Source organism: Pseudomonas sp. SLFW (genome assembly GCF_009905615.1).
In the GTDB taxonomy this organism is placed as follows: domain Bacteria; phylum Pseudomonadota; class Gammaproteobacteria; order Pseudomonadales; family Pseudomonadaceae; genus Aquipseudomonas; species Aquipseudomonas bambusae.
The window spans coordinates 113,727-170,390 of sequence record NZ_JAAAKW010000004.1 but is presented as its reverse complement, the minus strand read 5'-3'; the positions used below and the strand labels follow the sequence as shown (position 1 = coordinate 170,390).

The window sequence follows — 56,664 nt, the reverse complement described above, 5'->3', positions numbered from 1 at the left end:
CCCCGCGACCGATGCGGTGTTGACGATGGCGCCACTGCCTTGGGCCAGCATCACCGGCAATTGATACTTCATGCACAGCCAGACGCCTTTGACATTGACGCCCATGATCGCGTCGAACTCGGCTTCGCTGCCTTCGGCCAGACGGCCCTTTTCGATCTCGATCCCCGCATTGTTGAAGGCGTAATCGACCCGGCCGAACACCTCGACGGCCTTGATCATCATCTGCTGCACGTCGGATTCTTTAGTGACATCACAACGCAGGAACAGCGCCTCGCCCCCGGCCTGACGAATCAGTTCGGCGGTCCCTTCCCCACCGTCGCTGTCCAGGTCCACCGCCACCACCTTCAACCCCTGCTCGGCGAAGGCCAGTGCGGTCGCCCGACCGATGCCCGCTGCTGCACCGGTGACCAGCGCCACCTGCCCGGAAAACGTCATGCTCATGGAATGATCCTTTTGTTATGGGGTGACGCAGATCGTCTGTGCTGCCAGTTTAGCGAGGGCGATGGCGCGCGCATCAGCACTATCAAAACCCCGGTTACGGGATCATGGGTGCCAGTGATAAAGCCCAAATGCCGCATCATCGAAATGGATCGGCGCGCATTCGCTCCAAGCGCTTTGCTTGCGAGGACGCGACGGCGGGTCTATCACTGGCGTTTCTCCTTCCATCCAGGACGCTGCCATGACTGCCCTCTCCAACCGCCAATTCTTGCTGGCCCGTCGCCCTAAAGGCGTTGCGAGCCGAGACGACTTCACCTTTCAGACTGTGCCCGTGGCAGAAGTAGCGCCGGGGCAGGTGTTGGTGAAAAGCGAATACCTGTCACTCGACCCCGCCATGCGCGGCTGGATGAACGAGGGGAAATCGTATATCGCGCCGGTTGGCCTGGGCGACGTTATGCGCGCGCTGGGGGTCGGCAAAGTCATCGACTCGCAAAACCCCAAGTTCGCAGTGGGCGATTACGTTCAAGGTGTGCTGGGGGTTCAGGATTATTTCGTCGGTGAGCCCAAGGGGTTTCATAAGGTTGATCCGAAGCTATTGCCACTGCCGGTGTACTTGGCTGCGTTGGGCATGACCGGCATGTCCGCCTATTTCGCGTTGTTGGAAGTGGGTCAGCCGATAGCAGGCGACACGGTGGTCATCTCGGGAGCAGCGGGTGCGGTGGGCAGTGTCGCCGGGCAGATCGCCAAAATCAAAGGCTGCCGCGTGATCGGCATTGCCGGGGGCAAAGAGAAGTGCCAGTCACTGATCGACGAGTTTGGCTTTGACGGCGTCATCGACTACAAAAACGAAGACATTCACGCAGCCCTGAAACGCGAATGCCCGAAAGGCGTGGACGTGTATTTCGACAACGTCGGCGGCGACATTCTCGACGCGGTGCTCACCCGCCTGGCCTTGAAGGCACGCGTGGTGATCTGTGGCGCGATCAGCCAGTACAACAATAAGGCAGCGGTCAAAGGGCCGGCCAACTACCTGTCGCTGCTGGTCAACCGCGCGCGGATGGAGGGTTTCGTGGTCATGGATCATGCGGAGCATTTCGCCAAAGCAGGCATGGAAATGGCCGGTTGGCTGGCTCAAGGCCAATTGAAGAGCAAAGAGCACATCGTCGAAGGGTTGGAGACCTTTCCTGAAACCCTGCAAATGCTGTTCAACGGGGAAAACCATGGGAAGTTGGTGCTGAAGGTCTAAGCGCCAATGTGAAAAAAATGTAAAAAAACCTGTCAGCAGTGATAACAATTCGCAACTACTTCCTGCTAGCATCTGCGCCGAAGAAACATTCGCATTGCCAGGGAGGCTTTTCGCAGACTAGACCTCTACAGGAAGCTTCCCATGGCCATCCGCCTCCCCTCTCGTCCGACGTTGCTCGCTTTGTGCTGCTCGGTCAGTGTCAGCGCCTACGCGGCTGATCAAGCCATCGAACTGGGCGCCACTGCCGTCGATGCCCAAGCCATCAAACAGACGCCAGGCGCTTTACCCGAAGCATTCGCAGGGGGCCAGGTCGCCCGGGGCGGGCAAATGGGCGTGCTGGGCAATCAGGACAACATGAGCGTGCCGTTCACCATGACCAGCTACACCTCGAAACTGATCGAGGATCAGCAGGCTGAAAACGTCGGCGATGTGCTGCTCAATGACCCCTCGGTACGCCAGTCGGCCGGTTTCGGCAACCAGTCGCAAGCGTTCGTCATTCGTGGCCTGCCCTTAAACGGCGACGATATTTCCTACAACGGCCTGTATGGCGTCCTGCCTCGGCAAATTCTTTCCGTTGATGCCGTCGAGCGTGTCGAGGTCTTCAAAGGCCCCAACGCCTTCATCAATGGCGCCAGCCCAACCGGCTCGGGCCTGGGCGGCACCGTCAACTTGCAACCCAAACGCGCCGAAGACACGCCGACCCGCCGCTATACCCAGGACATCACCACCGATGGACGCATCGGCGAGCACTTGGACCTGGGGCAGCGCTTCGGCGAAGACAACCGCTTCGGCGCCCGTTTCAACCTGAGCCAGCGCGAAGGTGAAACAGCCGTCCATGATCAGGATCAACGCAGCAAACTGTTCGTCGGCGGCCTGGACTACCGGGGCGACACCTTCCGTTTGTCCACCGACTTCGGCTATCAGAAAGAACGCGTCAACCACATGCGCAACTCGGTGCAGCTGGGTGCCGGGCTGACCAGCATCCCCCATGCGCCAAGCGCCGACCACAACTACGGCCAAGCCTGGAGCTACACCGAAACCGAAGACACCTTCGGCATGGTGCGCGGCGAGTGGGACTTGAACGACAGCTGGACGGCGTATCTGGCCGGTGGCGGCAAGCACACCCGGGAAACCGGTCTCTACGGGACGCCGACCCTGACCAACGCCGCGACCGGCGCGGGCACCATCGGTGGGTCGATCATTCCGCACAATGAGGACAACGCCACGGTCATGGCAGGCCTCAACGGCAAGCTGCAAACCGGGCCGATCAGCCATCAGATCAGCATCGGCGCGTCGAGCATCTGGACCGAGCAGGAGAATGCCTACGAGTTTTTCCGCGCCCGGGCGACCAACATCTATAACACCCCGAGCCTCAGCAAACCGACCGCTGTCTCGCTGACTGGCGGTGACCTGGGCGATCCGGGCGTCACCGGCAAGACCCGCAATCGCAGCCTCGCCGTGTCCGACACCTTCGGCCTGTTCGACGACACGCTGCTGCTGACCTACGGCGTGCGTCGCCAGCAATTGCGCGTCGAAAATTACACCTATGAAGGCACGACCTCTGGTGGCGTGCCGTACGGCAACAACGACGGCAGCCGCAGCGCTCTGTATGACGATTCAATCACCACCCCGGTGTACGGCATCGTTTATAAACCGATCGAGAGCGTGTCCCTGTACGCCAACCGCATCGAGGGCCTTGCTCAGGGTCCGACCGCCAGTGGCACCGTGCTCAATGCCGGACAATCCTTCCCGCCAGGCCGCACCAAGCAGTTGGAAGCGGGGATCAAATTGGACATGGGGTCTTACGGCGCAAATCTGGCAGCGTTCCGCATCGAGAAACCGACCGATGGCTTCACCGACGCGGCGAGCAACCTGTTCGTGCGTGACGGCAAGCAAGTCAACCGCGGCATCGAGCTCAGCGTTTATGGCGAACCGATTGAAGGCCTGCGTCTGGTGGGCGGTGCGACGCGGCTGGAGTCCAAGCTGGAAGACACCCAAGGCGGCACCAACGACGGCAACCACGCGATCGGCGTTCCGACGTTCCTGATGAACGCCAGCGTCGATTGGGACGTGCCGGGGCTGCAAGGTGTGGCCTTGAACGCACGGTTCCTGCGCACCGGCGGGCAGTACGCCGATCAGGCCAACAACCTCAGCCTGCCGAGCTGGAACCGGTTCGACGCAGGCGCGCGGTATGGCTTCAAGGTTGCCGAGAAGGACGTGACCTTGCGCGTGAACGTCGAAAACATCGCCAACAAGGACTACTGGGCCTCGGCCAATGGCGGCTACCTGACCCAGGGCGATCCGAGGCTGGTGAAATTCTCCGGGACGATTGATTTCTGATCCGATCCCACCTCCTCCCTGGCGGTCATGGCGGCAGATCTGTGGAGCGAATTCATTCGCGAAAGATTTATCCGGCGACAGAAATACGTCGAATGCACCGGCCCCTCGCGAATGAATTCGCTCCCACAGTTGAACCTGCGCCAGGACCGAGGCTTCGCGGCGCACTGACTTCTGTGGGAGCGAATTTATTCGCGAAAGATTTACCCGGCGACAGAGATACGTCGAATGTACCGGCCCCATCGCGAATGAATTCGCTCCTGCAGGTTCTGCGGCCGCCTCGTAATCCGTGCGACGCTCTTGCTCGCTCACTCCCTGATATTTCGCTGAACAAGTCGCTGATCCCGCTGCCAAAGCCACCACAAGGCGCACTCTGGTGTAAGCTCGTGCGCTGTTGATTTCGATCCATCGAGAGGCTTATGCGGGCTCCCTTCCGACGTTCTACCCTTGCGGCGCTGCGCGGTTTCGAATCGTCCAGCGCGGCGATCACCATTCTGCCGAGCGCTGCCGACTATCGCCGCACGCTCCTGGAGAAGATTGCGTCAGCGACGCGGCGCATCTATCTCGTGGCGTTGTACCTGCAACAGGACGAAGCCGGTCAGGAAATCCTCGACGCACTGTATGCCGCCAAGGCCGCCCGGCCGGAGTTGGACATCGTTGTCTTGGTGGACTGGTTCCGCGCCCAACGCGGGCTGATTGGCGCGGGGAAACAGGCGGGCAACTCGGCGTGGTATCAGGCGCAGAACCTCGGACACAAACAGGAAGTGCCGATTTACGGCGTGCCCGTTCAGACCCGCGAGCTGTTTGGCGTCCTGCACCTCAAGGGCAGCATTGTCGACGACTGCGTGATCTACACCGGCGCCAGCATCAACAACGTCTACCTGCACAAACTTGGCAAATACCGTCTTGATCGCTATCAACTGCTGGAAAACAAAGACCTCGCCGACTCGTTCCAGCGTCTGGTGCAGAAGGACATCCTGCCGTCAGACGCCGTGCATCGGCTCGACCTGCCCTCCCCGCCGACCTCCCGCAGCATTCGTGGCGAAATTCGCCAGTTCCGCCAGCACCTCAAGCGCGCCAGTTACGACGTGAATGAGGGCATCCGCGAAAACGGCGAATTTCGCATCATTCCCCTGCTGGGCATCGGCAACAAAAACCCGCTGAGCAAGGTGCTGTGCGACTTGATCGCTGCAACCCGCGACCAACTGACCCTGTGCACGCCGTATTTCAACATGCCGCTGGTGGTCAAACGCGAGATCAACCGGGCGCTGAAACGCGGCGTCAGAATCGACATCATCATCGGTGACAAGACCGCCAACGACTTCTTCATCCCCCCTCAAGAGCCGTTCAAGGTCATCTCGGCGCTGCCGTACCTGTACGAAATCAGCCTGCGCCGGTTCATGCAGAGGCATCAGACCGCCGTGGCCAAGCACCACCTGAACATTCACCTGTGGAAAGACGGCGACAACACCTTCCACCTCAAGGGCCTGTGGTCGGACGAGCGCTACACCGTGCTCACTGGCAACAACCTCAACCCGCGTGCCTTCCAGCTCGACCTAGAAAACGCGGTGTTGATCGACGACCCCAAGGGCACCTGGCTGAAACCTCGCGCCGAGGAAATCGACCTGCTGATGCGCAACACCCATCGCGTGGGCAAGTTCGATGAACTGGACACCCTGAGCGAATACCCGATTGGGGTGCGGACCTTTCTGCGCCGCGTCAGCCGCGTGCGGGTCGAACGCCTTTTGTACCGGATTCTCTGACCGCCATGAGCAAGAACACCGGCGTCCGCGCGCAACAAGCTGAAGAAACCCGTGCGCGCATCCTCAAGGCGGCCATCACGGTTTTCACCCGCGATGGCTATTCGGGCGGCCGCATCGAAAAGATTTCCGCCGAGGCTGAATCCAACGACCGGATGATCTATTACTACTTCGGCAGCAAGGAAAAGCTGTTCGTCAAAGTGCTCGAACACACCTACGAGCGCTTCAATCAGGCCGAAAGCACCCTCAAGCTCGACCCCGCGACGCCGATTGAAACCCTGCGCCAGCTCGTGGCGTTCGTGTGGGAGTACTACGTGACCCACCCGGAATTCGTCGCCATCCTCAGCATCGAAAACCTGCACAAGGGCAAGCACGCCAAGCAGTCCAGCGAGCTGCGCAGGCTGTCGGGAGAAGCGGTGGGCGTTCTGCGGCCGATCATCGAAGCCGGCCAGCAACAGGGGCTGTTTCGCCACGACGTGGATTTGAAGCACGTCTACCTGATGATCGCGTCGCTTTGCTACTTCTATAACTCCAACCTTCACACCCTGACTTCGTTTCTCGGACAAGACCTCGCGGGTCAGGGGGAACGACGGGACTGGCTGGCGTTTATTCAGGATTTGGTGGTGCGCGGGGTGATGGTGTTCGGTTGACGCAGACCCTGTAGGAGTGAGCTTGCTCGCGATAAGGATGTATCAGGCGAAATCGTCGTTACAGATACATCGCTGTCGCGAGCAAGCTCACTCCTACAGGAGGTGTGGATTCAATGGCTTCCGGGATTGGCCTTGAGATACGCCACTTTCTCCTGCAATCCCGTCCACTGCGGTTCGTTCGGCGCGAATCGGCTGCGCAGATAGGCTGCGAGATCACTGATCTGCGTGTCGCTCAAACTGTCCTTGAACCCCGGCATGTAACCCAGATCCGGCGTCGCAGGGCTGGAAATCCCCTGCTGAATCACCTTGATCAGATTGTCCGGCAGCGCACTGTGGACGTTGGTGTTGCTCGCCAGCGAAGGGCTGACACCAAACAACTTTGGCCCCAGACCATCGGCGTGACAGCCCTGACATGATCCCTCGAATACCCGCTGACCATTGCTCAGCGCCAGGGCCGAAACACTCGGCTGCGGAAACGGTGCAGGCGCTGAAACCGTAGCCGTCGATGCCTCAACCGACCCGTTCAGCGACGCCAGGTACACCGCCATTGCCCGCACGTCGGTCTTCGGCAGTTTTGCCAGCTCCGAGACCACCGGCCCCATCGGTCCCGCCGCCACACCGTGGGCGTCGGAATAGCCGGTGCTCAGGTAATTGAACAATTGGTCTTCGGTCCATGGCGTCGGCGATTTCGACAGGCTGTTGAGGGCCGGTGCTTCCCAGCCATCGACCATGCCCCCCGCCAGAAACGAGGCCCCGCCCTTCTCCGCGCCCATCACGTTGCGCGGTGAATGGCAGGCGGCGCAGTGCCCCAACCCGTTGACCAGATACTGTCCGCGATTCCATTGAGCACTCTGTTCGGGCTTCGCTTGCACCTCCCCCTTGCGCAGAAACAGCGCGTTCCAGCCCGCCATCAACGGGCGCATGTTGAACGGAAACTGCATGTTATTAGCGGGCTGGACTTGTTTGACCGGGGGTTGCGACATCAGGTACGCATACAACGCCTGCATGTCCGCATCGTCGATGTTTCGGAACGCCGTGTAGGGAAATGCCGGATATAGGTGTTTGCCATCGCGACTGATGCCGTCGCGCATCGCCCGTTCGAACGCCGGATACGACCAGTTGCCGATGCCCGTTTCCGGATCGGGCGTGATGTTGCTGCTGTATAAGGTGCCGAACGGGGTTTGCATCGCCAGGCCGCCCGCGTTTTTCACGCCACCGGGGGCCGTGTGACAGACCGCACAATCCCCCGCTGACGCCAGCAAACGACCTCGCTCCAGCGTCGCGGCGGACCAGGTGCCCGCACTGGGTGGAGCAATGGGCGCGATCTCGGCCCGCCAGGGTAACGCGGTTGCCGCAACACCCAGCACGGCCCCGAACGCGGCGAACAACGAGCCGAACAGCCATTTCGAGCGTTTGGCTTTCGGCGACTCCGGCGGATGGCTGTTGGCGTCGTCGCCTGCGGTTTTCAACGCCGCCAGTACGCGCTCGGCGGTGATCGGCAACTCACGGAAACGAATGCCGGTGGCGTCGTAGATGGCATTGGCGATGGCTGCCGCGCTCGGCACGGAGGCCGACTCCCCGGCGCCCATGGGTGGCTCGGCCTGGCGCGGCATCATCATCACGTCGACCTTGGGCACCTCCGGGAAGGTCAGGATTGGATAACCCCCCCACTCCTTGCTGGCGATGGTCGATTCTTCGAAGGTCACCCGCTCCTTGAGCACGCGGCTGGTGGATTGAATGACGTTGCCGTGAATCTGATGCTGCACCCCCGCCGGGTTGACCATCGTCCCGGCGTCATGGCCGATGACCACCCGCGTCACCGAGACATCGCCGGTGTGCTTGTCCACTGCCACGTCCGCGACCCACGCCGCCCACGCTGCGCCAAAGCCGGGAAACTTGCTGTGGATGTACCGGGCGTAGGCGAATCCACGCCCGCGCAGCACGCCGTCTTCTTCGGGGGTTTGCTTGGGTTGGGTGCGCGGCGACCAGTCGGCGCGAGCGGCCGTGGCTTTGATCAGATCCGAGGCTCGGTCGTCGTGCAAATAGCGCAGGCGATACTCCACGGGATCAACGCCCGCCGCGAACGCCAGTTCGTCGATGTAGGATTCGTGAGCGAAGGTGTTGGGCAGCGCCGACACCCCGCGCATCCACGACGCCCGAACGATGGGCGCCATGTCGTTGATGGTCACCCGCATGTGCTCGATGTCGTAGGGCGGGATCGAGGTGCGGTCGCCCATTTCGAACATCACCGGCACCGGTTCCACACGCCCGGTCAGCAGCAGCGCGAGGGTCGGCGAATTGTTGGACGGGTAGCTGGTGGTGAAATCGTACCCGGCAATCTCGCCCTTGGGCGTGAGACCGCCGTCCACTTCCATCAACTGTGCCGTGCCCTTGGGCTCCCACGCGTGCTCCTGCTCGCGGGTCAGTTGCACGCGCACCGGCAGGCCGACCGCTTTCGACAGCAACACCGCGTCGGCACACACGTCGTCGGCGCAATTGCGGCCATAACAGCCTGCCGCCTCCATGCGAATGATCTCGATGTTTTCTTCCGGGTACTCCAGCAGCCAGGCGATGTCGGCGCGCAGCATGTGCGGGTTTTGCGTGCCTGACCAGATCCTGATGCCTTCGTCGTGGTAGTCCGCCAGCCCACAAGAGGGTCCGATGGAGCCATGAATCTGGTAAGGCCACAGATAAGTGCGGGTCATTCGTTCGCTGGCGTTGCTCAGCGCTTCATCGACGTTGCCCTTGTCCAGTACCACCCGCTGCACCTTGGGGTTGTCGCGAATCGCCTGTTCGATATCGCTCATGTCAGGCAATTGATGCTGCCAGGGCTTCCAACTGACCTTCAATTCCTTGGCGGCTTTCGCGGCCTGTTCTTCGCGCATCGCCACGATGCCGATGAAATCCCCGATCACCACCACGCGCACGATGCCGGGGATATGGGCGATGGACGATTCATCCACGCCCAACAGACTGGTGCCGACGAATTCGCCAGTGTCGTACCCGGCGTAGGGCGGGCGTACGACACGACCGTGAAGCATGTCCGGCAGACGCATGTCGTGAACGTAGGTCAATTCCCCGGTGGCCTTGCCCGGAATGTCCACTCGCGGTGCGACGGTGCCCACCAGCTTGTAGTCTTCGAGGCGCTTGAGCGGTGCGTTTCCGGAAATGCGCAGCTCGACATGCTGATCGGTCAGCAGCTCACCGAAGCGCGTGCTGCGACCGTCCTGGCTTTTGATGATGCCGTGCTCGATGACCAGCGTTTCCGCCTCGATGCCCCAACGCTCCGCCGCAGCATTCAACAGATAACGGCGAGCTTCGGCAGCGGCGTTGCGCAGCGGGATCGCGGAGATTTGCAACGTGGCACTGGCGATGGTCGCGCCCTGGTTCGGCGCCCGTTCGGTGTCGCCGAGGATCATGTTCACCTGATCCATGCGCAGGTCGAGTTCTTCGGCAACGATTTGCGCCAGCGACGTGCGGATGCCGGTGCCGAGGTCGACGTGACCATTGAAGGCGTAGACCGTGTCGTTTTGATCGATGGCAATGAACAGCCCTAGCTCCTTGGGCTTGACCGTCGGCGTGCCGCCTTTGGCAACAGGACCGGACGGCGGCAGGATGTCATCGACGACGAGCAGGACGCCGTTTTTGGCCAGGAAGGAATCGCGGGTGTGTGTGGTCTGGGTCATGGCAAGGTCCCGTTCAAAGCGAATGACGGGCGGCCCGCATGACCGCGCGAAGAATTTCAATGTGGGTGCCACAGCGGCAGAGGTTGGCCGACAGTTCGTTGCGAACCTGCGCTTCGGTCGGGTGCGGATGGCGGTCGAGCAAGGCTTTGGCGGTCATGATCATGCCGTTCATGCAGTAGCCGCACTGCGCGGCCTGCTCGTCGATGAACGCCTGCTGCACCGGATGCGGGCACTCGCGGGAGCCTATGCCTTCCAGGGTGGTGATGTCCCGCCCCTCAGCCCCGGCGAGCGGGAACACGCAGGAACGCGCTGCAACCCCGTCGACGATCACCGTACACGCGCCGCATTCCCCCAGACCGCAGCCGTATTTCGGGCCGTTGAGGCGCAGGTCATTACGCAGGATCAACAACAGCGGGGTGTCCGCCATCGCCGTGACGGATGTCACCTGACCGTTGACCTGAAAGGTCACGGTCTTCTCTCCCGCCACTCGCGGCTCGCTCATCTCGCCTTCCCTATCTGTTACCGAGTGTCTCGGCCTTTTGGTGAAGTAGTTACTTCATGAACAGAGAGCAGGAAGCGTGCCAGTGAGGAAATGGAAGTAAGAAACAAGAGTTGTTCTGCTGGAATGAAGATCCCCAACGGTAGGAGCGTGGCTTGTCCCGCGATCTGGCGCGAAGCGGCAGCAGAACCAGCGCATGCGATCATCCAGAAAAATTTGATCGTGAGGTTTTGCGACTGCTACGCAGCCGATCGCGGGACAAGCCACGCTCCTACAGGTGGCGATTCACGGGAAGGTTTATTCGTCCGGCTCATCAATGAGCTTGCGCAGCAAGAACAAAACGGCCACGCGCTCGGCGGGGTTGAGTTTGCCGAGGGTGATTTCACTGATCTGCGCCGCGCGGGGAACGGTTTCCTGCACCAACTGGAGGCCGCTGTCGGTGAGGCTGCAGATGACTTTGCGGCGGTCCTGCGGGTCTGGATCGAGGCTGATGAGGTCGCGGGCCTTGAGCCGGTCGACGATGCCGCGAATGGTCGCCTGATCCACCGCCGTGGCTTTAACCAGCTCGGTCTGCGAACTGGGGCCGTGGTCCCGGAGTGCACAGAGGGTGACGAACTGCACCGCCGTCAGCTGCGAGTCGCCGACGTTCTGCTGAAATATCGCCAGATGCCGCTGGTAAGCCTTGCGCAGCAAATGGCCGACCTGTTCGGAAAAGGTGTAGGACTGATCGTTGTTGGAGGGGTTGTCAGTGGACACGGATGACTCGTTCGGCGGGCTATTGAGAATGGTGGGTACATTAACGGTTGCGGCAGTTTAAGGGGAGTCTCATGACCCACCCGGCTCGAAACTGTGGGAGCGAATGTATTCGCGATACGGTGGTGCAAGCGACGGAGATGCGCCGCATGTACTGGCCAATCGTCGGAATGCCGCCAGAATGAATTCGCTCCCACAGGGTTCGGTGACCGGATCTTAAACGGTATATGTCAGGCCTTCGAGGCCTCCGGCGCCACCACATCCCCACCCAACACCACGGCCAGATCATCCAGATAAATGTCGCAATGACGCAGCGGAATATCCAGGTGACACGGCGTCTTGCGCTTGCCGCCCACTTCAGTGTTCGGGCCAGTGGAAAACAGGAAGTTGCCGTAGAACGCCCGCGCGTCCATGCACATGCCGTCGTTCTTGTCGTGCAGACCCATGGCCGTCCACTGCGCGCGCGGCTGCAAACCCCAGCCGATGTGGGAAATGCCGTACACCTCCGGGTCGTTGAAATACTTCATGTAATCACGCAGGTATTCGGCCTCGAACCCGCCGTGAATCCGGGTGATAAAGCCTTTCTCGATCTCCAGAGTGATCTGCTCGCGAGAGTAGGTCTTGAACGGCAGCACGATGTCGCCCACGTCGATGACCAGCGTGCCTTCGGCGGTTTCTTCGTTCGGCCACGAGAACAGAAAGCCGCTCGGCCAGTGGTCCCAACGCCCCGGCTCATCGGCGAATCCGTACTCGGTGACTGAAGGGTATTGCCCCAGTTGCGCCCGGAAATCGCTGCCTGCACGGGATTTCACATGGATCGACCGCGCGCCTTTCAGCACCTGCTCAGCCGCCAGCACCCGCTCCTTGTCAGCCAGCGTTGGCAGCATGCGCGCCAGCACTTCCGGTGGCTCTACCGCCAGCAGAATCCGTGTTCCGGTCTTGAGAATCTGCTCCTGCTCTGGCGAGTGCAGCAGCATCATCGTGTCGACGATCAGGTCCGCCGCCTCCAGCGCCCGTTGCGCGGCGATATTGCCGGTCAGCGCCGTGTCGCCGCAGTACGCGGTCATGTCGTTGCCCATGGCCTTGGGGTGATTGAACGACGGCAATTCCACCGCGTACACCTTGGCGCCCAGGCGCTGTGCGGCATCCATCGCAGCCCGCACCGTGCGCTGATCGGAGTAGTGACTCTTGAGCACCGCAACGCTCTGAGTGGCGTCGACTTTCGACAGTTTCAGCACGTGTTCGAACATCTGGGTCAATTCGCAATCGCTAACCGGCATCTCTCGTCTCCTCGGCATTCGGCTGGGTGTGCCCACGCGGCCTGCATGCACCATTGAAAGGCATCACGCTTCAGACTAGTGCATTTTTTAAAGCGTACACACTAATTAAAAGCGATAAGACATCAAATGGATGCAGTCTGCAATAGACACGCCACATCGTTACCCATGTACACAAGCCCCGTAATTGTTGGGTTACAAACAGTGACATGCCTGTTTGCGACGTCGCATGAGATTTTTTGAAATAGCTATTCACATTTCAAAAATTGAGCGTATACACTTTAAAAACGCAACACGGCGACAACCATCAATCGCCTGTCACTCATCCAGGATTCACGAAACACGAAGGAAAGCGCGCCATGCCTATTACGCAAAAAATCGCCATCGTCGGAGCCGGTCTGGGTGGGGCAGCCGCCGCCACTCTGCTGCAACAAGCAGGCTTTCACGTCGATGTTTATGAGCAAGCGCCGGAGTTTTCCCGCATTGGTGCGGGGATTCATATGGGCCCGAATATCATGAAGATTTTCCGCCGCATGGGCATCGAGCAGCCGCTGAGCGACATGGGTTCGCACCCGGATTTCTGGTTCAGCCGGGATGGCGCCACCGGCGACTACCTGTCGCGCATCGCACTGGGTGAATTCTCACGCAAGGAATATGGCGCGGCCTACATCACCGTGCACCGTGGTGACTTGCACGCGTTGCAGATGTCGACCCTGGCGCCGGGCAGCGTGCATTTCAGCAAATGCCTGACCACCCTTGAAGAGCGCGACAACGGCGTGCGCCTGAACTTCGCCGACGGCACCCATGCCGATGCCGACATCGTGATTGGCGCCGACGGCATCAACTCGAAAATCCGCGAAGAATTGCTGGGCCATGAAAAACCGCTGTACAGCGGCTGGGTCGCTCACCGCGCGTTGATCCGCAGCGACGTGTTGACCAAATACAACCTGGACTTCGAGAACTGCGTGAAATGGTGGAGCGAGGACCGTCACATGATGGTCTACCACACCACCGGCAAACGCGACGAGTACTACTACGTCACCGGCGTGCCCCACCCTGCGTGGGAATTTGACGGCAACTTCGTCGACAGCAGCCAGGCCGAAATGTACGAAGCCTTCGCTGGCTATCACCCCACCGTGCAGGCGCTGATCGAGTCCACCGAGAGCGTCACCAAGTGGCCGCTGCTCAACCGCAACCCGCTGCCGCTGTGGAGTCGTGGGCGCCTGGTGCTGCTGGGCGATGCCTGCCATCCGATGAAGCCGCACATGGCCCAAGGCGCGGGCATGGCGATTGAAGACGCCGCGATGCTGACCCGTTGCCTGCAAGAAACCGGTGTGAGCGACTACCGCACCGCCTTCGAACTCTACGAGGCCAACCGCAAGGAACGCGCCTCTCGCGTACAGGCCGTGTCCAACGCCAACACCTGGCTGCGCACTCAAGAAGACCCGGCCTGGGTCTACGGTTACGACCTCTATGGTCAGGAACTGAAATCGGGGGTGATCGCGTGAGCACGTTCATTCACGGCGGTAACGTCCAGGCCAACGGTATTCGTCAGCATTACCTGCGCTACGGCGGCACGAAACACGCGGGCAAACCCGCGCTGATCCTGATTCCGGGCATCACCAGTCCGGCAATCACGTGGGGTTTCGTCGCGGAACGCTTCGGTCAGTCGTTCGACACCTACGTGCTGGACGCCCGCGGTCGCGGTTTGTCGTCCACCGGTCCCGACCTGGATTACAGCGTCGACACCTGCGCCGACGACATCAGCGCCTTTGCCGCCGCGATGAGCATCGACAGCTATCACTTGGTGGGGCATTCCATGGGGGCGCGTTTCGCGGCGCGGACGTCGGTGCGCAAGCCGAAAGGCCTGAAAAGCCTGGTGCTGATCGACCCGCCGGTGTCCGGTCCAGGGCGTCGCGAATACCCGTCGAAACTGCCGTGGTACGTCGATTCGATCCGCCAGTCGCAACGCGGCATGACCGCCGACGATATGCGCGCCTTCTGCGCGACCTGGACCGACGAGCAATTGCAGCTCCGTGCGGAATGGCTGCACACCTGCTTTGAGCCGGCCATCGTCCGCGCCTTCAACGATTTCCATGACGAAGATTTCCACCAGGACCTGCCGAACCTGCCGGTCCCTGCCCTGCTCCTCGTCGCGACGCGCGGCGGCGTGATTCAGGCAGAAGACGAAGCCGAAATCCGACAGCTGCAACCGACGATTCAGATTGCACGGGTGGAAGACGCCGGGCACATGATCCCGTGGGACAATCTGCCGGGGTTCTTTGCGGCGTTTGGGGATTTTCTGGGTGCGCCATTGGCTTAGCGCCATGCGCCCCCTCTGTAGGAGTGAGCTTGCTCGCGATTGAGATTTGTCAGGCACCGTTGAAGCGACTGATTCAACGCATCGCGAGCAAGCTCACTCCTACAGGATCTGTATCAGACTTCAGACCGGATGCCACTTTTCGAAGCCGTGCTTCCCAAGGAGAACACAATGAGCAACCACCAAAGCGCCGACGCCAACTATCAGGGCGTCTGGGGCAATCGCATCGGCTTCGGGAAGAAACCGGCCTTGCTGATGATCGACTTCATGCAGGGCTACACCCAGCCCGGCGCACCGCTGTTTGCGCCCGGCGTGGTCAGCGCCGTGGCCGAGAGCGTACAGCTGCTGGCCAGTGCCCGGCAGCATGACATCCCGGTGGTGCACACCAACATCCGCTACCACCCGACGCATTTCGCCGACGGCGGCATGTGGGTGAAAAAAGCGCCGGTGATGAAGGACATGGTCGAGGGCAACCCCCTCGCGGCGTTCTGCGAAGAAGTATTGCCGTTGCCCGAGGAAGTGGTGATCAGCAAGCAATACGCCAGTTCGTTTTTCGGCACTTCGCTGGCATCGATGCTGCACGCCCAGGGCATCGACACCGTGGTGCTGGCCGGCTGTTCCACCAGCGGCTGCATCCGGGCGACCGCCGTGGACGCCGTGCAGCACGGGTTCAGGACCATCGTCGTGCGCGAATGCGTCGGCGACCGCCACCCCGATCCCCATGAAGCCAACCTGTTCGACATCGACAGCAAGTACGGCGACGTCGTCAGCAAACACGCGGCGATGGAGCAGTTTCGAGCTACACGCCGGGAGCTATGAGCTACGAGCTACAAGCTACAAGCTGCAAAGTACAAGCTAGAAGCTAGAAGCTAGAAGCTAGAAGCTAGAAGCTAGAAGCTAGAGCTTAGGCGCGACGCAACCTTGCTCTTCTCTTGCAGCTTGCAAGCTTGCCGCTCGCAACTAACGACGCCAGGAGACACCCATGCCCTCTGCGAATGTAGAAACCGCCGCGACAGACGCTGCGGACCCGATCAAAGCGCTGTACCACAAGATCACTTGGAAGCTCATTCCGTTCCTGTGTTTCTGCTACCTGGCTGCCTACCTGGACCGCATCAACATCGGCTTCGCCAAATTGCAGATGCTCGACCAACTGCACTTCAGCGAAACGGCGTTCGGCCTCGGCGCCGGGCTGTTTTTCGTCGGCTATATCCTCTTTGAAGTGCCGAGCAATCTGGTGCTGGAGAAAGTCGGGGCGAAGATCTGGATCGCCCGGATCATGATCACCTGGGGCGCGCTGTCGGTGTGCACCCTGTTCGTCAGTACACCGATGCAGTTTTATGTCCTGCGTTTCTTCCTCGGTGCCGCCGAAGCGGGCTTTTTGCCAGGGGTGCTGTTCTACCTGACCACGTGGTTCCCGACCTACCGTCGCGGCCGCATCATCGCGCTATTCATGATCGGCCTGCCGCTGTCCAGCGTCATCGGCGGGCCGCTGTCGGGCTGGATCATGGGGCATTTCGATCAGTCCGCCGGGCTGCGCGGCTGGCAGTGGCTGTTCCTGATCGAAGGCATCCCGAGCATGTTGCTCGGCGTGCTGACCTTCTGGGCCTTGCCGAACGGCCCGAAAGACGCCAAATGGCTGAACACCACCGAGCAGGCATTGCTCGAAGGCGAGCTGCGGCTGGACGATGCCGAGGGCAAGGACAGCAAGCACAGCTTCCGTGACGGCTTCTTCAACCTGAAAGTGTGGATGCTCGGCGGCATCGACTTCTCGATCCTGCTCAGCGCGTACGCCATGGGTTTCTGGATGCCGACCTTCATCAAAAACGCCGGGGTCACCGACACCTTCCACATCGGCGTCTTGACGGCACTGCCCAGCGTTGCGGCGCTGATCGGCATGCTGATGATCGGTGCCAGTTCCGACCGCCGTCGTGAGCGTCGCTGGCACATCATCGTGCCCTTCTGGATCGGCGCCGTGGCCATGGCGGCCAGCCCGTTCTTCACCCATAACGTCGTGGCGACGGTGGTGCTGTTCGCGATTGCCTCGGCAGCGATCATCGGTGCGGTGCCGGTGTTCTTCAGCCTGCCCGCGACCTTCCTCAAAGGCCGCGCTGCCGCGACCGGCTTTGCACTGGCCTGCTCGCTGGCGAACATCGCGGGACTGGTGAGCAACTCGATGATGGGCATCGCCATCGACGTCACCGGCAGCAGCGCGGGGGCGTTGTGGTTCTTTGCCGGGTGCCTGATTCTCAGCAGCCTGCTGGTGGTGGCACTGCCAGCGAAGTTGGTGAATCGATAGAAAGCGGCGCCCCATTCCACCTGTGGGACCGAATTCATTCGGGACAGCGATTGATCAGACGAAAGAGATGTAGCGTTTGATCGGGCGCCTCGCGAATGAATTCGCTCCGACAGGTATTCATGTCAACAGATACCCATGTCAACGCTGCCTCATTCCCTCACCCCATCAACGCGATCAACTGCTGCCGCTGCGCATCGGTCAACAACGGCCCCATCGCTGCGCCCGCGTTGTCCTTCATGTACTTGGGATTGCCCGTCCCAGGAATGGCGCAGGTGACGGCGGGGTGGGAGATCAGAAACTTCAGCGCCAGTTGCGCCCAACTGGTCGCCTGCACTTCCCCCGCCCAGCCGGGCAGTGGCTTGTCTTTCAGACGCCCGAGCAACCCACCCCCGCCAAACGGTCGATTGCAGATGACCGCCACCCCACGCTCGCGACACAACGGCAACAGCCGCGCCTCCACCGCCCGGTCGTCCAGCGCGTAATTGATCTGCAGAAAATCCAGCTGTTCAGCCTTGAGCACTGCTTCCACTTCGTCATAGGCCGACGAGGTGTAGTGGGTGATGCCGATGTAGCGAATGCGACCCTTCTGTTTCCACTCACGCAAGGTCGGCAGGTGGGTTTTCCAGTCCAGCAGGTTGTGGATTTGCATCAGGTCGATGCGGTCGGTCTGCAACAGGCGAAAGGAGTCCTCCATCTGCGCGATGCCCTCCCGCTTCCCACGGGTCCACACCTTGGTGGCAAGAAACGCCGGGGAACGCGGCTGATGAATCGACAGCAGTTCGCCGGTGGTTTGCTCGGCTCGGCCGTACATGGGGGAACTGTCGATCACCGTGCCCCCGGCCATGAACAGCTCATCGAGGACGTGGGGCAGTGCCTTGTATTCATCACTCCCTGGCGCAACGTCGAAGCCGCGATAGGTGCCGACGCCGATCATCGGCAGGGCTTCGCCACTGGAAGGAATGTTTCGAGTGAGCATCTTGCGGCCTCCTTGAGTGCCGGGCGTTGCCGCCGGTGAGAGGGAATCTGCATCTGCGGCGGCGGAGTCAAACACCAGCGCCGCCGAGACGCCCGCCGCGAGGGTCAGCAGGCGCCTGCGGGTGAACAGCGTTGAATGATTCATGGCGAGCCCCTCGATCGGACATTGATTGATCGACCGGCAAGGTCGGCATCGGTTCAATGGCCATTTCGTCCGGTCGGACAGGTTTGCGGGAACGCACTGTGTCCGCTGCGCGTCACACAATAAGCACTGACCCTGGAGCCCCGACATGAAGACAGTGATCACTCTGCAAGAACTCGTTGAAGCAGACCTGCGGCCCTACAAGGAAGTCTGGCTGACATCAGCGCAGGCGCTGGCGGAAAGCGGGCATAAAGAAGACGAACTATGCCTCTGGCGTTCCGAACTGGCCTTCACCCACGACATGATGAGCGAAGGCTGCCACGACCAGAACATGCACGGTGTCTGGCTGGTGGTCGACGATATCGACAATCCCGAAGAAGTGCTGGAGGTCGAAAACGACGTGCGCCAGCGGCTGCAGGATCTGGGGCTTCAAGGCGAGTTCTACCCGGCGGAAGTGGGCGATGGGCATGCGTTTGCGCGGTGACTGATGTGCCAACAGAGCGACCGGGGTACATCCGACACGTCCCCGCCGCCTGATCTTTTTTCGCGAATGAATTCGCTCCCACAGGTCGTGCGCAATCGATACGAGCTGTGCCATCCGTCAGGGCAGTCAGACGCCACTTGCGGAGAAACATGTCTGCACGTATAAATGAGCACCTACTCACTCATTACATGATGTTTCCATGGCCCGCCCGAAAAGCGAAGACAAGCGCAACGCCCTGATCGATTCTGCCCTGCGGGTATTCGCCGAGCAGGGACTGGGGGCGCCGACGTCAAAAATCGCCAAAGGCGCGGGGGTGGCCGAGGGCACGCTGTTCAATTATTTCGAGACCAAGGACGACCTTCTCAACCAGGTTTACCTCGAACTCAAGGCCCAGTTGCGTGACGCGATGATCCCCGGTTATCCCAAGGACAAAGACGTCAAATCCCGCCTGCACCACGCCTGGCACACCTACGTTGGCTGGGGCGCGGCAAACGCTGAAAAACGCAAGGCCATGGCGTTGCTGATGATGTCTGATCGCATCACTGACACCACCCGCGTCACTGGCAGCGAGGCCTTCAACGACATCAGCGCCCTGCTCCACGAAGGCTCGTCGTGCAACGCCTTTCGCGACCAACCCCCGGCTTTCGCCGCCGCGATCATGCGGTCGCTGGCCGACACCACCATGGATTTCATGAGCAATGAGCCTGAGCACGCCGAGCGTTACTGCGAAGCAGGCTTTGTGGCGTTCTGGAATGCAATTGCAAGGGACTGATTTTTTTGACAAATAAATGAGTGATTACTTACTCACATACCTCTCACGAACAGGAGTTACACCATGTCCAACGTCTGGTTGATCACCGGCGCCGCCAGCGGCCTGGGTCGAAACATCGCCGAGGCCGTTCTGGCCTCGGGAGATCGGCTGCTCGCCGCTGCGCGCAATATTCAACGCCTCGACGATCTGGTGGAACGCTATGGCGCCCAGATCCTGCCCTTCGAACTGGACGTGACCGATGCCATTGCCGCCAAGGCCGCCGTACAGAAGGCAGTGGAAACGTTCGGGCGACTGGACGTGCTGGTCAACAACGCCGGTTTCGGCCACATGCTGCCCTTCGAACAAACCGAAGAGGCCGCCTTCCGCACCGAATTCGAGACCAACTTCTTCGGCGTGGTGAACCTCTGCCGCGCTGCGGTCCCGGTGATGCGTGAACAAAGCGCGGGGCGCATCATTCAAATCTCGTCGGTGGGCGGCCGTCTGGCGACACCGGGCATGACCGCGTACCAATCCGCGAAATGGGCCGTCGGCGGTTTCTCCGACGTTCTGGCCACCGAAGTCAAACCCTTGGGCATTCACGTGACCACGCTGGAGCCGGGCGGCATGCGTACCAATTGGGCCGTGCGCGCTCGGGGCCATGACACGCCAGTGATGCCTGCCTACGAGGCCAGCGTCGGCATGATGTTCGGCGTGCTGCGCAAAATCGCCGGCAACGAAAACGCCGATCCGGACCGCGTCGCCCAAATCGTGCTCAAGGTGGCGGCCCATCCACAACCGCCGCTTCGACTGGTGCTGGGTAGCGACGCGCTCAAATACCTGACGCCCGTCGAAGCGGACCGCGCCGACACCGCCGAACGCTGGAAATCCATCAGCACCTCGGTGGACGTCGACGCCAGCGGCCCCGTGCCGCCGTTGCCACCACACTAAGGGCACTGCCATGAACGTCTTGATGTTCGGCGCCACTGGCAGGGTGGGCCAAGGCGTACTGCGCGAGTGTCCGGTGGAGTCCTGAAGGAATCATCAAGGAGAGCCCTGTGTAGGGGCTTTCCGAAAATCCTGTAGTCAGGCCGTTTGGGGCGGGTGGGTTGATGACACTTGCCGAATCGCGTCTTTATCGTCGCCTCCTCATTTCGCTGAAACAGGAGGCTACTCCCGTGTCGAGACCCTACGCGTTCGTGAACGAACGCCCCCAGTCCTACCACTACCTGCGCGATCACCTGCTCGCCATCCCCCTCGGCGCTCGCCCGAAGTTCGATCAACTCAATCCGTACCTTAACAACACCGTCGTCATGCCCGGCGAAGTCGTGATCGTGGGCGATGGCCCTGCACACCTGTGTACGCCTGAAGAGAAGCAGCTGATACAACTGGCGCAGGACGTGCGCATGTCCATGATCGGCACCTCGGGCACCGAGCGGGGCGTCATGGTCCAGAACTTCGACATGTTCCAAAGCATCATGTCCTATGGCTCGATCGGGATCGGCGCCAGCACCGGGGCGTGGAACAAGCACCTCAGGGAAGTTGAGAGCACGCTTAAGGAAATCGAAGCGCTGCATCAGCGGTGGAGATCCGGGGCATTGACCAATGACCCGTTTTTCGCGCAACGCCGTACGTTGTTCGCCCGGATGGAGACTCTCCTGAAAGGCATCGGAAGATTCGGGACCGGGCTGAATAACCAGGGAAAGATGAAGCGCATTCTTGGGATTTCGAGCAAGAGCTATTTGCACACTGGCGAGATTGCGGACTATGCGAAGAACGTCAACGGCGTTTCCAAAATGGCGGGGACGATGAGCAACGGAGCTTACGTTGGTATAGCGCTGGATGTCGGCGCGGGGGCGTTGGAAATCAAAGAGGCTTGTTCGACTGGGCGGGAAGAGGAATGTACCAAGGCTAAGTACGTGGAGGGCGGAAAAGCAGCAGTAGGTATCGGGCTAGCGACAGTGGGCGGTACGGCTGGGCTCTACTTGGCAGGGGCTTTTTGCATTGCGATAGGAATACCAACCGGAGGCATGGGGACATTGGCATGTGCCGTAATAGGAGGTTCTGTAGGGGCATACGCAGGTGGCCAGGCAGGGTCGTACTTCGGCGAACAGGCTGGGGAAAAACTGTTTGAGCACATCGAACGATGACCCCCGACAATTCTGCTTGGATCGCCGTTTCTATTAGCGCACTGACACTGCTCAATTTGGCGTTTCTGATGTACTCGGCCTATTGGAAGCTCCCGCTTGCCGAGCGGCATTTGGCGGATAGCCTTATCGTTTCGAGCACAAAGTCAGTCTGGAAAGGTAACGGCCCCGTTGCACGATTGAACAGGCTGAGCGCTATAGCACTGGTCTTCACAATGCGAGGTTTGCTTGAAAGGCGAGGCTTGGTACAGCACGACATCGTTAATGATGTGCCGCTGAGCCTGCGTATCTGGACAGCGGGCCCCATCTTGAGCAGTTGTCTGATGCTCGTGACCGCCGTTGGTTACTGGTTTTTGGAGCAGATCTGAAAGTAGCAGTCCGGCTTGCTGGCGGTGGCGATTTGAATGGCGCCACCGCCGGCAAGCCGGACGGCTACGAAACGATTACGCTTTCATCGACAAGCGAAAGGGTTACAGAACGACCGCTCCCCCTCATTTCTTCAACGCATCAAACGCTTCAAGCGCGTGCATCGAGTAGATGTACGCCGCCCCGGCATTCAGCGAGATGGCGGTCGCGGCGGCGGCCGCCACTTCTTCACGGGTCGCACCGGCGGCAATGGCGGCTTCGGCGTGAGCCCCGAGACAACCGTCGCAGCGGGTGGTGATGGCCACGGCGAGTGAAATCAGTTCGCGGGTCTTGGCGTCTAGCACGTTGTTTTCCGCCGAGGCATCGCCAAGGGCCATGTAGGCCTTGACCATTTTCGGGTTGGATTTGGACAACGAGCCAAAGGATTGCTTGATGGTGGAAACGAGGTCGGGCCAATTGCTGAACATGGTGGTATCTCCTGAGAGCGGCGACTAGACTGCGCCGGGAACACGCACAGTCTCCGCCAACCAGGTATTTGTAACTTGCTCGTTTGGCTCATTTCTTTGTCAGAAAGTCGCATATGCACGCCATCGACACACTCATCACCCTCGCCGACGTCCGTGGACGCCTCGATCTGCGCTGCCAGTTTCAGGGCGACTGGGCGCTGGACCACGAACAGGAAGCGGACGGCGTTGCGCCCTATCACATCGTGCTGGCGGGGCAGTGCCAGGTCGAACTCTCCGATGGCCGCCGCTTGAAGCTGGTCGCGGGGGACATCCTCGTATTGCCCGATGGCATGAGCCATCTGTTGATCAGTCCCGGCCCACGCGTGCCCGCGTCGAGACCGCAGCTGGAGACCGGAGGCCTGTTGACGGTGCAGCGGTTTGGTCACGGTGCAGAGCCGGACCTGCTTTGCGGGCGATTTCTCTATCAGCGTCATTCGATGCTGTTTTCTGCCCTGCCGGATTATCTGCTGATTTCGACCCAAGCCCTGGACGCCTGCGATCCCCTGCCCGCGCTCGTGGCATTGCTGCGCAGCGAAGCGGACGCCAATCGACCGGGCGGCCAGTTCATGGTCAACGCGCTGACTTCGGCGCTGTTCACCTTGGTGCTGCGCGCACATCTGCAACAGTCGCCGCAAAGCGAAGGCAGCCTGGCGTTACTGGGAGACAAACGCTTAGGACGCGCGTGGCAAGCCATGCTCGACGACCCCGCCCACGAATGGACCGTCGACGCCCTCGCAGAACGGGCCAGCATGTCCCGCGCCACTTTCGTGCGCGCGTTCGGCAAACTCAGCGGCAGCTCGCCCTGGACCCTGCTCACCCAAGTGCGCATGCAAATGGCCTACGGGTTGTTGAGCCGGTCGCAAAGTGGCCTGAGCGACATCGCCGCGCAGGTGGGGTATCAGTCGCAAGCAGCGTTCAGCAAGGTGTTCAAGGACACCTATGGGATGGCGCCGGGACAATTGCGGCGACGTCTCGATTCCCGGGAGTCCTGAACGCGTCAACCTGCGACGCAATAATGGATGGCACGCCAAGCCCTCTGTGGGTCGGCATCAGCTCGGCGCTTTCACCCCCAGCCGCTTCCACATCGGTTTGGTAATGCGCTGGGTATTCTTGTACCCCGCCCACGGATCGGCCTTGAGCTTGCGCAGGCGTTTTTGCAGGTTGGCGATGTTCCATTGGGCCGAGGATTTGAGGCTGGTGAGTTCATCCCGGGCAATGGGCACTGAGACCGGCAATCCAGGTCGGGCGCGAACCGAGTAGGCCGCGACGGTGCTGGCGCCTCGGGTGTTGCGAAGGTAATCGATGAAGATTTTGCCGATGCGATTCTTCGGGCCGGACGTCGCGGTGAACCGTTCCGGCAACTGCTGCGAGATGAACTGCGCCAGCGCTTTGGCGAAGGCTTTCACAGTGTCCCAATCGGCCTTGCGCGCCAGCGGCACGAGGATGTGCATGCCCTTGCCGCCGCTGGTCTTGATGTACGCATCCAGCCCGAGTTCGTCGAGCACCGACAGGGTCAACTGCGTCGCCTCGACCATGCTGCGCCATGGCAGATCCGTGTCCGGGTCGAGGTCGAGGACGAAGTGATCGGGCAGTTCAATCTGGTCGTACGTCGAACCCCAGGTGTGCAGTTCGATGGTGCCCATTTGCGCCGCCCCGACCAGTGCCTGCACGGTGTCGATTTCCATCAGCCGCGCATGACCGGGGTCGAGCTCAGGGTCGAGCTGTTTTATGTTGGGAATCGCCAGCCGCTCAGAGTGCTTCTGAAAGAACTGTTCGCCCTCGACGCCTTCCGGACAGCGCAGCAGCGCCACGGGACGATGGTCGAGATGCGGCAGAATCCAGTCGGAAATCGATTCGTAGAAATGCGCGAGGTCAATCTTGTGCAAGCCGCTTTCCTTGTCGATCACGCGTTCCGGGTGACTGATCATCACGCCCGCCACTTCGATCTTGTCCTTGGCCGTGCGTGTGCGGGTAGGCTTGGAGGCCGACTCTTCAGCCTTGGAAGCCCCTGATTTAGAGGCCTTGGGCTTGAACGGCGCTTTGATGTCTTTCGGGGTGCGCGGGTATTCGTGGACCACTTCACTCGCGGGCTTGTCGCTGCGCAGGGCGATAAAGGACGAGTGCCGAATGATGCCCTCGCGGGTCCACTCACCAAACTCCACCTCACCCACCAGCGTCGGCTCGATCCAGTGCACCCCTCGGGCCTGGGCGCTGGTGAGTTTTTTCGCCAAAGGCGAGGCGTCCTGTTCAAGCGCCTTCATCTGCCCGAACATGTCGTCGAGCATCTTTTGATTGAAACCTGTTCCGACCCGCCCGGCGTACACCAAACCGGCGCCCTCCTCGTTCACCGCCAACAGCAACGCGCCAAACCCGCTGCGCGTGCCTTGGGGCTTGGTGAAACCGACGATGACGAACTCCTGCCGCAACTTGCACTTGAGCTTGATCCAGTCCGGGCTGCGGCGGGACTGGTATACGCTCCCCGCCCGTTTGCCGATCACGCCTTCAAGGGACAACGAACACGCGCTCTCGATGATGTCGCGATGGTTGGCCGAGAAGGCATCGGAAAAACGCAGCAGCCCCTTGGCTTGCCGACCAAGCAGTTTTTTCAGCGCAGCCCGGCGCTCTTCCACGGGCTTTTCGCGGATGTCTTCGCCGTTGAGAAACGGCACGTCGAACAGGTAGTACACGATGTCCTTGCTGCGGCCGATCTCGAACGCGTTCTGCAATGCCTGAAAATCCGGCAGCCCGGCGTCGTTGAGCACCACCACTTCGCCGTCGAGCCAGCCATCGCCCAGGTTCAGATCGGCGATGGCCTTGGCCTGCAACGGCAGACGGTCGGTCCAGTCATGGCCGTTGCGGGTGATCATGCGCACCTCGCCATCGCGAATCCGGGCCATGATTCGGTAGCCGTCGAATTTGATCTCGTACAGCCAATCACCCGCCGGCGGGGTGTCCATCAGCGTGGCGAGTTGAGGGGAAAGCTTGTCCGGGATGCTGGATTTCTTCGTTGCCGCTTTCTTACTTGCAGGTTTTGAGGCCGCTGGCTTCTTCTCGGCTACCGGCGCCGAGGCCGCCTTGCGTTTCGGGGCTTTGGCCGTGCTTCGTCCCTCGCCCACCATCGCACCACTGACCACGCTTTCCGGCTTGTCGGCGACGATGTCGTATTCGTCCGCCGAGCGCACCGCCTCGTCTTTTTCCTTGATCAACAGCCACTGTTCCTTGTCGCCACTGCCGTGCAAATGGGTGCGGACCAAGGCCCAGTCGCCGGTCAGTTTTTCGCCGATCAGGGTGAATTTCAGTTTCCCGGCTTTGTAGGTGGCGCGAGGGTCGCCGTGGGGCTGCCAGATCCCCCGGTCCCAGACGATCACGTCTCCGGCGCCATACTGCCCCTCGGGGATGCTGCCCTCGAAACTGCCGTAGCCCAGCGGGTGATCTTCGACGTGCACCGCCAGGCGTTTGTTTTTCGGGTCCAGACTCGGGCCTTTTGGCACGGCCCAACTCTTGAGCGTGCCGTCCAGTTCCAGTCGAAAGTCGTAATGCAGATTGCGCGCATCGTGCTTGTGAATGACGAACGTCAGCGCCTTGCCTTTGCTGCTGCGAGCCCGGCCCGAGGTTTCGGGGGGCTCGGAAGTGATGTCGAAATTGCGCTTGCGGGTGTACTCACTCACAGGTTTTGCCATGATCGATCAGTCCTCTGCACCCCGCGTTCGATACGCCGGGCAGTTCTCAACACAAGGCGCTGCGTCTCAAAAGAGGGGCTCAGGACGCCTTGGTCGTCTTTTTCCTTGCAGGGGCTCGCCGTTTGGCCGGGGCTACATCATCAGCGGCTGCGGTTTTGCTCTTGCTGGCAGGTTTGGTTTTCACTGGGGCCTTGGCGGAACCGCCGCGGCTGCCCAGACTGCGTTTGAGCAATTCAGTCAAATCGATGACATCAGCGGATTTGCGCTCGGTCTCCCCGGCGTCGGTTTCCACGTCTTCAATCTTGCCTTCCCGGGCCTTGGTCTCGACCAGCGTCATGATCTGGTCCTGGAACGTGTCACGGTATTCTTCGGCGTCCGGGGTCCAGTCGGTGCTCATGTCCTTGACCAGCCGCTTGGCCATGTCCAGCTCGCTCTTGCTGAGCTTCACGTCGGTGGCTTCCTTGGGCAGGTCCAGACTGTCCAGCCCGCGCACTTCAGCGGGCCAGCGCAGCAACACCAGAATGATCGCCGACTCCAGCGGCATCACTGCCGCCAGATGTTGACTGGTACGGATCACCACATGAGCCAGCGCGACCTTGCCGGTGTCCACCAGCGTCTGCCGTAAGAGAGCGTAGACCTTCTCGCCGCGCTTGTCGGGTGCAAGGAAGTACGGCGTGTCGATGTTTTGCAGCGGAATCTGCGCGCTGTCGACAAAACCGAAGATGTCGATGGTCTGCGTCGACTTGGGGTGCGCGGCGCGAATCTCGTCTTCGCTGATGACCACGTAGCGGCCCTTCTCGTACTGCACGCCCTTGACGATATTTTCCTTGGTCATCTCCTTGCCGGTGACCTTGTTGATCCGCTTGTAACCGACCGGGTCCATGCTGCGCTTGTCCAGCCAGTCGAAATCCACGCCCTGCTGCGACGTCGCCGACACCAGCGCCACAGGGATGTGCACCAGCCCAAAACTGATCGCGCCCTTCCAGATTGCCCGAGCCATCGCGTTAATTCCCAAGGGGTGTGTAAGGGAATGACCGGGGCGCGAGGGGAAAAGTTTCGGGCGGACGACGGAACCACGCTTGAGGGGCGTCGTACCATTCCTTTCAGGCATAGGTCATATCAATCCAACAGACCTTCTTAACGCAATGGAAAAGCGTTAGCCTGCTCACCATTCTTCATCCATGCCCGTGCCAGAGCGTTTCCGGCATCGGTGCTACGTCTTTTGAGAACCCGCCATGACTTCCACGTCCCAGACCGCTGCCCTCGGTGCAACCATGACCAAAGGGCTGGCGATGCTGTTTGCGTTTTGCTGCGGCGCCATCGTTGCGAACATTTATTACGCTCAACCGATCATTGGCCTGATTGCCCCGGACATCGGGCTGTCGAGCACGCTGGCCAGCCTGATTGTGTCGCTGACGCAGATTGGCTATGCCGTGGGCCTGTTTTTCCTGGTGCCGCTGGGCGATTTGCTGGAAAACCGCAAGCTGATGATGGCGACGACGGCGGTGGCGATTCTGAGCCTGTTGAGCGCTGCGTTCGCCGAGACGCCCAATCTGTTCCTGCTCGCCTCGCTGCTGGTGGGATTCAGCTCGGTGGCGGTGCAGATTCTGATTCCGTTGGCCGCGCATCTCGCCCCCGAAGAAACCCGTGGACGGGTCGTCGGCAGCATCATGGGTGGCCTGCTGTTGGGCATTCTACTGGCCCGTCCGGCGTCCAGCCTGATTGCCGACCACTTCGGCTGGCGCGCGGTGTTTGGTACCGCTGCCGTAATGATGCTGCTGATCAGCGTCGTGCTGGCCACGACCATTCCCAAACATCAGCCGACTCATAACGCCAGTTACGGACAGTTGCTGAAGTCCCTGTGGACGCTGTTGGTCAAGCAGCCGGTGCTGCGCCAGCGGGCGTTTTATCAGGCCTGTATGTTTGCGACGTTCAGCCTGTTCTGGACCGCCGTACCGCTGGAGCTGGCCAACAACCACGGCCTCTCGCAAAGCCAGATTGCGCTGTTTGCGCTGGTCGGGGCGATTGGCGCCATTGCCGCGCCCTTTGCCGGTCGGCTGGCGGACGCCGGGCATAGCCGTCAGGCGAGTCTGTTCGCGATGCTGTTCGCCGCCCTGAGCTTTCTGCCCAGCCTGGTGCAACCCGCGTACGCCGTCATCGGTATGGCCGTGACCGGCGTGGTGCTGGATTTCTGCGTGCAGATGAACATGGTGGTCGGCCAGCGCGCCGTTTATGCCCTCGATGCGAAGAGCCGCAGCCGCCTGAATGCGCTGTACATGACGAGTATTTTCCTCGGCGGCGCCACAGGGTCGGTGATCGCCAGCGCGCTCTACGACCACGGCGGCTGGGGCTGGATCGTGATCGCGGGCAGTGCGTTTCCGCTGGTGGCGCTGCTGATGTTTTTGAAAAACTCGGCGGGATCACGCGCTGCCTGAACCGTTGAGAGCACGACGAACGCAAGACCTGTGGGGGCGAATTCATTCGCGAAAAATGTACAGCCGACGCCGCTCTGTCGACTGGAAGATCATTCGCGAATGAATTCGCTCCCACAGAGATCCCCACCCCATTCATGACTTATTTTCCGACTCCCAAGGAGTGATTCCATGACCTCCCGCACCTTCCTCATCACCGGCGCCAGCAAAGGCATTGGCCGCGCCCTGTCCGAATCCCTGGCGGCCGCAGGGCATCAGGTGGTCGGCATCGCCCGCAACGCCGATGACCCGACTTTCCCCGGCGTGCTGATCGAACTGGACCTCAGCGACAAGGCGCAGACCCGCTGCGGCCTGACCGAACTCGCGCAGCATTACCGCTTCGACGGGCTGGTCAACAACGTAGGGCTGGTGCGCCCACAGCCTTTGGGTGAAATCGAACTGGAAGACTTCGACGCCGTGATGAGCGTCAACCTTCACTCCGCCCTCCTCGCCACCCAGGCCCTGCTGCCGAACATGCGCGAACAGGGTTGGGGCCGCATCGTCAACATTTCTAGCCTGACGGTGCTCGGCATCACCCAACGCACGGCCTACGCTGCCGCCAAGGCCGCGCTGATCAGCTTCACCCGCTCTTGGGCACTGGAACTGGCCCAAACGGGCATCACCGTCAACGCCATCGCCCCCGGCCCGACCGAAACCGAACTGTTCCGCCAGAACAACCCACCGGGCAGCGAAGGCGAAAAGCGCTACCTCTCCGGCGTGCCCATGGGCCGCTTCGGCCAACCGGAAGAAATCGCTTCGGCGATCGCCTTCCTGCTGTCAGAGCAGAGCGGGTTCATCACCGGGCAAACGTTGTTCGTGGATGGCGGGGCTTCGGTGGGTAAGGCGGGGGTTTAAGCGAACAACGATAGCTGCAAAAAAACCGCCGAAATCGGCGGTTTTTATTTGAGTATTCAACCTCTGGGCCCAGCCAGTGGGCCTGGTGGCTCAAGGTCTTTACCAAGGGCAAGACCTACTCGTAAAAAACGCTTTTGATTCTCCGAAAAAACATCGGCAAGCATCCGTGCCTCGCCTTTCAGCTCAATCATTAGCTGCATTTTTGCTTTGCGTTTTTTGGCGTTCATAGACACCTCCTGCGTCTGCTCAATGACGGCCATGTTAGGAGCCACCTACCGAAATGACAAGGCGGCGGGCCTCATCAAACTGAAATCCCAGCGCCTGGTAATACGCTACGGCATCCGCCGCTGGCTGCTGTATCTCGATCTCGCGACAACCCAGCATTTGCGCGTAAAGGTCGACTCCCATTAAGGCGAGAGGTGCAATAAGCCCTTTGAGCGGATGCTCGCTCCCGGGTTTCCTTCGAGAAGAATGATTTTGATCGTAAGCCGGCTTTGACGTGGGGTTGCATAACACAAGCCGCACAATGTCTGGTCGTACCAAATGGCGAGGTCAAAACCCTTTGCATCCGATTTCTTCCAACCTGAAACAAGCTCCCAAGGGTAGGTGCTGCCTTCCCAGTGTTCGCAGGCTGTGATGGCGGCTCGATCAATAGGCTCGAATCCCACCCGTCGGCCGTCGATGCCGAGCGCACTCGTCTCGAAGGCACTGCCCATTTTTTCGTTGATGAGTGCACGGGCTCGGGACCGGAAAATCTGATTCCTTAGCGCCGTGGCCATTCCATGTCGTCTCATCGCCAGTGTTCATTGAAAACTCAAGGACGAATGATGACGGCATAAAGAAAAGCATGTGCGGTACATATTTATTGAGCACCCGCGCCCCTGATGTGACACGGTCCCCGTGGTAGCGAATTTATTCGCGAAGGGCCAGCTCTACCGACGCATCTCTATCGGCTGGTCCATTGTTCGCGAATGAATTCGCTCCCACAGGATGAGCTGCGCTGTATTGTGAAAATCACCGAATCGCCGCAAACCCTCTTTCCAGGTCTTCGATCAACGCGCTGACGTCCTCCAGCCCGATGTGCAATCTCAGCAGCGGGTTGAGGGTCTTGTCGGTAGCGTTCTGTCGGTCGTGGACGTTGGCGGGGATGATCAGGCTTTCGAAACCGCCCCACGACGCGCCAAGGCCAAACAGGTTGAGGGCTTCGATGAACGGCGCCTGCAAGGTGGGATCGTTGTCAGCCAGTTCGAAGGTGAGCAGGCCGTTGCTGCCGGTGAAGTCGCGTTTCCACAGGGCGTGGTTCGGATGATCGGGCAGCGCCGGGTGGAAGACGCGTTTGACCTGAGGATGCTGCTGAAGCCAGCGCGCGACCTCCAGGGCCTGGCGCTGATGGGCGTCCAGCCGGGTGGCGAGGGTGCGGGCGCCGCGCAGCACGAGGTAAGCGTCATCGGGGCTGACGACGCTGCCGAAGGTGTCCGTCATGACGGCCAACGGTTGCCAGACGGCTTGGGTGGTACAGACGCTGCCCATCACCACGTCGCTGTGCCCTGACAGGTATTTGGTCAGGGCCATGATGGAAATGTCCGCGCCCAGTGTCAGCGGTCGGTACTGGTAGCCCGAGCCGTAGGTGTTATCCACCGCCAGCAAAATTCCCCGCGCCTTGCACAGCGTGGCAATGGCCGGCAGGTCGGCCAGTTCGTACAACAGTGAACCGGGCACCTCGGCATAGACCATTTTGGTGTTGGTTTGCAGTTTGCCTTCCAGCCCGCTGCCGTCGGCATTGAAGTAGCTGTATTGAATGCCGAACGGTTTGAGGAACTCCTCGGCCACTTGCCGCACCGGCGAGTACACCGCGTCAGTTATCAGCACGTGATCGCCGGGGCGCAGGTACGCCAGAAAGGTCTGCGCGACGGCTGCCAGTCCGGTACTGAACAGGCGCGTGCGATAGCCGCCTTCCAGTTCCGTGACCAGATCTTCCAGCTCGAACGCCGTCGGATTGCCCCGCGCGCCGTAGGTCAGCACGCGTTCGGTGTCGCGGCGTTTGCGCGCGTCGCGCATGTCGCCGAGGCTGTCGAACAACACGGTGCTCATGCGGGACACGGACGGGTTGACCCAGCGCACGCCGCTGCCCTTTTCCCCTCGGGCGGCGTGGATCAGGCGCGTGCGCACCCGGTTCTCGTTTGCGCTGGATGCCAAGGGCTTGAGGGTGGCAATTTCCTGCGTTGTCATCTGCCCCAGCAAGCCGATTTCCCACGCCAGGTATTGGCGTGCGGCGTCTTTGTTGCCCGAGTGGCGATCATGGGTGAAGAACAGGAAATCGATGCACTGCTCGTCGGCTGGATTGCAGGCATCTTCGGCCAGCGCAAAACCCGCTGCCTGCCAGGTTTTGAAATCCAGCCAGCGGACGTGCTGACGTTGCGATTCTGGCAGCTCAAAGGTGGCGATGGCGGCGAGGTTTGCATCGTCTGCGACGAGGACGATCGGCTGGGTCTGAGCAGCAAGATCATCCGCCAGGCGCGTGCGAATCGACCACACCGACCCGGCAATGTGTGCTTTGCGATAGGCCATGCTGCTGCGCAGATCGATCAGCGCAACGGTGTCGTCCCGCAGCGCATCCTGCAAAGCCGCCGCGCTGATTTCAGGCAACGCCGGCGCATACGACTCAGCCCTGACCGGCAACGCCAGGCCACTCTGCAAACCGCCTTCCAGGACATAGGCCTCATGCCCCAACTGACGTAGCCAACTGGCAACGATGGGGGCACGGACGCCGTCGTTGTCGAGCAGCACCAGACGCGCCCCGCGCACCCCGACATAAAGATCAGTGGACTGAATCAGCTGCCCGCCAGGCGTGTGTTGTGCACCCGGCAAACTGCCGAGGGCAAACTCTTCCGGCGTACGCACATCGCCCAGAAACAGGCTGCGTGACGGGTCCTGCGACCACGCGATGACCTGCTCGGCCTTGACCGTTTGCACACCGGCACGTTTAGCCAGCTGTAGCGCGGCGTCGCGCTGCGGGGCCAACGACGCGGTGGGCGATACGTCCGGATAGCGCCGCGCGCTGCCGTGTTCAAGCGGCAGATCGGCGAGGTACCAGCCCTGCGTGCCGTTTTCCAGCGCGTAGACCGGGTTCTTCACGCCGAGGTCGATGAGGGTCTGTGCGCCGATGATGCTGCGGGTGCGACCGGCGCAATTGACGACGATGGGGGTGGTGTCATCCGCCACCAGGTCTTTCAGGCGATAGCCCAGTTCGCCGTTCGGGCAGCAGATGGAACCGGGAATGGTCATCTTGCGGTATTCGTCGAACGGGCGGCCATCGAGGACCACCAGCGGCTCACCTTTGGCCTGCCACTCCGCCAGCTCGTTGGCACTGATGTGCGGTGTGTGACTGGCCTCTTCCACCAACTCACCAAACGCCTTGGACGGCACATGCACCCCGGCGAACAATTGCAAACCCGCCGCCTGCCAACCGTCGGCGCCGCCCTCAAGCACGTGCACGCGACGGTAGCCTAACGTCTCCAGACGCTGCGCGGCCTTGCGCGAAATGTCATTGCCGGTCTGGTCGTAGACCACCAGACGCACGTTGGGGTTGGGCGCCAGACGGCGGGCTTCGAGTTCAAGGCGGCTGTAGGGCACGTTCACCCCGTGAAACAGATGCGCTTCGCCGTACTGGCCGTGCTCTCGCACATCGAACAGGGCGATTTCCTGGCCGTCGAACAGCCAGGTTTGCAGGTGGTGCGGGGTGACTTTTTGGCTCATGGGGGTTCTCGTGATTCTGTCGTGTGGCTTGGTCTTGTGACTAACGCGACCTTGTAGGAGCGCGGCTTGTCCCGCGACCGGCTGCGAAGCAGTCGCAAATCCATACACCCGGCCGTGTCAGATGAGCCGAATTCAACAGATTTACGACGACTTCGTCGCCGGTCGCGGGACAAGCCACGCTCCTACAGGGACAGGGGTGGGGTTACTGCAACACCAACGACTTCTCGCCCGCCGCCACTTCCCGGCCCTTCTCGTACGCACGTTGTACGGCTGGTCGGGCCTTGATGCGTTCGCGCCAGGCGTGGATGTTCGGGTAATCCGCCAGGTCCTGGCCCTGACGCAGCGGCTGAATCCACGGGAAGATCGCGATGTCGGCAATCGAATAATCACCCGCCACATACGGCACTTCACCCAGGCGTTTTTCCAGCACGCCATACAACCGCGCGGCTTCAGCGCCAAGCAGGTCGAGGGCGAATGGAATCGGCTCCGGCGCCTTTTCCCTGAACACCTGCCATTGGCTCAGGTACGGCGTGACATGCCCCACCTGCCAGAACAGCCACTCCTGCACGCGCTGGCGCTCCGCGGTACCTTCTGGCGGGAGAAAACGCCCGGCCTTGTTCGCCAGATAATTGAGAATAGCCCCGGATTCGAAGAGGCTCAGCGGCTCGCCCGCGGACACAGGAGAATGATCGACAATCGCCGGAATCCGCCCGTTGGCGCTGATCTTCTGGAAGAAATCCTGCTTCTGCTGGCCGGTGCGAATGTTGATGGGCAACAGTCGATATTCTTGCCCGAGCTCTTCGAGGAGAATGCCGACTTTCAGGCCGTTGCCGGTGGGCCAGTAGTAGAGGTCGATCATGCGAAGGCCTTGATGGACGGCGCCATTTGCGAAGCGTTGTAGTTGAGAACCTTGCCTTCGGTGTTGACGCCGTAACGCCCGTTCAGCGACTCCAGCGGACGGCCGTACAGGTGGAAATGCAGGGTCGGGGTTTCGCCGTCGACTTTGATGCCGTGCAGGTCCTCGCCGAGGAAGCTGATCGACGTGCCCGGTTGCACCACGACTTCCTTTTCCAGCTCCAGCCTGGCGAACGTCGGGTCACTGCCATCGTCGGTGCGGGCCCAGACGTAGTTAATCTCCTGACCCTGCACCGCCACGATCACCGCCCAGGTTTCGTGGTTGTGCGGCAACGTGCTTTTGCCCGGCAGCAGCGAGTTCATGTAGAGCGTAGGCGTCTCGCCGTCGTCGTTCAGGCGATAACGAAACGCAGTGTCGCCCTCCCCCGGAACCGGCGCCGGGAAGGTGTCGAAGTTGAACAGGTCGTGACGTTCGGCCAGGCCTTCCAGCAGGCTGACGATTTCTTTCAGCGCTGCGCGGTCCACGCCGCGTTGGTGAATGACGCGGATTTTCTGAAGGAAATCTTCGATCACGGGGCTGCGGGTTTCGATGCTCATCAGGTGCTCCTTTTATTAGTCATTGATCGCCAGTCGCGGCCCGTCAAACCGACAGGCTGTACCGGCTGATATTGCTCAATAGAAACGGGTCGCCGCTGGCCACCGGACGACGTCCGGCATCGCCCAGGGCGTGGCGCAAAAAGGTCTGGGTGCGCTCGCTGGTGGGGCGCTGGAAAATCTGTTCGGCGCTGCCGTGCTCGACGATCAGGCCGTTTTCGGTGAAATACACCACGTCGCTGATGTCCTCGGCGAAGCGCATCTCGTGGGTCACCAGCACGCAGGTCATGCCCTCTTCGGTCAGCTCGCGAATCACCGTCAATACTTCGCCCACGGTTTCCGGGTCCAGCGCCGAGGTCACTTCATCAAAGAGGATCAGCTCGGGCCGCATCGCCAGTGCGCGGGCGATCGCCACCCGCTGTTGCTGGCCGCCGGACAACTGCCCCGGATACGCATCGGCCTTGTGTTCCATGCGCACCTTGGCGAGCAAGGCGCGGGCTTCTTTCTCGGCGTCCACCGAATTGCGCCCCAGCACCTTTCGCGGCGCGATGACGAGGTTTTCCAGCACCGACAAGTGCGGGAACAGGTTGTACTGCTGAAACACGAACCCCACGCGCTTGCGCAATTGGATGCGCTGCGCCTCGTTGGCCAGCGTGTGCACCTCGGTGTCGCCCACGCGAATCGTGCCGCGCTGGGGCTGCAACAGGCCGGTGATGCAGCGCAGGATCGTCGACTTGCCCGAGCCCGACGGGCCGATGATCGACACCGCCTGGCCGCGCTGCACGTCGAGGTCGATGCCCTTGAGCACGCGGTTGCTGCCGAACGAAAGATGAATGTCGCGCAGGCTGATCAGGGGTTGCTCGGCGCGCGTTTCAGGAGAAGGCATAACGTCGCTCCAGGAATTGAGTGAGTCGGGAAATCGGGTAGCAATAGGTGAAAAACAGCGCCAGCACACTGAAGTAAATCAGTACCGTAAAGCCCGTGCGGTTGACCGTATTGCTGGCGATCTGCGCGGTGTCGATCAGGTCATGCACCCCCACCAACGAGGCCAGCGCGGTGCCCATGGTGATCACCGCGTAGAGGTTCATCCACGGCGGCAGCATGCGCTTGAAGCACTGCGGCAGGATGATCGAACGGAAGATTTGCCCACGGGTGAACGCCAGCGAACGCGAGGCTTCCCACTGGGTGCTGGGGATCGAGCCGATGGCCCCGCGAAAGATTTCCGCAACGTTGGCGCTGGCGGGCAGCGCCAGGCCGATGGTGACTTTCACCCAGTCGGGAAAGGCGATCCACGATTTGCCAATGTGCAGCTCGAACGGAAAGACGTAGGTGGTGAAATAGATCAGCACCAGCCATGGCGCGTTGCGAAACACCTGCACCCAGATTCGCGCAGGGAGCCGCGTGATCCACAGCGGCGACACGCCCAGCGCGCCGATTAACAGGCCCAATACCGAGCCGATGGCAATGGCCAACAGGCTGATCAGAATGTTCTGCCCGAAGCCCACGGCCAGTGCGGGCGACCACTCGTAAAGCGCGGCGAACACCGGGCTTTTGGGTGCGCCGAAGATCAGGAACGCCAACAACGCAGCGACCAGCACCAGTTTGCCCGGATGACGCCGGGGCCAGGACAGCGGCAGGGTCGCGGACGATTCAATGGCCATAACCGGGCATCCTCAATTTGGCTTCGAGGGCGCGGCCCACACAGTTGACGATGAAGCTGAGCAGGCCGAAAAACGTCAGCAACAGGATCATCAGTTCCAGCACGTTGTCGCTCTGAGTCCAGATCATGATCGAGGCGTACGTGATGTCGCCCACGGCGATGGCCGAGGCCACGGCGGTCATCTTCACCAGGTCGATCAGGTTGTTGATCAGCGACGGCAAGGCGAAGCGCAGGGCCAGCGGCAGTTGTACATTCCACAGCAGTTGACGGCTGCTGAAAGCCAGGGAACTCGCCGCTTCCAGCGTCACGGCAGGCACCGCTTCGATCCCGGCGCGCAGGGCCTCGGCATGAAACGCGCCCTTGTGCAGCGAGATCACGATCACCACCCAGGCGAACGGCGTCAGCGGGTTCGCCGCACCCACGGCCTGGGTCAAGAGCATGTTCAACACCAGGAACGCGCAGTACAGCTGCACCAGTGTCGGCGTGTTGCGGGTGACTTCGATGAACACCCGCGCAGGCTTGGCGAGATAGGGCTTGCCGCTGGTCAGCATGGCCGCCAGCCCGACGCCGGCCAGCAGGCTGCCGACGATGGTGAACAGGCACAGCAACACGGTCGTCAGCGCGCCGTTGACCATCGAACCGCGCTGATAAGCGTCCAGCAGAAAGCTGTAGTTCAGGCCGAACCTGGCCGTCCACTGCACGAAGCCTGTTAGCCATTCATCGGGGGCCAACCAATGACTCATGCCAGCGCCTCGACACGCAGCTGTGCGCAGGCATCGGCGATCCGGCGCCCGGCTTCGATCACGCTGCTGGTGGCGGTGGCGATGGACAGGCGGAACCACGGCGACAGCCCATACGCGCTACCCGCCACGCCTGCGACGCCCTGCTCCAGCAGGTAATCAACCACGTCGCCGTCGTCCTTCAGGCGCTGGCCATCGGGACGAATGCGCCCCAGCAAACCGGCGCAGCGCACGAAGACGAAAAAGCCGCCTTCCGGCGTGAGCACGTCCAGCCCGTCCACCTCGCTCAGCGTCGCGATCAAGAGATCACGACGCTGCTGATAGGCCTGAACCTGCTCCGGCAGAAACGCCAGCCCGCCTTCGAATGCCGCCAGCGCAGCCGCCTGGCCGACCGACGAGGCGCCGGAAGTCGATTGCGACTGAATCACCGTCATGGCGCTGGTCAGTTCCTTGGGGCCGGCACCAAAGCCGATGCGCCAGCCGGTCATGGCGTAGGTCTTCGAAGCCCCGCCCACCAGCAAGGCACGGGATTGCAGATCGGGCGCGACGTTGAGCAGACTCAGCGGCGGATTGCCGTCGAAGCGAATGTGTTCGTACAGCTCATCCAGCAGCACCAGCACCTGAGGATGACGGCGCAGCACCTCGGCCAGCGCCAGCAGTTCCGCCTCGCTGTACACCGCGCCACTGGGGTTGCCGGGGCCGTTGAGGATCAGCCAACGGGTACGCTCATTGATGCTGTTTTCCAGCTGTTGCGGGGTCAGTTTGCAGCCCTGTTCAAGGCCGCATTCGATGAACACCGGCTCGCCACCGTTGACCCGCACGATGTCCGGAAACGACGGCCAGTACGGCACAGGTACCAGCACTTCATCGCCGTCATCCAGGGTCGAAGCGAAAGCGTTGAAGATGATCTGTTTGGCGCCGTTGCCGACCACAATCGAGGGCAGTGCGTAGTCGAGACGGTTCTCCCGCTGAAGTTTGCGCTGGATGGCCTCGCGCAGTTTCTTCACGCCGGGGGTCGGCGTGTACTTGGTGGCGCCGCCGTCGATGGCTTTGTAGGCGGCCTGTTTGATGTGCTCAGGCGTATCAAAATCCGGCTCGCCGGTGGTCAGGTCGAGGATGTCGCGACCGGCATCACGCAGCTCGGTGGCGCGGGATTTGGCGGCGGCGTTGGCAGACAGGGAAACGCGCTGCACGCGTTGGGACAGACGAACGCTCATGAAGGATTACTCTCGCTGTCGATGGGGATCAGAACCTTGCCCGGGTTGAGCAAATTGAGGGGGTCGAGGGCCTGCTTGATGCGGCGCATCAGGTCCAGTTCGACGCGGCTTTTGTAACGCGGCAGCATCGCTCGCTTGCGTTGGCCAATGCCGTGCTCGGCGCTAATCGAGCCGCCGAAGGCGTGGGCGCTGTCGTGCACCAGTTCGCTCAGTTCGGCGTAACGCGCCATGTGCGCCTCGACCGTGGAGTTCAAGGGGTGGGCGACGTTGTAATGCAGGTTGCCGTCGCCCAGATGGCCGAAGGTGAAGTTGCGCACGCCAGGAAAATGCTGTTGCAGCAAGGCGTCGGTGTGCTCGACGAACTCAACGATGCGCGAGATCGGGATCGAGATGTCGTGCTTCATGTTGCGACCGGCCCGACGTTGCGCATCGCTCATGTTCTCGCGCAGCAGCCACAACGCCTCGCTTTGGGCCAGGCTTTCAGCGATCAGCGCATCGGCCAGCAGCCCTTCTTCGAAGGCGCTGCCCAACACCTCTTCAAACGCCTGACGCGCATGGGCTTCACTGTGGTTATCCGACAGCTCCAGCAAGGCGAACCAGGGCTGCGGCGCATCGACGAAGGCTTGCGGGCCGTCGGGGAACTGCTCGCGCAACAGCGTCAGGCAATCGGCGGTCAGCAATTCGAACGCCGTCAGGCTTGCGCCAAAACCGGCACGGGCGTGAGAGAGAAAACTCACCGCCTGAGCCAGTGAATCGAACGCCAGAAACGCTGTGGTCTGGGCCTTGGGCAGCGGGAACAGTTTCAGGGTCGCAGCAGTAATGATGCCGAGTGTGCCTTCGCTGCCGATGTACAGATCGCGCAGGTCATAGCCGGTGTTGTCCTTGCGCAGACCGCGCAGGCCGTTCCAGATTTCGCCCTCGGCGGTCACCACTTCCAGGCCCAGGGTCAGCTCGCGGGTGTTGCCGTAGCGCAGCACCGCCGTGCCGCCCGCGTTGGTGCCCAGGTTGCCGCCGAGGGTGCAACTGCCCTCCGCGCCGAGGCTCAACGGGAACAACCGCCCGGCCTTGCGCGCCACGTCCTGAACGTTTTGCAGAATGCAGCCTGCCTCGACCGTCAAGGTGTCGTTATCCGTGTCGACCTCACGTACGCGATTGAGCCGGTCAAGAAGCAGCAGCACCGAACGGCCACTGGCGTCGGGCGTTGCAGCGCCCATCAGCCCGGTGTTGCCGCCCTGCACCACAATCGGCGCTGTACGGGCGACACAGGCCCGCACCACCGCCGCCACTTCTTCGGTATTGGCCGGGCGCACCACGGCCAGTGCCTTGCCGACGTACGTGCCCTGTTTGTCGGTCAGTTGCGTGGTCGAGTCGGTGCCCGGCTGCACGTAGTCGGCGCCGATCAGTCTTTGCAAGGTCTGGAACAGGTCGCTGCTCATGGCAAGCCTCGGTTATTGCGCAGCCAGTGGCGCGGCATTGCGGAATTGCTCATGCATGTCGCGCAGGGCTTGAGACGGGGCCATGCCGGTGCGTTGACCGACGTCGATCAGCCAGCCGCTGCGGTGCCAGTCGCGGATGATCGCGTCGATTTTCGCCTGGGTGTCGTGCTCACCTTTGCGCACCCAGATCACCGATTTCGACGGGATCAGGTCGTTGGCAAGCGGGATGTTGTAGTCGGCCCATTCCGGGTCATCCAGCAGCGCGTGCATGGTCGGGCTGACGTGAACGGCAGCGACGCAACCGTTGCCGCGCAGGGACAGCAGCGATTCGGACTGGCTGCGGAACGCCTTGATCTCGGCGCCGTAGGTCTCCTGCAACGGCTTGATGAAGTTGCTGCCTTGGGACACGCAGACCGGCTTGCCCTTGAGGTCTTCCCACGTGGCGATGCCCGCGCCTTTGCGGATCAGCGCGGCGCCGCCGACTTCTTCGTACGGCGTCGGGGCGTAGTCGAGAATCCCGGCGCGCTCGTCGGTGTACTGCATGTTGGCGATCAGGATGTCGACCTTGCCCTGCTGCAAGAACTGCACGCGGTTGGGCGCCAGGACGGAAACAGTTTCCAGGTCCACGCCCAGCTTCTGAGCGATGCCCTTGGCCAGCTCGACGTTATAGCCCAGGTGTTCACCGGTTTTCGGGTCGATGGTGCCGAACGGCGGGCCGCTGAGGATCACGCCGATGCTGATTTTGTGGCGCTGCTGGATCTTGTCCAGCGTCGCATCGGCGTGGGCCAGGGTGGCCGCCATCGCCATGCCGATCGAGAGGCCGAGGGCGGTCAGGGTTTTGCCGAAAGTACGCGTGCTCATAACCAATGCCTTGAAAGGGAAACGACTCAGGCGCCTGTGGCCTGGAACTTGTCATGCAGCTCGACCAGTGCTGGCGAGGCCGGGGTGATGTGGTGGCGCTTCTCGCCTTCGATCAGCCAGCCCGTGCGGTGCCAGCCTTTGACGAGGGTGTCGAGTTTGGCTTGGGTGTCGGTCTCGCCAGGGCGGGTCCAGATCACTGACGGGGCCGGGTTCAACTCCGGGGCGATGGCGCGGTAGTCCTTCCATTCAGGGCTGTCGGCGATCAGCGGGTTGATCAGCGTGGCGTCGTGCACGGCGGCGACGCAATTGTTGCCGCGCAGGGCCAGCAGGGATTCGGACGAGCTTTTGAACGCTTTGAGCTCAGCGCCGTATTCGGTCAGCGGCTTGACGTAGCTGCTGCCTTGAGAAGTGCAGACCGGCTGGCCCTTGAGGTCTTCCCAGCGGGTGATCTTGCTGTCTTTGAGCACCGCAGCGGTGCCGCCAACGCGGTAGAACGGCGTTGGCACGAAGCCGAGTTGCTGGCCGCGCTCGACGGTCCATTCCATGTTGGCGATCAGCAAATCGACCTTGCCCTGCTGCAGAAACTGCACGCGGTTGGCAGGCAGCACCGGCACCAGCTCGACCTCAACGCCCAGTTGACGGCCAATGTCTTCGGCCATGTCGACGTTCAGGCCCTTGGGTTTCTGGTTACTCGGATCAATGGAGCCGAACGGGCCGCCCGACAGCAATACCCCGACCACCACCCGGTGGCGCTGCTCGATCTTGTCCAGCGTGGCGTCGGCCTGAGCGACAAAACTGGCGCCGAGGGCGGCGACCGCACCGACGAACAAGGGAAGCAAACGGGTAATGGGCGAGCGCGTGTACGGCATGGATGTCCCCTCAAGATGGTCAGCGGCTGGGCACTTGTGTCAGCGCCTCGTCATGGGCTGCATCCTAGGGAGGGGAATGCCACAACGGAAATGCAAATATCAAATATGGTTATAACTTTCTGGTTTAGCCGGTTAAATCAAAACGGCATAAGTGCGGTTTTATTGAGCTTATCGGAAATTTTTTACAGGAAGGCTTTTTAAAACCATAAAAATCCGTAATGTATTACGCACTTCGATTGATGTAACACGACGCCCACACGGGTGACCGCACTTCGACCCGATCACGAGATGCCCGATGTCCGACACCCTCGATCTCGAACTGCTGCGCACTTTCGTCGCGGTGGTCGATCACCACAGCTTCGCCGGGGCCGGTGCGCAGTTGTCGCGCACGCAGTCGTCGGTGACCCAACACATGCAACGGCTTGAGCAGCAGATCGGCGTCAGTCTGTTTCAGAAGCAGGGTCGGCAAAAGCAACTGACCGAACCCGGTCGCCAGTTGCTTCGTCATGCCCGGCAGATGCTCTCGCTCAACGACGACGCGCTCAATTCACTGCGTGAAAGCAGCCTTAGCGGCGTGCTGCGCATCGGCTCGCCCCACGACATTGCCGACACAATCTTGCCGCCGATCCTCAGCCACATCGCCCGTTCCGCGCCGAAACTGCGGCTGGAAATCGACGTGGGCCGCAGCCCGTTTCTGATGGACGACTTGCATCGCGGCAAAGTGGACATGGTGATCTCGACCCGCGAAGACCCCGCTCTGGAAGGCTTTGCGCTCAGGACTTCGCCGGTGTGGTGGATCTGTTCGGCGCAGTACCAGCATGTGCCGAGCGAGCCGATTCCGCTGATTCTGGTGGATGAGCCGAGCATCTATCGGCGTTACGCCATCGAGGCGCTGGAACGGGCGAACATCGCGTGGCGACAGGCGTACCTGGCGTCGAATCTGATCGGCATCAAGGCCGCAACCAGAGCAGGACTGGGGGTGACGGCGCGCAGCATGGAAATGCTCGGCCCGGACATGCGCGTGCTGGGGGAAGCCGACGGGCTGCCGAGAATGCCCGACGTGACGTATCACCTGTGGATTCGGCCCAACACCGTGAACCCGCTGGCGCGGCGGGCCTATGAGTTGATTCGGGGGAGTCAGGGGTTGTAGCTAAATTATCCACAGCGTGCCTGTGGGAGTGAGCTTGCTCGCGATGGCTGAGTGTCTGACACATCAACTGTGACTGACTGTACGCCATCTCGAGCAAGCTCACTCCTACAGGTAGCATGCAATTCAAGATCGCCACCGCCGGCAAGCCGTGCTGCTACAGATGTCATCAATGGGCGGTCAACACCCCCTCAATCCACCGTTTCAAATCCGCCACCTCAGCCGAGGTGATGGTGTGCCCTGCCCCGGCGTAGGCATGAAACTCCGGATTGATCAGCAGATTCTCCAGCACCGTCTGCGCTTCAGTGGCGCCCGAGTACGGCACGCGGGTGTCGGCAGCGCCATGGCCGATGAACACTTTCAGCGGCTTGAGGCGGTCGTCGGGTTTGAGTCGTGCATTGAGTGCAGAAAGTATCTTGCCGCTCAACGGCGCGATGCCCCGCACCAGTTCAGGGTGTTGCAAGCCGATTTGATAACTCATCATCGCGCCCTGGCTGAAGCCCACCAAAATCACTTTGTTGGGCTGGGTACCGTATTTTTCGGTCGCCTGCTCGATGAATGTCCTGAGGGAATCGGTGCTCTTGTCCACTTCGCTGGTCACGCCTTCGTACTCGGCCTGATCAGTGTCCTGGGTGAACCACTTGTAGCCACCGCCATCGACCTCCCCCGGCGCACGCACTGACAGGTAGGTGTAGTCCGCCGACAGGTCGTCCTTGATCCCGAACAGGTCGCGTTCGTCGCTACCGTAGCCGTGCAGGAAGATGATCAGGGGTTTGTCTTTGGAATCGGCGGGGGCCGCTGCGAGATACGGCAGGGCCAGGTCGGTGAGCAACGCGGGTTCGGCATGGGCGAAGCCTGTGAACACACAGAGCAACGCGGCGAAAAACTTCATCATTGAAAACGGGCCCTTTCAGAAAAACGTCGGGCCCATCATACGCAGCATGATCGAGATGTCAGCCCGTCATCGACGGGGAGAAGCTGTCGGGTTGCTGTCTGAACGGCAAAACCCTGTGGAATTCAGGCTGACAAACAGGGCGTCAGTTCACGCCATACGCGGCGCGCAGGTATTCCCGGTAGCCCACAGGCTCGCGCCCGATCAGACGCTCCAGATCGCCGCTCACCTCCGCGAACTCACCGTGAGCCACGGCCATTTCCCACTGCGCCTGAAACTCGGCGACCGCAGGCGGAAGACCCGCGTCGATCAGATCGGCCACGAACTGATCGGCTGACACCGGCGAATAAACCACCGGCTCATCGTGAAGCGCCGACAACTCCGTGGCTATCTCGCGAAAAGACACGGCTTCGGAGGCGCCCAGGGTGTAGATCGCGTTCTCATGTCCCGCCTGAGTCAGCACAACCGCGTTGGCCTCGGCCAGGTCCCCGCGAGTCACCAGTGCGCCTTTGCCTTCGCCCTCGACAACGTGCACGCCCTTGTTCAGCACGTCTTCACCCAACAAAAAGCCCAGCGCTTCGAAATACAGCCCGTTACGCAAAATCGTGTAGCTCAAGCCGCTGTCCTTCAGCGCTTGCTCAGTCGCGATGTCAGATTCGGTGACGCCGTCGATGTTGAACGACGATCCGGGCTTGCGCTGGATGGAGGTGTAGACCACGTGCCTGACGCCCGCTGCTTTCGCGGCCTCGATCACATTCACATGCTGGGCAAGGCGGTCGGTGAACGCCACCGCAGAGACCAACAGCAGCGCATCGATGCCCTGGAATGCCGACAGCAGCGAGGCGCGGTCCTGATAATCGCCCTGGCGCACTTCGACGCCCTGATCCCGCAGATGGGCCGCCCTGGAACCGTCCCGCACCAGCGCAACCACCTGCTCAGCGCTGACCCTGTGCAACAAGGCCTGCACCGTCAAACCGCCCAAAGCCCCGGTAGCGCCGGTGACCAATATCTTGCTCATGAGAGAACGCCTGTGAGTGAACGAAGGAATGACGTCATATCTGGCCCCAACCACCGTCGACCGGGATGTCCGCACCGTTGATGTAGCTGGCACCGTCCGAGGCCAGGAACAGCGCGACCTTGGCGATTTCGTCCGGCTGCCCGACGCGACCGGCAGGAATCAGCGAGCCGAAGTGTTCGAACATCGCCTTCGCTCCGGCAGCATCTGGCGCCGCACCGGCAAGGCCCGGGGTTTCGATGGCGCCGGGGCTGATGGCGTTGACGCGAATATGACGATCCTTGAGGTCCATCATCCAGCTACGCGCCAGGTTTCGAATGGCGGCCTTGGTCGCCGCGTACAGGCTGTTACCGGCCATGCCTTTGCTCGCCACGACCGAGGAGGTCAGCAGGATCACGCCGCCATCGACCAACAGCGGCAAGGCTTTTTGCACGGTGAAGACCAGGCCTTTGACATTGATGTCGAAGAGCCGGTCTGCCGAACCTTCGGTGATTTCGCCCAATGCGCCGCGTTCGAGAATCCCCGCGTTGGCGAACACCACGTCGAGCTTGCCCTTGCGCGATTTGATCTCGGCAAACACGCGATCCAGATCGCCGAGCTTCGAAGAGTCGGCCTGCACGGCCACCACGTCGCCGCCGATTTCGGCCACTGCCTTGTCCAGTTCTTCCTGACGCCGTCCGGTAATGAACACGCTGGCGCCCTCCCCCACGAAACGCTTGGCAGTCGCCAGCCCCAGACCGGAACTGCCGCCAGTAATGATCGCCACCTTGCCTGCCATTGATTGACCCATGCTGCACCTCGTCGTCGTAATGTAGTGATCGATAAATTACGAGGGCTTTGCATTCAGGGTCAAGCTTTAAATAGAATGATCGCTAAATTACAGGAGGCCCTCTAATGGCCAGACCGCGAAAATTCGACGAACACGAGGTGCTGGATCGGGCCATGGAGGTGTTCTGGCAACTGGGCTACGACGGCGCCTCGATGGCTGAGTTGACCAAGGCGATGAACCTGAATGCGCCGAGCATTTATTTTGCGTTCGGCAGCAAACGCGGGCTGTTCGATGCGGTGCTCGAACACTACGACCTGCATCGCGAGCATTACCGGGACAGCATCCTCGACGCAGCGACGGCGCGGGAAGCGGCTGAACGGTTTCTGTTCGGCGGGATCGAGTGGCTGACCGCCAGCGACGAGCCGCCAGGGTGTTTGCTGGTACAGGCCGGACTGGCCACCAGCGCGAGCAGCGACATTCCGGCCACGCTGGCCTGTCGCCGGGGTCGCATCGTGGCGTTCATGAGTGAGCGCTTCGAACAGGGCCAGCTCAAGGGCAACCTGTCGAAAGAGGCGGATGTACAGGCGCTGGCGCGTTACATGCTGATGATCTTCAACGGGCTGTGCGTGCAGGCCGCTGCCGGCAGTCCTCGGGAAGAACTGGAAGCCGACGCCCGACGCGCGATGATGGGCTGGCCAGATCAGCCTGTCGTGCACTGATCCGGTTTCGCTTTGAGTGACCTTTTTGTGTCAAGTCGCCAGTCGGCTCAACAGCATTCAAAAACTGTAGGAGCGAATTCATTCGCGAATCGGTGGAACAGCCGATACATCTCCGGCGCCTGACCCATCTTTCGCGAATAAATTCGCTCCTACAGTTTGAACGCGTCACGCCTCCGAATCAGCGGCGCAAAGGGAACTCTGTAGGAGCGAATTTATTCGCGAAGCGGCGGATCAGCCGATACATCTCTGTCGCCTCACCCATCTTTCGCGAATGAATTCGCTCCCACAGTTGAGGGTTGCACCACCAGGGAGACTTCAGACCTCAATCCTCCAGCGCGGAGAGCCCCAGATGTTCACGCAACGTCGAACCTTCATAGGCCGTGCGGAACAGGCCCTTGCGCTGCAAATGCGGGATCACGCTTTCGACGAATTCACTGAATGACCCTGGCAGGTAGGCCGGAGAAATCACGAAGCCGTCGCAGCCGCCCTGGGTAAACATCTCGGCCAGTTGATCGGCGATCTGCGCACCGGTGCCTACCAGTTGCGGCACCCGCACGCTGCTGGCGAAGATGCGCCCCAGTTCTTCGAGGGTGGTGTCGGCGCCCTGCATCAGCAGTTTTTCCGCCGCTGCCGGGTGAATCGAGGGCGCTTTGGCGATTTCCGCCAGGGTGGCCGACAGCGGAAACGGCGACAGGTCGACGTTCAACTGCGAGGCGAGGGTCACCAGCCCTAGTTCAGGCCGTGCCAACGCATTGTGTTTGTCGCGCTTGGCCCGTGCTTCGGCCTCGGTGCCGCCAATGAACGGCATCACCGCCGTCAGCACCTTGCAGCTATCGGCGCTGCGCCCCTGCTGCACGACTTGCCCGCGCACGTCTTCGCGGAACGCCTGCATGGCCTTGAGGTGCGGATGGATGGTGAAAATCGCCTCGGCCCAACGGGCACCGAACCGACGTCCTCGCCCCGACGACCCCGCCTGAATCAGCACGGGCCGCCCTTGAGGCGTACGCGGAATATTGAGCGGACCTTCGACCTTGAACCACTCGCCGTGATGCTGCACTGACGTAATTTTGTCCGGGTCGGCTAACACGCCGTTTTCCCTGTCCAGCTTCAACGCACCCGGTGCCCAACTGCGCCAGAGCTTCAGCGCGACCTCCACGAACTCGTCGGCACGGTCGTAGCGCAGGTCGTGTTCCAAGTGCTTGTCCTTGCCGAACAAGCGCCCTTCGCTGTCGTTCATCGAGGTCACGATGTTCCACGCCGCCCGGCCTTTGGACAGGTGATCGAGGGTCGCGAACTCACGGGCGATGTGCGCCGGTTCGAAGTAAGTGGTCGAACGCGTGGCGCCCAAGCCCAACTTGCTCGTCTGCCCGACCAGATAAGACAGGATTGGCAGCGGGTCGAGACGCGTGGCGTCCTGCGCACCATAGCGCAATGCCAGGTCGCGCGACCCGCCCATCTGATCGCCCACGGCCAGCCGGTCGGCAAAGAACAGGAAGTCGAACAGCCCCTCTTCCACGACGCGGGCGGTGCGTGCGTAGTACTCGGGATCGAGGTAATTACCAATGGTTTCCGGATGACGCCAGGCCGCATGGCTGTGAATGACCGGCCCGGTCAGCAGGAACGCAGAGAGGTGAATTTGGCGACTCATGAACGCGCTCCTGTCTTATTCGGACTTGGCTTTCGGAACCCACACCGCGATGTCGGAAATCTTCAGCGGTTTCGGAATCAATTTGGCTTCGTAGTAGTAATCGGCGATGCGCTGCTGCTCGGCCAATTGGTCGATCTTGACGGGCACGATGTCGTAACTGCGGCGGCTGTTGGCCAGTTCCACGGTTTCCGTCGGGATGTTGCCCCACAGCGGCGCGAGGTTTTTCGCGGCTTCCTGCGGATGGCCTTTGACCCACTGCCCGGCGTCGTGAAGCGTGTCGAACACCACTTGCAACACCTCCGGATGAGCCTTGGCAAAACTCGTATTGGCGACATAGAAACGGTTGTAGTTGGCGACATCGTGGGTCCCGTCGGCGAGCACCCGAACATGGTGTTCACGTTGTTGCGTCGCCAGGAACGGGTCCCAGATGGCCCACGCATCGACGTTGCCGCTGGAGAATGCCGCCACGCCATCCGGCGCTTCCAGGTAGACCGGCTTGATATCCGCCAGGGTCAAACCGGCTTTCTTCAACGCCGAGATCAGCAGAAAATTACTGCCCGACCCTTTCGAAACCGCCACGCTTTTGCCCTTCAGGTCAGCGACGCTATGAATCGGCGAACTGTCCTGAACGATGATTGCCTGCGCAGTCGGCGAAGGATTCTCACGCGCGTAATAGGTCAACGGTGTGTTCGCCGCTTGCGTGAACAAGGCGAAGGCATCGGCGACGTCGGCGTGCAGATCGACACTCCCCGCGTTCATCGCGCTCAACAACCCGCTGCTGAACTCATGCCAGTTGACGGTAAAGCCCAGCGGCTTGAGGCGCTGTTCGAGCTGGCCGTCGTTCTTCAGTAACAGCCAGAGTGTCGAGGAACGCTGGTAGCCGATGCTGATGACTTGATCGGCATGGGCTGTGACAGTCGCCAGCAGCAAAGCGGCGGCAACGAAATGTTTGCGAACGGACATGGCGATCCTAGGGAGGGCGGTGATCGGGACGCTCATATCTGAAAAGCATGAGCGCAGCGGAATAAAGTCGGTTTGATTATAAAAACTGCTGAGAATTATGAAAGAAACGTATGGATCTAAGCTTATGCCCCGCGCACCGGATAACCTCGGTTGAACGCTCGTTCATGGACGGAGGTCTAGCACTAAGTACTGACCCCGTATCCATTGAGGACGACACCGTGAACATCTTCGAAGCCCTGAGAGAAAGCCACGACCGCCAACGCGGCTATGCGGACGCCCTGATTCAGACCCACGGTGACAGCAAGGAACGGGTCGAGGCGTATGAGCAGCTCAAAGCGGAGTTGCAGGCCCATGAAACGGCGGAAGAACGCTTCTTCTATATCCCGCTGATGGAGTTCGACAACGGCGTCGACCTCAGCCGCCACGCCATCTCCGAACACCATGAAATGGACGAGATGATGGAAGAACTGGACGACACAGAGATGTCCAGCCCGGCCTGGTTGGCGACCGCGAAGAAGCTGTCAGAGAAGGTGCACCACCATCTCAAGGAGGAAGAGCAGAAGTTCTTCCAGATGGCCGGGAAGCTGTTGGATGACAAGCAGAAGGAGTCGTTGGCGGGGGCGTACAAGAAGGAGTACGAGAGTCAGTTGGACGAAGAGTAGGCTGCATATAAACCTCCGATTTTCTTGCTCGGCACTGACAACGCCATAGCGCTCGTGGGCATGTACTCAAAGCGGCTATGGCGTGTCAGTTCAAGGTCGGATTACAAGGTCGATGGATCGACAGGAGCTTGGTTTGAACCGGTTAGCACGATATTAGGAACGCCGGGCGAACCTATTCCCCCTGCCTGCGCATATGCACCCAAATCCCCTACCACCGCTCCCACGTAATGCGGATCGGCTGTAGAAACGCCATCCCAAACGGCGGATGTCTGCGCGACGCCACCATACGCAGGGCCGGCATGCTCGCCATCAACAAATCCGTTTGTCGCCAGCGCTTGCTTGATAACCGTGCCGTCGCTCGCGGTCACACTGACGGAATCATAGTTGAACGCGGCTGCGACGTTGCCATTGGCGTCGAAGAGCACTACAGCATCGGTTTTGCCCAAGCCAGGACCTTTGATGCTGATGATATTTGGGGAGTCGGCCAAACCCCATGCAGATTTGAATGCAGCGAAATCCGAGCTCTTTACATCGGCGACGACAAGGGTCTCACCGGATGCCAATTTCAGATTTGCAGGCAACGGCGTAGCGTCAGAGAAGGTCCCCGCTTCGTCATTCATCTTCCAGCCACTCAGGTCGAGCGTATCGGGGCCGTAGTTGAAAATCTCAAAGAAGTCGCCACCGTCAGCGCTGGAATTCACCTCTGTGATGAGCACGTTGTAATGGGGGGCCTCACCGGTAGTGAACTGAATAGTTTTGCCCGAAAGCGCGTTACCCGAGTGATCGATCACCGCATCACCACTCAATACCAGCTTGTAATCCTTGTTGAACAAAAGTTTATTGGTCGGCTGCAGAGTGATTTTGTTGTAGTCGACTTTCACACTTGGATCTTTTGCAGAGAAGCTTTGCACTGGAGTACCGTCGGCGAGCTGTAATTCAATGGTACCCGTGCCGAACGCCACGCCCTCGTCGAAGGTCAGTGAGAGCGAGCTACCAACTCCTACACCCGTACTCTTGTCGGTAGGTGAAGCCGCCACCAACGTCGGCGCAGTGAGATCTTCCACCGGCGAACCCAACGTAATCAGGTTTCCCTTGAACTGCTGATCCACTTTCGGCAGGTCTTTCGACGCCTGAGTCTGACCCGGCCAGACGGTGTCGCCATTATCTTGCAGCAGTTGAATCTGAGTGCCTGGTTTGATGCTCGCAGGCGACACAATGGATTCGAAGCTGCCACCGGTGGCCTTCAACAAGGCGTCGAGATTGTTGTCCAACTCGACCGGCGCATCTTCGGCCTTGCCGTCCCAAGTATACAAACGGAAGTCGTTGGTCACTTCATCAGTCGCACCGCCCGACGGGCCTGCGATGATCAGGTAGCCGCTGCCATCCTTGGCCTTGTCGATGGAGCGAATGCCGCGACCGCCGAGGTTGAGTTCAATGGCCTCACCGAACGTTGGCGTGACGTTGGGATCGGCCAGCAAGGCCTTGTAGTTGGTTACAGGCACGATCAACGCCTTGTCGCGGGTGACGGTGTCGGTTTGCGGCGCTCGGAAACCCAGCCACAGTTCGGAGTTGTCGACGGAGGTGGTCATGCCTTCGATCGAGAAACCGTTGGTGTTTTCCGGCGCAAGACCTGCGCCCGACGATGCGGCGAACCCGAAATAACCTGGGGCTTTGCCATTCGCACCATCGTTGTCCCATGCCACCAAATCGGCTTCGAAGCCAGTGTACTTGCCTTGGTATTCGAATTTCGTCGCGGCGCCCGTGCCGGTTACTTTCACACTGAACAGGATTTCGCGGCTGTCGGCATCGAGCCCTTTCTTGGTGTTGCTGTGGGAGCCGGTGACGTAAAGAATGTTGCCCACCATGGTCAAGGCTTCCATGTCGACTTCGCCGGTGCTCCCGGTGGCGTCGCCATAGTCCCACTCCACCAGAGCGTCACCGCCTGAACGGTCGTAAACCCTCAACACGTTGGACTCGTCGTCACCCACGATCATGTATTTGCTGTCCAGCGCGACGGCCCCGGAAGCGTCGGACGAACCGAGCGTACTGCCCTTCTGCGGGGTAAAGATCGCTTCGGCCGGTGTTGTGGGCGTGGTCGGGGTCGTGGGGGTGGTTGGGGCCGTACCACCCGTGCTGATCAGCGTGTTAGCCGTGTCTTTGATCAACTCGATCGGCGACTTGCCGCTCTGATTCTGGATGATGCTCTGCACTTCGGTTTCGGTCGGCGAGCGGCCCAGCAGGCCGTTGTAGGTCAGGACGATCTGGGCTTTCACGCCTGTGGTGGTCTGGCTTTCCTGAGAACCGCTCACCGACGCCAGCAGTTGGTCACGGCTCAAGCCGTTGGCGAGTTGCTCGGCCCAGTAGTTCAGACCGGCTGCCTCCGGGGTGCGGCCAAGCGCGTGTTCGTAGAGTGAGGTGACAAATGCGGTGTTGTCGGCGCTGGCTGTCTGGGCGAATTCCTGGGACTGCGTGAACGCTTGGGCAATGTTGCCCAGGCTCAATCCACTTTTCTGAGCGCTCACCCAATATTGCAGGCCCGCTGCATCCGGCGCCCGACCAAACGCTGTGAAGTACAAATTGACGATCGGCGCGACGTTGGTGGCGGCTTCGTTGGACAGTGTGAAGGCTGATACCACGTCAGCCACGGTTTCTGCTCCGCTCTCGATACGCCCGACCCAATAAGCGACTTCGCTGCTGGAGCCGTCGCGGCCGAGAATATTTTTATAGAAGGAAGTAACCGTTTCGAGTGTGGTAGCCATGAGAAGACGTCCGCAGTGATATCAAAATGAACCGGGACGTTAACAACTGAGGTTTACCAAAATGTTTCAGCGCAGATACGGGGGTGTAACAGGACGCAACAAAGCATCCTGTTTTCATTGTTCATGACAGATTCAAGGATCGACCCGCGCCATCATCTCTGGCACCGACTCGTGGCGCTTGGCATAACGCTGGGCGAGCACCGCGCAGACCATCAACTGAATCTGGTGGAATAACATCAACGGCAGAATCAACACGCCAATGGTGCTGCCCGCAAACAGCACCTGGGCCATCGGCACGCCCGTGGCCAAACTCTTCTTCGAGCCACAGAACAGAATGGTGATGCGGTCTTCGATGCTGAAACCGAAGAGTTTGCCCAGCAGCGTCGAGATCATCAGCACCAGTGCCAGCACCACGCAGCACACGATCACCAATCCCGCCAAGTCCCAGACCGGGATCTTGTGCCAGATGCCTTCGTTCACGGCCTCACTGAATGCGCCGTACACCACCAACAGAATCGAACCCTGATCGACGTATTTCAGCCAGGCCTTGTTGCGCCCGACCCATTCGCCGATCCAGCGACGAGCGATCTGACCGGCCACGAACGGCAGCAGCAACTGAATGCTGATCTTCACAATCGCATCGACGGTGGAACCGCCATCGCCGTGCACGTTCAGCAGCAACGTGACCAACAATGGTGTGATGAAAATGCCGAACAGGCTGGACGCCGCTGCGCTGCAGATCGCCGCCGGCACATTGCCCCGCGCCAGGGAGGTGAAGGCAATCGCCGATTGCACGGTGGCCGGCAGCGCACAGAGATACAGGATGCCCATGTAGAGGTCTTTGCCAATCAGCGGCGACAGCACGGGCTTGAGCGCCAGACCGAGCAAGGGAAACACCACGAAGGTCAGGCTGAACACCAGCAGGTGCAAACGCCAATGCCCGGCGCCCGCGATGATCGACTCACGGGACAGCTTGGCGCCGTGCAGGAAGAACAACAGCGCGATGGCGATGTTGGTGAGCCAGCCAAACCCCACCGCAACCTGGCCGGTGGCAGGGAGAAAACTGGCAATGATCACCACCGCCACGAGGGTCAGGGTGAAGTTGTCGGGTAGGAAACGGGGGCGGCTCATGGGCGAAATCCGGTCATGGCAAGGACAGTGTTGCGACTCTACGCCCTTGCTTCAGTGCCAGCTAACGCCAATAAGCCCATGAATAGCGCTCAACGGACAGCGTGGATGATCAGGACAAACCGCCTTCAATCACACGCAGTACCGTCACGCGACGCTTTCCCGGCGCATGACTGATCATTTCATTCAGCGCGGCTTGCCACTTGTGGACGTCTTTTTCCTTGGAAAGCGCCATCAATTGCTCCCAACCCATCGCGTCCTGCGCCACACCCTGCACGCTGGAACCCTCAGTCATACGTTCACGCTTCAACAGATTTGCTGCAATTTCCGAGAGGGTACTCAAGGCTGGCTCCATGACACGCTCATCGGGGAGCGCGTCGATACATTAAGTGCGGGATGGGCGCAGACGGTCACAACGTCAAAATTCGGATGTCGCGACGCCCTGCTCCCTCTCTACAGCAATGTTCAGACCACAAGCATGGGCAGGGCCCAAGATTCAGACAGGAGACATTTTTGCGCTCAAACGCGCGTCAGCGCGTCTGCAACGGGGCTTCGCCCGGCTGGGTCCGGTTCACCAGGCGAAGGCTGTCGCGCCCACCGCGCTTGGATTCGTACAGCGCCGCATCGCCCTGCTCGATCAAGGCCGCGAGGCTCGCCGGGGGCTGGTCGAACAGGCTGGCGCCGATGCTCAAGGTCACGGCTTCCGGGGTCGCGAACGACTGCGCCGCTGCCTCGTGAAAGCGCCCGCGCAGAGTATTGCCGAGTTCGACGATCCGCTCGTGGGACGTGTCGCTCAAAAGGATCACGAACTCGTCGCCGCCCAACCGGGCCGCCAGCGCACCATTAGGCAGGACTGAGCGAACCATCTCGCTGAGCACGATCAGCAAACGGTCGCCCGCCATGTGACCAAACTGGTCATTGACTGACTTGAAGTGGTCGATGTCGATCAGCAGCAGCGCGCCCGGCCTTGAGGGCGACACATCTTCCAGCAGACGCGGCGCCCGGACTTCGAGCGCGCGCCGGTTGTACAGGGCCGTCAGCGGGTCGCGGGCGGCCAGGCGCTCTATGCGTTTCTCCCGGCGATAGCGCTCGGAGCCGGTCATCGACAGCGCGATCAGCATGATCGCCATCGCCCCTTCCACCAGGGATATTTGAATGATTTCGCCACGAAACGCCGCGAGGTCGATCAACGTGCCTGGCACCGCCCCGGTGATCGCCTTGGCCAGATAAAACAAGCCATGCCCCAGCAGCACGTACCGCAATTGCCCGGCGCCGACGCTCAGGGATTTGCCGTGGGGCCGAAGCAAGGCGCTGGCCTTGAACATCATCAGCGCCACCAGCGACGAGTTCACCGAGAGCATGGTTTTCGACCACCACGGCCCTTCCGGCAGCAGCAACATCGCCACCCACACGGCGAATATCGCGTACCAGCCCCGCGACAGTCGGCCTTCCGTAAAACGCACGACGCCCAGCAAAAACAGCCAGTGCGCCGTCACCAACAAGCCGTTGGCGAACCAGATGCCGATCAGGAGAATGCCGCTGCTGCGCAGCAAGGCCAGGGTCGAGCCAATCGTGATCGTCGCGAATCCGGCACTCCAGAACAGCAACGACGGCTCCCGCACATGCCGCCACTCCACGGCCAAGTACAGCGCGGCCGCCGCGGCGAGGGCGATCGAAAGGGTCAACATCGTGATGGGGTCGAGCGCCATAAACTGCCTGGTCTGAAAGGGTGCTGTGTGAGGGCGCGATTGTAAGCGTTTGGGGCGGGTTTTCAGAGCGGTGAAATCATATTGCCATGACCAACGGTTAATCGGCGGACGAGTGGATTTGTGAGGGAACACCCTGGGGGGCCTACTGGCTCTTCAGAGCCAACCCGATCCACATCCCGACACAATTCCGCACGTTTCTCTTGCACCGTCAGGTCACCCCAGAACCGCCGCGGATTCCCGCACATGAAGCACGAGCAGGTCTTGCCATGATTGGCGAAAATACCAGCGCTTTTCCCGCTCACATCCTGTCGCCATTCATGAGGCCGACTCTTCTGGATTTCGTAAAATTTGGATTTGATGCGACGGTTGTCGTGTCGCCGTTGGGCTCTTGTCATATCCGTCTCCAATAGTCAGATATGACACAGCCCCGGCAGATTTCTCTGGCGGGGCTGACGGCGCACTCAGGGATGTACAGGTATCAAACAACGTCAAGCATAGGGCGCATGAAAAACCGTGACAAGCCTCGCTCAATCCTGCGCCAGAATACTCTTCAACAGCCCCGGAAAACGCGCATCGAGTTCGTCACTGCGCAGCGAGTTCATGTGGGTTGTACCGACGTTGCGGGTGTGAATCAGGCCTGCATCGCGCAGCACCCGAAAGTGGTGTGACATGCTGGACTTCGGACGCCCGCCGTCCAGATCGCCACAGGAGGCTTCGTTCACGCCCGCGAGGCAGCGGACGATGTCCAGGCGCACAGGGTCGCTCAACGCGTAAAGCAGGCGTTCAAGGGCGAATTCGGACGGGATGGGATGTTTGAGGGCGCGCATGTGCGCATGATATCGAGGGGTTTCATCTAACGCCATATTTCGAATACTATCGAACAAGCGAAAAAGCACTCACGAGGAAAATGCCCATGTCAGCTCTATTTGAGCCGTTCATCCTGAAGGACGTCACTCTGCGTAACCGCATCGCGATTCCACCGATGTGTCAGTACATGGCCGACGACGGTGTAGTCAACGATTGGCACCATGTGCATTTGGCTAGCATGGCTCGCGGCGGCGCGGGGCTGGTCGTGGTCGAAGCGACAGCGGTGTCACCGGAAGGTCGCATCACCCCTGGCTGCGCCGGGATATGGAGCGATGAGCACGCGCAAGCCTTTGTTCCGATGGTCAATGCCATCAAGGCCGCTGGCGCCGTACCCGGTATTCAGATTGCCCACGCTGGCCGTAAGGCCAGTGCAAACCGCCCATGGGAAGGCGATGATCACATGGCCGAAAACGATCCACGGGGCTGGAAAACCCTTGGCCCCTCCCCGGTCGCCTTCGGTGCCAACTTGCCAAAAGTGCCTCAGGAAATGACCCTGGCAGACATCGCCCGTGTCCGCGAGGATTTCGTGAACGCCGCCCGCCGTGCCCGCGAAGCCGGTTTCGAATGGATCGAACTGCACTTCGCTCACGGCTACCTCGCCCAGAGCTTCTTCTCCGAACATTCCAACAAACGGACCGACGCTTACGGCGGTAGCTTCGACAATCGCAGCCGCTTCCTGCTGGAAACCCTGGCTGCGGTGCGTGAAGTGTGGCCAGAAAACCTGCCCCTCACGGCACGTTTTGGCGTGATCGAATACGACGA

51 protein-coding genes (2 of these 51 running past the window's edge) are annotated in these 56,664 nt (G+C 60.8%); 20 read left to right on the top strand and 31 right to left on the bottom strand.

Features of this window, described 5'->3' with window-relative positions:
* A protein-coding gene (locus GVN17_RS09115; RefSeq protein ID WP_166594922.1) for an SDR family oxidoreductase crosses the window boundary here: on the bottom strand, window positions 1-441 show its 5' portion. The gene continues 321 nt to the left of window position 1, outside the view; 441 of the gene's 762 nt are visible here — the first part of the coding sequence; the start codon lies at window positions 439-441; its stop codon lies off the left edge, out of view.
* A gap of 238 nt (window positions 442-679) precedes the next feature.
* On the opposite strand from GVN17_RS09115, the gene GVN17_RS09110 reads away from it, so the two are divergent.
* The 4 genes from GVN17_RS09110 (at window position 680) to GVN17_RS09095 (ending at window position 6,431) form a co-directional block, all read left to right on the top strand.
* The gene (locus tag GVN17_RS09110; RefSeq protein ID WP_166594921.1) at window positions 680-1,684 is read left to right on the top strand and encodes an NADP-dependent oxidoreductase; all 1,005 of its coding nucleotides are present in this window, start codon (window positions 680-682) and stop codon (window positions 1,682-1,684) included.
* Window positions 1,685-1,825: 141 nt separating this feature from the next.
* Window positions 1,826-4,024 carry a TonB-dependent siderophore receptor gene (locus GVN17_RS09105; protein ID WP_166594920.1) on the top strand — a complete coding sequence of 733 codons (2,199 nt, stop codon included), beginning with the start codon at window positions 1,826-1,828 and terminating at the stop codon, window positions 4,022-4,024.
* A gap of 416 nt (window positions 4,025-4,440) precedes the next feature.
* Entirely contained in the window at window positions 4,441-5,784 is a 1,344-nt protein-coding gene (gene pssA, locus GVN17_RS09100) for a CDP-diacylglycerol--serine O-phosphatidyltransferase (protein WP_166594919.1), read from the top strand.
* 5 nt (window positions 5,785-5,789) lie between these two features.
* Complete coding sequence (locus GVN17_RS09095) at window positions 5,790-6,431, top strand: TetR/AcrR family transcriptional regulator (protein WP_166594918.1); 642 nt, start codon at window positions 5,790-5,792, stop codon at window positions 6,429-6,431.
* Window positions 6,432-6,541: 110 nt separating this feature from the next.
* Here the strand turns inward: GVN17_RS09095 and GVN17_RS09090 are convergent, their stop codons facing one another.
* The 4 genes from GVN17_RS09090 to GVN17_RS09075 all read right to left on the bottom strand — a co-directional run bounded on the left by GVN17_RS09090 (window position 6,542) and on the right by GVN17_RS09075 (window position 12,649).
* Entirely contained in the window at window positions 6,542-10,117 is a 3,576-nt protein-coding gene (locus GVN17_RS09090; protein ID WP_166594917.1) for a molybdopterin cofactor-binding domain-containing protein, read from the bottom strand.
* 13 nt (window positions 10,118-10,130) lie between these two features.
* Window positions 10,131-10,619: a (2Fe-2S)-binding protein gene (locus tag GVN17_RS09085; RefSeq protein ID WP_166594916.1), complete on the bottom strand. Its 489-nt coding sequence runs from the start codon at window positions 10,617-10,619 to the stop codon at window positions 10,131-10,133.
* A 294-nt stretch (window positions 10,620-10,913) separates the two neighbouring features.
* Window positions 10,914-11,372 (bottom strand): MarR family winged helix-turn-helix transcriptional regulator, encoded by a 459-nt coding sequence (locus GVN17_RS09080; RefSeq protein WP_166594915.1) that lies wholly within the window; start codon window positions 11,370-11,372, stop codon window positions 10,914-10,916.
* Between the two features lie 227 nt (window positions 11,373-11,599).
* On the bottom strand, window positions 11,600-12,649 hold the full coding sequence (locus tag GVN17_RS09075; protein WP_166594914.1) for a 2,5-dihydroxypyridine 5,6-dioxygenase: 1,050 nt from the start codon (window positions 12,647-12,649) through the stop codon (window positions 11,600-11,602).
* A 356-nt stretch (window positions 12,650-13,005) separates the two neighbouring features.
* Here GVN17_RS09075 and GVN17_RS09070 point away from each other — a divergent pair, with 356 nt between their 5' ends.
* The 4 genes from GVN17_RS09070 (at window position 13,006) to GVN17_RS09055 (ending at window position 17,262) form a co-directional block, all read left to right on the top strand.
* Entirely contained in the window at window positions 13,006-14,154 is a 1,149-nt protein-coding gene (locus tag GVN17_RS09070; protein ID WP_166594913.1) for an FAD-dependent monooxygenase, read from the top strand.
* Window positions 14,151-14,969, top strand: a complete 819-nt coding sequence (locus GVN17_RS09065; protein WP_166594912.1) for an alpha/beta fold hydrolase — start codon at window positions 14,151-14,153, stop codon at window positions 14,967-14,969. Before GVN17_RS09070 ends, GVN17_RS09065 begins: the two co-directional genes overlap by 4 nt.
* A 168-nt stretch (window positions 14,970-15,137) precedes the next feature.
* A complete protein-coding gene (locus tag GVN17_RS09060) occupies window positions 15,138-15,785 on the top strand; it encodes an N-carbamoylsarcosine amidohydrolase (RefSeq protein ID WP_166594911.1) in 648 nt (215 codons plus the stop codon).
* Window positions 15,786-15,948: 163 nt separating this feature from the next.
* On the top strand, window positions 15,949-17,262 hold the full coding sequence (locus GVN17_RS09055) for an MFS transporter (RefSeq protein ID WP_166594910.1): 1,314 nt from the start codon (window positions 15,949-15,951) through the stop codon (window positions 17,260-17,262).
* Between the two features lie 157 nt (window positions 17,263-17,419).
* On the opposite strand, the gene GVN17_RS09050 is transcribed toward GVN17_RS09055, so the two are convergent.
* Window positions 17,420-18,382, bottom strand: coding sequence for an aldo/keto reductase (locus GVN17_RS09050; RefSeq protein WP_166594909.1), 963 nt, complete (start codon window positions 18,380-18,382; stop codon window positions 17,420-17,422).
* A gap of 145 nt (window positions 18,383-18,527) precedes the next feature.
* Between GVN17_RS09050 and GVN17_RS09045 the strand changes: the two genes are divergently transcribed.
* The 5 genes from GVN17_RS09045 to GVN17_RS09025 all read left to right on the top strand — a co-directional run bounded on the left by GVN17_RS09045 (window position 18,528) and on the right by GVN17_RS09025 (window position 22,126).
* Window positions 18,528-18,863, top strand: a complete 336-nt coding sequence (locus GVN17_RS09045) for a hypothetical protein (protein WP_166594908.1) — start codon at window positions 18,528-18,530, stop codon at window positions 18,861-18,863.
* 199 nt (window positions 18,864-19,062) lie between these two features.
* A complete protein-coding gene (locus GVN17_RS09040) occupies window positions 19,063-19,635 on the top strand; it encodes a TetR/AcrR family transcriptional regulator (RefSeq protein ID WP_166594907.1) in 573 nt (190 codons plus the stop codon).
* A gap of 63 nt (window positions 19,636-19,698) precedes the next feature.
* On the top strand, window positions 19,699-20,562 hold the full coding sequence (locus GVN17_RS09035) for an SDR family NAD(P)-dependent oxidoreductase (protein WP_166594906.1): 864 nt from the start codon (window positions 19,699-19,701) through the stop codon (window positions 20,560-20,562).
* Window positions 20,563-20,723: 161 nt separating this feature from the next.
* Complete coding sequence (locus GVN17_RS09030) at window positions 20,724-21,761, top strand: hypothetical protein (protein WP_166594905.1); 1,038 nt, start codon at window positions 20,724-20,726, stop codon at window positions 21,759-21,761.
* Complete coding sequence (locus GVN17_RS09025; protein WP_166594904.1) at window positions 21,758-22,126, top strand: hypothetical protein; 369 nt, start codon at window positions 21,758-21,760, stop codon at window positions 22,124-22,126. The genes GVN17_RS09030 and GVN17_RS09025 overlap by 4 nt, the downstream gene beginning before the upstream one ends.
* 123 nt (window positions 22,127-22,249) lie before the next feature.
* Here GVN17_RS09025 and GVN17_RS09020 read toward each other — a convergent pair whose 3' ends face one another.
* The gene (locus GVN17_RS09020; RefSeq protein ID WP_166594903.1) at window positions 22,250-22,591 is read right to left on the bottom strand and encodes a carboxymuconolactone decarboxylase family protein; all 342 of its coding nucleotides are present in this window, start codon (window positions 22,589-22,591) and stop codon (window positions 22,250-22,252) included.
* 113 nt (window positions 22,592-22,704) lie between these two features.
* On the opposite strand from GVN17_RS09020, the gene GVN17_RS09015 reads away from it, so the two are divergent.
* The gene (locus GVN17_RS09015) at window positions 22,705-23,622 is read left to right on the top strand and encodes an AraC family transcriptional regulator (protein ID WP_166594902.1); all 918 of its coding nucleotides are present in this window, start codon (window positions 22,705-22,707) and stop codon (window positions 23,620-23,622) included.
* 57 nt (window positions 23,623-23,679) lie between these two features.
* On the opposite strand, the gene ligD is transcribed toward GVN17_RS09015, so the two are convergent.
* Both ligD and GVN17_RS09005 read right to left on the bottom strand, forming a co-directional pair.
* Entirely contained in the window at window positions 23,680-26,310 is a 2,631-nt protein-coding gene (gene ligD / locus GVN17_RS09010) for a DNA ligase D (RefSeq protein WP_166594901.1), read from the bottom strand.
* Between the two features lie 79 nt (window positions 26,311-26,389).
* On the bottom strand, window positions 26,390-27,310 hold the full coding sequence (locus GVN17_RS09005; protein ID WP_166594900.1) for a Ku protein: 921 nt from the start codon (window positions 27,308-27,310) through the stop codon (window positions 26,390-26,392).
* A 235-nt stretch (window positions 27,311-27,545) separates the two neighbouring features.
* Here GVN17_RS09005 and GVN17_RS09000 point away from each other — a divergent pair, with 235 nt between their 5' ends.
* Both GVN17_RS09000 and GVN17_RS08995 read left to right on the top strand, forming a co-directional pair.
* Window positions 27,546-28,745: an MFS transporter gene (locus GVN17_RS09000; protein ID WP_166594899.1), complete on the top strand. Its 1,200-nt coding sequence runs from the start codon at window positions 27,546-27,548 to the stop codon at window positions 28,743-28,745.
* 168 nt (window positions 28,746-28,913) lie between these two features.
* Complete coding sequence (locus tag GVN17_RS08995) at window positions 28,914-29,636, top strand: SDR family oxidoreductase (protein ID WP_166594898.1); 723 nt, start codon at window positions 28,914-28,916, stop codon at window positions 29,634-29,636.
* A 56-nt stretch (window positions 29,637-29,692) separates the two neighbouring features.
* Here the strand turns inward: GVN17_RS08995 and GVN17_RS08990 are convergent, their stop codons facing one another.
* From GVN17_RS08990 to GVN17_RS08935, 12 genes are all read right to left on the bottom strand, one after another.
* Window positions 29,693-29,863 (bottom strand): hypothetical protein, encoded by a 171-nt coding sequence (locus GVN17_RS08990; protein WP_166594897.1) that lies wholly within the window; start codon window positions 29,861-29,863, stop codon window positions 29,693-29,695.
* A 180-nt stretch (window positions 29,864-30,043) separates the two neighbouring features.
* A complete protein-coding gene (locus GVN17_RS08985; protein WP_256665158.1) occupies window positions 30,044-30,415 on the bottom strand; it encodes a hypothetical protein in 372 nt (123 codons plus the stop codon).
* Between the two features lie 235 nt (window positions 30,416-30,650).
* Complete coding sequence (gene metC / locus GVN17_RS08980; protein ID WP_166594896.1) at window positions 30,651-33,392, bottom strand: cystathionine beta-lyase; 2,742 nt, start codon at window positions 33,390-33,392, stop codon at window positions 30,651-30,653.
* Window positions 33,393-33,594: 202 nt separating this feature from the next.
* Window positions 33,595-34,251, bottom strand: coding sequence for a glutathione S-transferase C-terminal domain-containing protein (locus GVN17_RS08975; protein WP_166594895.1), 657 nt, complete (start codon window positions 34,249-34,251; stop codon window positions 33,595-33,597).
* Complete coding sequence (locus GVN17_RS08970) at window positions 34,248-34,844, bottom strand: cysteine dioxygenase (RefSeq protein ID WP_166594894.1); 597 nt, start codon at window positions 34,842-34,844, stop codon at window positions 34,248-34,250. Before GVN17_RS08970 ends, GVN17_RS08975 begins: the two co-directional genes overlap by 4 nt.
* A 43-nt stretch (window positions 34,845-34,887) precedes the next feature.
* Window positions 34,888-35,727, bottom strand: coding sequence for an amino acid ABC transporter ATP-binding protein (locus tag GVN17_RS08965; RefSeq protein ID WP_166594893.1), 840 nt, complete (start codon window positions 35,725-35,727; stop codon window positions 34,888-34,890).
* On the bottom strand, window positions 35,714-36,502 hold the full coding sequence (locus GVN17_RS08960) for an amino acid ABC transporter permease (RefSeq protein ID WP_166594892.1): 789 nt from the start codon (window positions 36,500-36,502) through the stop codon (window positions 35,714-35,716). Before GVN17_RS08960 ends, GVN17_RS08965 begins: the two co-directional genes overlap by 14 nt.
* Entirely contained in the window at window positions 36,492-37,244 is a 753-nt protein-coding gene (locus GVN17_RS08955) for an amino acid ABC transporter permease (protein ID WP_166594891.1), read from the bottom strand. The genes GVN17_RS08960 and GVN17_RS08955 overlap by 11 nt, the downstream gene beginning before the upstream one ends.
* Window positions 37,241-38,458: an aminotransferase class I/II-fold pyridoxal phosphate-dependent enzyme gene (locus GVN17_RS08950; protein ID WP_166594890.1), complete on the bottom strand. Its 1,218-nt coding sequence runs from the start codon at window positions 38,456-38,458 to the stop codon at window positions 37,241-37,243. The genes GVN17_RS08955 and GVN17_RS08950 overlap by 4 nt, the downstream gene beginning before the upstream one ends.
* A complete protein-coding gene (locus tag GVN17_RS08945) occupies window positions 38,455-39,894 on the bottom strand; it encodes an FAD-binding oxidoreductase (protein WP_166594889.1) in 1,440 nt (479 codons plus the stop codon). The genes GVN17_RS08950 and GVN17_RS08945 overlap by 4 nt, the downstream gene beginning before the upstream one ends.
* A 12-nt stretch (window positions 39,895-39,906) precedes the next feature.
* A complete protein-coding gene (locus GVN17_RS08940) occupies window positions 39,907-40,701 on the bottom strand; it encodes a transporter substrate-binding domain-containing protein (RefSeq protein WP_256665170.1) in 795 nt (264 codons plus the stop codon).
* Between the two features lie 80 nt (window positions 40,702-40,781).
* Window positions 40,782-41,624, bottom strand: coding sequence for a transporter substrate-binding domain-containing protein (locus GVN17_RS08935; RefSeq protein WP_166594887.1), 843 nt, complete (start codon window positions 41,622-41,624; stop codon window positions 40,782-40,784).
* A 295-nt stretch (window positions 41,625-41,919) separates the two neighbouring features.
* Between GVN17_RS08935 and GVN17_RS08930 the strand changes: the two genes are divergently transcribed.
* The gene (locus GVN17_RS08930) at window positions 41,920-42,774 is read left to right on the top strand and encodes a LysR substrate-binding domain-containing protein (protein WP_166594886.1); all 855 of its coding nucleotides are present in this window, start codon (window positions 41,920-41,922) and stop codon (window positions 42,772-42,774) included.
* A gap of 166 nt (window positions 42,775-42,940) precedes the next feature.
* Here the strand turns inward: GVN17_RS08930 and GVN17_RS08925 are convergent, their stop codons facing one another.
* The 3 genes from GVN17_RS08925 to GVN17_RS08915 form a co-directional block, all read right to left on the bottom strand.
* The gene (locus GVN17_RS08925; RefSeq protein ID WP_166594885.1) at window positions 42,941-43,666 is read right to left on the bottom strand and encodes an alpha/beta hydrolase; all 726 of its coding nucleotides are present in this window, start codon (window positions 43,664-43,666) and stop codon (window positions 42,941-42,943) included.
* A 142-nt stretch (window positions 43,667-43,808) separates the two neighbouring features.
* Window positions 43,809-44,681 carry an SDR family oxidoreductase gene (locus GVN17_RS08920; RefSeq protein ID WP_166594884.1) on the bottom strand — a complete coding sequence of 291 codons (873 nt, stop codon included), beginning with the start codon at window positions 44,679-44,681 and terminating at the stop codon, window positions 43,809-43,811.
* Between the two features lie 34 nt (window positions 44,682-44,715).
* Window positions 44,716-45,468, bottom strand: a complete 753-nt coding sequence (locus tag GVN17_RS08915) for an SDR family NAD(P)-dependent oxidoreductase (protein WP_166594883.1) — start codon at window positions 45,466-45,468, stop codon at window positions 44,716-44,718.
* A 104-nt stretch (window positions 45,469-45,572) separates the two neighbouring features.
* Between GVN17_RS08915 and GVN17_RS08910 the strand changes: the two genes are divergently transcribed.
* Window positions 45,573-46,166 carry a TetR/AcrR family transcriptional regulator gene (locus GVN17_RS08910; RefSeq protein WP_166594882.1) on the top strand — a complete coding sequence of 198 codons (594 nt, stop codon included), beginning with the start codon at window positions 45,573-45,575 and terminating at the stop codon, window positions 46,164-46,166.
* A gap of 322 nt (window positions 46,167-46,488) precedes the next feature.
* On the opposite strand, the gene GVN17_RS08905 is transcribed toward GVN17_RS08910, so the two are convergent.
* The gene (locus tag GVN17_RS08905) at window positions 46,489-47,814 is read right to left on the bottom strand and encodes an LLM class flavin-dependent oxidoreductase (RefSeq protein WP_166594881.1); all 1,326 of its coding nucleotides are present in this window, start codon (window positions 47,812-47,814) and stop codon (window positions 46,489-46,491) included.
* A 15-nt stretch (window positions 47,815-47,829) separates the two neighbouring features.
* A complete protein-coding gene (locus GVN17_RS08900; protein WP_166594880.1) occupies window positions 47,830-48,777 on the bottom strand; it encodes an aliphatic sulfonate ABC transporter substrate-binding protein in 948 nt (315 codons plus the stop codon).
* 218 nt (window positions 48,778-48,995) lie between these two features.
* On the opposite strand from GVN17_RS08900, the gene GVN17_RS08895 reads away from it, so the two are divergent.
* Window positions 48,996-49,439: a hemerythrin domain-containing protein gene (locus GVN17_RS08895; RefSeq protein ID WP_166594879.1), complete on the top strand. Its 444-nt coding sequence runs from the start codon at window positions 48,996-48,998 to the stop codon at window positions 49,437-49,439.
* Between the two features lie 101 nt (window positions 49,440-49,540).
* Here GVN17_RS08895 and GVN17_RS08890 read toward each other — a convergent pair whose 3' ends face one another.
* The 5 genes from GVN17_RS08890 to GVN17_RS08870 form a co-directional block, all read right to left on the bottom strand.
* The gene (locus tag GVN17_RS08890) at window positions 49,541-52,198 is read right to left on the bottom strand and encodes a DUF3616 domain-containing protein (RefSeq protein WP_166594878.1); all 2,658 of its coding nucleotides are present in this window, start codon (window positions 52,196-52,198) and stop codon (window positions 49,541-49,543) included.
* A gap of 132 nt (window positions 52,199-52,330) precedes the next feature.
* Window positions 52,331-53,329 (bottom strand): bile acid:sodium symporter family protein, encoded by a 999-nt coding sequence (locus GVN17_RS08885; protein ID WP_166594877.1) that lies wholly within the window; start codon window positions 53,327-53,329, stop codon window positions 52,331-52,333.
* A gap of 109 nt (window positions 53,330-53,438) precedes the next feature.
* Complete coding sequence (locus tag GVN17_RS08880) at window positions 53,439-53,681, bottom strand: hypothetical protein (protein WP_166594876.1); 243 nt, start codon at window positions 53,679-53,681, stop codon at window positions 53,439-53,441.
* Window positions 53,682-53,856: 175 nt separating this feature from the next.
* Window positions 53,857-55,035, bottom strand: coding sequence for a diguanylate cyclase (locus GVN17_RS08875; protein ID WP_166594875.1), 1,179 nt, complete (start codon window positions 55,033-55,035; stop codon window positions 53,857-53,859).
* A gap of 527 nt (window positions 55,036-55,562) precedes the next feature.
* The gene (locus GVN17_RS08870) at window positions 55,563-55,898 is read right to left on the bottom strand and encodes a helix-turn-helix transcriptional regulator (protein WP_178115712.1); all 336 of its coding nucleotides are present in this window, start codon (window positions 55,896-55,898) and stop codon (window positions 55,563-55,565) included.
* 50 nt (window positions 55,899-55,948) lie between these two features.
* Between GVN17_RS08870 and GVN17_RS08865 the strand changes: the two genes are divergently transcribed.
* A protein-coding gene (locus GVN17_RS08865) for an NADH:flavin oxidoreductase/NADH oxidase (protein ID WP_166594873.1) crosses the window boundary here: on the top strand, window positions 55,949-56,664 show its 5' portion. Its footprint extends 376 nt past the window's final position; 716 of the gene's 1,092 nt are visible here — the first part of the coding sequence; its start codon is at window positions 55,949-55,951; its stop codon lies off the right edge, out of view.

What these genes read in the sequence shown, in the direction of transcription:
- GVN17_RS09110 (WP_166594921.1), top strand. Translation starts at nt 680, where the DNA reads ATGACTGCCCTCTCCAACCGCCAATTCTTGCTGGCCCGTCGCCCTAAA.
- GVN17_RS09105 (WP_166594920.1), top strand. Translation starts at nt 1,826, where the DNA reads ATGGCCATCCGCCTCCCCTCTCGTCCGACGTTGCTCGCTTTGTGCTGC.
- pssA (WP_166594919.1), top strand. Translation starts at nt 4,441, where the DNA reads ATGCGGGCTCCCTTCCGACGTTCTACCCTTGCGGCGCTGCGCGGTTTC.
- GVN17_RS09095 (WP_166594918.1), top strand. Translation starts at nt 5,790, where the DNA reads ATGAGCAAGAACACCGGCGTCCGCGCGCAACAAGCTGAAGAAACCCGT.
- GVN17_RS09090 (WP_166594917.1), bottom strand. Translation starts at nt 10,117, where the DNA reads ATGACCCAGACCACACACACCCGCGATTCCTTCCTGGCCAAAAACGGC.
- GVN17_RS09085 (WP_166594916.1), bottom strand. Translation starts at nt 10,619, where the DNA reads ATGAGCGAGCCGCGAGTGGCGGGAGAGAAGACCGTGACCTTTCAGGTC.
- GVN17_RS09075 (WP_166594914.1), bottom strand. Translation starts at nt 12,649, where the DNA reads ATGCCGGTTAGCGATTGCGAATTGACCCAGATGTTCGAACACGTGCTG.
- GVN17_RS09070 (WP_166594913.1), top strand. Translation starts at nt 13,006, where the DNA reads ATGCCTATTACGCAAAAAATCGCCATCGTCGGAGCCGGTCTGGGTGGG.
- GVN17_RS09060 (WP_166594911.1), top strand. Translation starts at nt 15,138, where the DNA reads ATGAGCAACCACCAAAGCGCCGACGCCAACTATCAGGGCGTCTGGGGC.
- GVN17_RS09055 (WP_166594910.1), top strand. Translation starts at nt 15,949, where the DNA reads ATGCCCTCTGCGAATGTAGAAACCGCCGCGACAGACGCTGCGGACCCG.
- GVN17_RS09050 (WP_166594909.1), bottom strand. Translation starts at nt 18,382, where the DNA reads ATGAATCATTCAACGCTGTTCACCCGCAGGCGCCTGCTGACCCTCGCG.
- GVN17_RS09045 (WP_166594908.1), top strand. Translation starts at nt 18,528, where the DNA reads ATGAAGACAGTGATCACTCTGCAAGAACTCGTTGAAGCAGACCTGCGG.
- GVN17_RS09040 (WP_166594907.1), top strand. Translation starts at nt 19,063, where the DNA reads ATGGCCCGCCCGAAAAGCGAAGACAAGCGCAACGCCCTGATCGATTCT.
- GVN17_RS09035 (WP_166594906.1), top strand. Translation starts at nt 19,699, where the DNA reads ATGTCCAACGTCTGGTTGATCACCGGCGCCGCCAGCGGCCTGGGTCGA.
- GVN17_RS09030 (WP_166594905.1), top strand. Translation starts at nt 20,724, where the DNA reads ATGACACTTGCCGAATCGCGTCTTTATCGTCGCCTCCTCATTTCGCTG.
- GVN17_RS09025 (WP_166594904.1), top strand. Translation starts at nt 21,758, where the DNA reads ATGACCCCCGACAATTCTGCTTGGATCGCCGTTTCTATTAGCGCACTG.
- GVN17_RS09020 (WP_166594903.1), bottom strand. Translation starts at nt 22,591, where the DNA reads ATGTTCAGCAATTGGCCCGACCTCGTTTCCACCATCAAGCAATCCTTT.
- GVN17_RS09015 (WP_166594902.1), top strand. Translation starts at nt 22,705, where the DNA reads ATGCACGCCATCGACACACTCATCACCCTCGCCGACGTCCGTGGACGC.
- ligD (WP_166594901.1), bottom strand. Translation starts at nt 26,310, where the DNA reads ATGGCAAAACCTGTGAGTGAGTACACCCGCAAGCGCAATTTCGACATC.
- GVN17_RS09005 (WP_166594900.1), bottom strand. Translation starts at nt 27,310, where the DNA reads ATGGCTCGGGCAATCTGGAAGGGCGCGATCAGTTTTGGGCTGGTGCAC.
- GVN17_RS09000 (WP_166594899.1), top strand. Translation starts at nt 27,546, where the DNA reads ATGACTTCCACGTCCCAGACCGCTGCCCTCGGTGCAACCATGACCAAA.
- GVN17_RS08995 (WP_166594898.1), top strand. Translation starts at nt 28,914, where the DNA reads ATGACCTCCCGCACCTTCCTCATCACCGGCGCCAGCAAAGGCATTGGC.
- GVN17_RS08990 (WP_166594897.1), bottom strand. Translation starts at nt 29,863, where the DNA reads ATGAACGCCAAAAAACGCAAAGCAAAAATGCAGCTAATGATTGAGCTG.
- GVN17_RS08985 (WP_256665158.1), bottom strand. Translation starts at nt 30,415, where the DNA reads ATGGCCACGGCGCTAAGGAATCAGATTTTCCGGTCCCGAGCCCGTGCA.
- metC (WP_166594896.1), bottom strand. Translation starts at nt 33,392, where the DNA reads ATGAGCCAAAAAGTCACCCCGCACCACCTGCAAACCTGGCTGTTCGAC.
- GVN17_RS08975 (WP_166594895.1), bottom strand. Translation starts at nt 34,251, where the DNA reads ATGATCGACCTCTACTACTGGCCCACCGGCAACGGCCTGAAAGTCGGC.
- GVN17_RS08970 (WP_166594894.1), bottom strand. Translation starts at nt 34,844, where the DNA reads ATGAGCATCGAAACCCGCAGCCCCGTGATCGAAGATTTCCTTCAGAAA.
- GVN17_RS08965 (WP_166594893.1), bottom strand. Translation starts at nt 35,727, where the DNA reads ATGCCTTCTCCTGAAACGCGCGCCGAGCAACCCCTGATCAGCCTGCGC.
- GVN17_RS08960 (WP_166594892.1), bottom strand. Translation starts at nt 36,502, where the DNA reads ATGGCCATTGAATCGTCCGCGACCCTGCCGCTGTCCTGGCCCCGGCGT.
- GVN17_RS08955 (WP_166594891.1), bottom strand. Translation starts at nt 37,244, where the DNA reads ATGAGTCATTGGTTGGCCCCCGATGAATGGCTAACAGGCTTCGTGCAG.
- GVN17_RS08950 (WP_166594890.1), bottom strand. Translation starts at nt 38,458, where the DNA reads ATGAGCGTTCGTCTGTCCCAACGCGTGCAGCGCGTTTCCCTGTCTGCC.
- GVN17_RS08945 (WP_166594889.1), bottom strand. Translation starts at nt 39,894, where the DNA reads ATGAGCAGCGACCTGTTCCAGACCTTGCAAAGACTGATCGGCGCCGAC.
- GVN17_RS08940 (WP_256665170.1), bottom strand. Translation starts at nt 40,701, where the DNA reads ATGGCGATGGCGGCCACCCTGGCCCACGCCGATGCGACGCTGGACAAG.
- GVN17_RS08935 (WP_166594887.1), bottom strand. Translation starts at nt 41,624, where the DNA reads ATGCCGTACACGCGCTCGCCCATTACCCGTTTGCTTCCCTTGTTCGTC.
- GVN17_RS08930 (WP_166594886.1), top strand. Translation starts at nt 41,920, where the DNA reads ATGTCCGACACCCTCGATCTCGAACTGCTGCGCACTTTCGTCGCGGTG.
- GVN17_RS08925 (WP_166594885.1), bottom strand. Translation starts at nt 43,666, where the DNA reads ATGATGAAGTTTTTCGCCGCGTTGCTCTGTGTGTTCACAGGCTTCGCC.
- GVN17_RS08920 (WP_166594884.1), bottom strand. Translation starts at nt 44,681, where the DNA reads ATGAGCAAGATATTGGTCACCGGCGCTACCGGGGCTTTGGGCGGTTTG.
- GVN17_RS08915 (WP_166594883.1), bottom strand. Translation starts at nt 45,468, where the DNA reads ATGGGTCAATCAATGGCAGGCAAGGTGGCGATCATTACTGGCGGCAGT.
- GVN17_RS08910 (WP_166594882.1), top strand. Translation starts at nt 45,573, where the DNA reads ATGGCCAGACCGCGAAAATTCGACGAACACGAGGTGCTGGATCGGGCC.
- GVN17_RS08905 (WP_166594881.1), bottom strand. Translation starts at nt 47,814, where the DNA reads ATGAGTCGCCAAATTCACCTCTCTGCGTTCCTGCTGACCGGGCCGGTC.
- GVN17_RS08900 (WP_166594880.1), bottom strand. Translation starts at nt 48,777, where the DNA reads ATGTCCGTTCGCAAACATTTCGTTGCCGCCGCTTTGCTGCTGGCGACT.
- GVN17_RS08890 (WP_166594878.1), bottom strand. Translation starts at nt 52,198, where the DNA reads ATGGCTACCACACTCGAAACGGTTACTTCCTTCTATAAAAATATTCTC.
- GVN17_RS08885 (WP_166594877.1), bottom strand. Translation starts at nt 53,329, where the DNA reads ATGAGCCGCCCCCGTTTCCTACCCGACAACTTCACCCTGACCCTCGTG.
- GVN17_RS08880 (WP_166594876.1), bottom strand. Translation starts at nt 53,681, where the DNA reads ATGGAGCCAGCCTTGAGTACCCTCTCGGAAATTGCAGCAAATCTGTTG.
- GVN17_RS08875 (WP_166594875.1), bottom strand. Translation starts at nt 55,035, where the DNA reads ATGGCGCTCGACCCCATCACGATGTTGACCCTTTCGATCGCCCTCGCC.
- GVN17_RS08870 (WP_178115712.1), bottom strand. Translation starts at nt 55,898, where the DNA reads ATGGCGTTAGATGAAACCCCTCGATATCATGCGCACATGCGCGCCCTC.